The organism is Methylobacterium sp. PvP105 (assembly GCF_017876975.1).
Taxonomy (GTDB): Bacteria; Pseudomonadota; Alphaproteobacteria; order Rhizobiales; family Beijerinckiaceae; genus Methylobacterium; species Methylobacterium radiotolerans.
In genome coordinates this window covers 4872501-4927170 of sequence record NZ_JAGIPA010000001.1, presented here as the reverse complement: position 1 = coordinate 4927170, position 54670 = coordinate 4872501, and the positions used below count along the sequence as shown (strand labels likewise).

General features: G+C 71.9%; 56 protein-coding genes and 1 pseudogene (1 of these 57 running past the window's edge). 29 read left to right on the top strand and 28 right to left on the bottom strand.

What is annotated here, in order from left to right:
* The 7 genes from J3A75_RS24115 to J3A75_RS24085 form a co-directional block, all read left to right on the top strand.
* Window positions 1–250, top strand: partial view of a putative DNA modification/repair radical SAM protein gene (locus J3A75_RS24115; RefSeq protein WP_012320478.1) — the end only. It extends 962 nt beyond the left edge of the window; the window shows 250 of its 1212 coding nt (coding positions 963–1212); its start codon lies off the left edge, out of view; the stop codon is at window positions 248–250.
* The gene (locus J3A75_RS24110; RefSeq protein ID WP_199825801.1) at window positions 250–1731 is read left to right on the top strand and encodes a UdgX family uracil-DNA binding protein; all 1482 of its coding nucleotides are present in this window, start codon (window positions 250–252) and stop codon (window positions 1729–1731) included. The genes J3A75_RS24115 and J3A75_RS24110 overlap by 1 nt, the downstream gene beginning before the upstream one ends.
* A gap of 60 nt (window positions 1732–1791) precedes the next feature.
* Window positions 1792–2088, top strand: coding sequence for a nucleotidyltransferase family protein (locus J3A75_RS24105; protein ID WP_012320476.1), 297 nt, complete (start codon window positions 1792–1794; stop codon window positions 2086–2088).
* Entirely contained in the window at window positions 2069–2428 is a 360-nt protein-coding gene (locus tag J3A75_RS24100) for a DUF86 domain-containing protein (protein WP_024829257.1), read from the top strand. The genes J3A75_RS24105 and J3A75_RS24100 overlap by 20 nt, the downstream gene beginning before the upstream one ends.
* A gap of 22 nt (window positions 2429–2450) precedes the next feature.
* Window positions 2451–5621, top strand: coding sequence for a DNA polymerase I (polA, locus tag J3A75_RS24095; protein WP_070999964.1), 3171 nt, complete (start codon window positions 2451–2453; stop codon window positions 5619–5621).
* 132 nt (window positions 5622–5753) lie between these two features.
* Entirely contained in the window at window positions 5754–7841 is a 2088-nt protein-coding gene (locus J3A75_RS24090; RefSeq protein WP_029360496.1) for a hybrid sensor histidine kinase/response regulator, read from the top strand.
* Between the two features lie 55 nt (window positions 7842–7896).
* Window positions 7897–8868, top strand: coding sequence for an NADPH:quinone oxidoreductase family protein (locus J3A75_RS24085; protein WP_029360495.1), 972 nt, complete (start codon window positions 7897–7899; stop codon window positions 8866–8868).
* A gap of 66 nt (window positions 8869–8934) precedes the next feature.
* On the opposite strand, the gene J3A75_RS24080 is transcribed toward J3A75_RS24085, so the two are convergent.
* Window positions 8935–9135 carry a hypothetical protein gene (locus tag J3A75_RS24080; RefSeq protein WP_209650969.1) on the bottom strand — a complete coding sequence of 67 codons (201 nt, stop codon included), beginning with the start codon at window positions 9133–9135 and terminating at the stop codon, window positions 8935–8937.
* Here J3A75_RS24080 and J3A75_RS24075 point away from each other — a divergent pair.
* Window positions 9053–10735 (top strand): methyl-accepting chemotaxis protein, encoded by a 1683-nt coding sequence (locus J3A75_RS24075; protein ID WP_024829261.1) that lies wholly within the window; start codon window positions 9053–9055, stop codon window positions 10733–10735. The two genes, J3A75_RS24080 and J3A75_RS24075, sit on opposite strands and share 83 nt — an antisense overlap.
* Window positions 10736–10791: 56 nt before the next feature.
* Here J3A75_RS24075 and J3A75_RS24070 read toward each other — a convergent pair whose 3' ends face one another.
* From J3A75_RS24070 to J3A75_RS24040, 7 genes are all read right to left on the bottom strand, one after another.
* A complete protein-coding gene (locus J3A75_RS24070) occupies window positions 10792–11805 on the bottom strand; it encodes an adenosine kinase (RefSeq protein WP_012320470.1) in 1014 nt (337 codons plus the stop codon).
* Between the two features lie 52 nt (window positions 11806–11857).
* A complete protein-coding gene (locus tag J3A75_RS24065) occupies window positions 11858–12409 on the bottom strand; it encodes a Uma2 family endonuclease (RefSeq protein WP_245295811.1) in 552 nt (183 codons plus the stop codon).
* A gap of 76 nt (window positions 12410–12485) precedes the next feature.
* Window positions 12486–13895: an MFS transporter gene (locus J3A75_RS24060; protein ID WP_209650790.1), complete on the bottom strand. Its 1410-nt coding sequence runs from the start codon at window positions 13893–13895 to the stop codon at window positions 12486–12488.
* A gap of 99 nt (window positions 13896–13994) precedes the next feature.
* Window positions 13995–14924: a glutaminase gene (locus J3A75_RS24055; protein WP_012320467.1), complete on the bottom strand. Its 930-nt coding sequence runs from the start codon at window positions 14922–14924 to the stop codon at window positions 13995–13997.
* 301 nt (window positions 14925–15225) lie between these two features.
* Window positions 15226–16995, bottom strand: a complete 1770-nt coding sequence (locus J3A75_RS24050; RefSeq protein WP_012320466.1) for an ABC transporter ATP-binding protein — start codon at window positions 16993–16995, stop codon at window positions 15226–15228.
* Between the two features lie 204 nt (window positions 16996–17199).
* A complete protein-coding gene (locus tag J3A75_RS24045; protein WP_024829265.1) occupies window positions 17200–18576 on the bottom strand; it encodes an MFS transporter in 1377 nt (458 codons plus the stop codon).
* A complete protein-coding gene (locus J3A75_RS24040) occupies window positions 18573–19355 on the bottom strand; it encodes a PRC-barrel domain-containing protein (protein ID WP_209650951.1) in 783 nt (260 codons plus the stop codon). The genes J3A75_RS24045 and J3A75_RS24040 overlap by 4 nt, the downstream gene beginning before the upstream one ends.
* Window positions 19356–19696: 341 nt before the next feature.
* Here J3A75_RS24040 and J3A75_RS24035 point away from each other — a divergent pair, with 341 nt between their 5' ends.
* A complete protein-coding gene (locus J3A75_RS24035; protein ID WP_012320463.1) occupies window positions 19697–20104 on the top strand; it encodes a hypothetical protein in 408 nt (135 codons plus the stop codon).
* A gap of 112 nt (window positions 20105–20216) precedes the next feature.
* Here J3A75_RS24035 and J3A75_RS24030 read toward each other — a convergent pair.
* The 3 genes and pseudogenes from J3A75_RS24030 to J3A75_RS37085 all read right to left on the bottom strand — a co-directional run.
* A pseudogene (locus tag J3A75_RS24030) lies at window positions 20217–20576 on the bottom strand (PRC-barrel domain-containing protein); the annotation flags it as partial.
* 117 nt (window positions 20577–20693) lie between these two features.
* The gene (locus J3A75_RS24025) at window positions 20694–21179 is read right to left on the bottom strand and encodes a DUF2721 domain-containing protein (RefSeq protein ID WP_012320461.1); all 486 of its coding nucleotides are present in this window, start codon (window positions 21177–21179) and stop codon (window positions 20694–20696) included.
* 49 nt (window positions 21180–21228) lie between these two features.
* Window positions 21229–21351, bottom strand: coding sequence for a hypothetical protein (locus J3A75_RS37085; RefSeq protein ID WP_266284939.1), 123 nt, complete (start codon window positions 21349–21351; stop codon window positions 21229–21231).
* A gap of 243 nt (window positions 21352–21594) precedes the next feature.
* Between J3A75_RS37085 and J3A75_RS24020 the strand changes: the two genes are divergently transcribed.
* On the top strand, window positions 21595–21954 hold the full coding sequence (locus tag J3A75_RS24020; protein ID WP_012320460.1) for an SWIB/MDM2 domain-containing protein: 360 nt from the start codon (window positions 21595–21597) through the stop codon (window positions 21952–21954).
* A 329-nt stretch (window positions 21955–22283) separates the two neighbouring features.
* On the opposite strand, the gene J3A75_RS24015 is transcribed toward J3A75_RS24020, so the two are convergent.
* The 5 genes from J3A75_RS24015 to J3A75_RS23995 all read right to left on the bottom strand — a co-directional run bounded on the left by J3A75_RS24015 (window position 22284) and on the right by J3A75_RS23995 (window position 28128).
* Window positions 22284–23081, bottom strand: coding sequence for an SDR family NAD(P)-dependent oxidoreductase (locus tag J3A75_RS24015; RefSeq protein WP_012320459.1), 798 nt, complete (start codon window positions 23079–23081; stop codon window positions 22284–22286).
* Between the two features lie 68 nt (window positions 23082–23149).
* Window positions 23150–24577 carry an MFS transporter gene (locus J3A75_RS24010; protein WP_083374383.1) on the bottom strand — a complete coding sequence of 476 codons (1428 nt, stop codon included), beginning with the start codon at window positions 24575–24577 and terminating at the stop codon, window positions 23150–23152.
* A gap of 272 nt (window positions 24578–24849) precedes the next feature.
* Window positions 24850–26196: a hybrid sensor histidine kinase/response regulator gene (locus J3A75_RS24005; protein ID WP_012320457.1), complete on the bottom strand. Its 1347-nt coding sequence runs from the start codon at window positions 26194–26196 to the stop codon at window positions 24850–24852.
* A complete protein-coding gene (locus J3A75_RS24000; RefSeq protein WP_245295810.1) occupies window positions 26193–27395 on the bottom strand; it encodes an FIST signal transduction protein in 1203 nt (400 codons plus the stop codon). The genes J3A75_RS24005 and J3A75_RS24000 overlap by 4 nt, the downstream gene beginning before the upstream one ends.
* 163 nt (window positions 27396–27558) lie before the next feature.
* Window positions 27559–28128 (bottom strand): c-type cytochrome, methanol metabolism-related, encoded by a 570-nt coding sequence (locus J3A75_RS23995; RefSeq protein ID WP_012320455.1) that lies wholly within the window; start codon window positions 28126–28128, stop codon window positions 27559–27561.
* A 271-nt stretch (window positions 28129–28399) separates the two neighbouring features.
* On the opposite strand from J3A75_RS23995, the gene J3A75_RS23990 reads away from it, so the two are divergent.
* Window positions 28400–29062: a transglutaminase-like cysteine peptidase gene (locus J3A75_RS23990; protein WP_046154955.1), complete on the top strand. Its 663-nt coding sequence runs from the start codon at window positions 28400–28402 to the stop codon at window positions 29060–29062.
* 103 nt (window positions 29063–29165) lie between these two features.
* Window positions 29166–29492, top strand: a complete 327-nt coding sequence (locus J3A75_RS23985; RefSeq protein WP_209650789.1) for a hypothetical protein — start codon at window positions 29166–29168, stop codon at window positions 29490–29492.
* Between the two features lie 96 nt (window positions 29493–29588).
* On the opposite strand, the gene J3A75_RS23980 is transcribed toward J3A75_RS23985, so the two are convergent.
* From J3A75_RS23980 to J3A75_RS23965, 4 genes are read right to left on the bottom strand one after another with little or no spacing between them, the layout of a single operon-like run.
* Window positions 29589–30071 carry a low molecular weight phosphatase family protein gene (locus J3A75_RS23980; RefSeq protein WP_024829273.1) on the bottom strand — a complete coding sequence of 161 codons (483 nt, stop codon included), beginning with the start codon at window positions 30069–30071 and terminating at the stop codon, window positions 29589–29591.
* A 22-nt stretch (window positions 30072–30093) separates the two neighbouring features.
* Window positions 30094–30576 carry a UPF0262 family protein gene (locus J3A75_RS23975; protein WP_012320451.1) on the bottom strand — a complete coding sequence of 161 codons (483 nt, stop codon included), beginning with the start codon at window positions 30574–30576 and terminating at the stop codon, window positions 30094–30096.
* A gap of 10 nt (window positions 30577–30586) precedes the next feature.
* Window positions 30587–31882 carry a histidinol dehydrogenase gene (hisD, locus tag J3A75_RS23970; RefSeq protein ID WP_053622261.1) on the bottom strand — a complete coding sequence of 432 codons (1296 nt, stop codon included), beginning with the start codon at window positions 31880–31882 and terminating at the stop codon, window positions 30587–30589.
* Between the two features lie 21 nt (window positions 31883–31903).
* Window positions 31904–32350, bottom strand: a complete 447-nt coding sequence (locus J3A75_RS23965; protein ID WP_024829275.1) for a DUF2948 family protein — start codon at window positions 32348–32350, stop codon at window positions 31904–31906.
* Between the two features lie 188 nt (window positions 32351–32538).
* On the opposite strand from J3A75_RS23965, the gene J3A75_RS23960 reads away from it, so the two are divergent.
* On the top strand, window positions 32539–32937 hold the full coding sequence (locus J3A75_RS23960; protein WP_053622262.1) for a hypothetical protein: 399 nt from the start codon (window positions 32539–32541) through the stop codon (window positions 32935–32937).
* Between the two features lie 310 nt (window positions 32938–33247).
* Here the strand turns inward: J3A75_RS23960 and murA are convergent, their stop codons facing one another.
* Window positions 33248–34537, bottom strand: a complete 1290-nt coding sequence (gene murA, locus J3A75_RS23955; RefSeq protein WP_012320447.1) for a UDP-N-acetylglucosamine 1-carboxyvinyltransferase — start codon at window positions 34535–34537, stop codon at window positions 33248–33250.
* 86 nt (window positions 34538–34623) lie between these two features.
* Window positions 34624–34803, bottom strand: a complete 180-nt coding sequence (locus J3A75_RS37285; protein WP_312892799.1) for a hypothetical protein — start codon at window positions 34801–34803, stop codon at window positions 34624–34626.
* 347 nt (window positions 34804–35150) lie between these two features.
* Between J3A75_RS37285 and hemA the strand changes: the two genes are divergently transcribed.
* The 8 genes from hemA to J3A75_RS23915 all read left to right on the top strand — a co-directional run bounded on the left by hemA (window position 35151) and on the right by J3A75_RS23915 (window position 42004).
* Window positions 35151–36419 (top strand): 5-aminolevulinate synthase, encoded by a 1269-nt coding sequence (gene hemA / locus J3A75_RS23950; RefSeq protein WP_041372710.1) that lies wholly within the window; start codon window positions 35151–35153, stop codon window positions 36417–36419.
* Between the two features lie 279 nt (window positions 36420–36698).
* Window positions 36699–37496, top strand: coding sequence for an inositol monophosphatase family protein (locus J3A75_RS23945; RefSeq protein ID WP_024829277.1), 798 nt, complete (start codon window positions 36699–36701; stop codon window positions 37494–37496).
* A gap of 70 nt (window positions 37497–37566) precedes the next feature.
* The gene (locus J3A75_RS23940; protein WP_012320444.1) at window positions 37567–38112 is read left to right on the top strand and encodes an adenine phosphoribosyltransferase; all 546 of its coding nucleotides are present in this window, start codon (window positions 37567–37569) and stop codon (window positions 38110–38112) included.
* Between the two features lie 168 nt (window positions 38113–38280).
* Window positions 38281–38415, top strand: a complete 135-nt coding sequence (rpmH, locus tag J3A75_RS23935) for a 50S ribosomal protein L34 (protein WP_007558110.1) — start codon at window positions 38281–38283, stop codon at window positions 38413–38415.
* Between the two features lie 78 nt (window positions 38416–38493).
* Window positions 38494–39114 carry a ribonuclease P protein component gene (gene rnpA, locus J3A75_RS23930; protein WP_070999961.1) on the top strand — a complete coding sequence of 207 codons (621 nt, stop codon included), beginning with the start codon at window positions 38494–38496 and terminating at the stop codon, window positions 39112–39114.
* On the top strand, window positions 39104–40957 hold the full coding sequence (gene yidC, locus J3A75_RS23925; RefSeq protein ID WP_012320442.1) for a membrane protein insertase YidC: 1854 nt from the start codon (window positions 39104–39106) through the stop codon (window positions 40955–40957). Before rnpA ends, yidC begins: the two co-directional genes overlap by 11 nt.
* 13 nt (window positions 40958–40970) lie before the next feature.
* Window positions 40971–41624: a ribosome biogenesis GTP-binding protein YihA/YsxC gene (yihA, locus tag J3A75_RS23920; RefSeq protein ID WP_012320441.1), complete on the top strand. Its 654-nt coding sequence runs from the start codon at window positions 40971–40973 to the stop codon at window positions 41622–41624.
* Window positions 41621–42004, top strand: a complete 384-nt coding sequence (locus J3A75_RS23915) for a DUF423 domain-containing protein (protein WP_070999960.1) — start codon at window positions 41621–41623, stop codon at window positions 42002–42004. The genes yihA and J3A75_RS23915 overlap by 4 nt, the downstream gene beginning before the upstream one ends.
* Window positions 42005–42070: 66 nt before the next feature.
* On the opposite strand, the gene J3A75_RS23910 is transcribed toward J3A75_RS23915, so the two are convergent.
* Both J3A75_RS23910 and J3A75_RS23905 read right to left on the bottom strand, forming a co-directional pair.
* On the bottom strand, window positions 42071–42745 hold the full coding sequence (locus J3A75_RS23910) for a metallophosphoesterase family protein (RefSeq protein ID WP_029360663.1): 675 nt from the start codon (window positions 42743–42745) through the stop codon (window positions 42071–42073).
* A gap of 54 nt (window positions 42746–42799) precedes the next feature.
* On the bottom strand, window positions 42800–43963 hold the full coding sequence (locus J3A75_RS23905; RefSeq protein WP_059409599.1) for a mandelate racemase/muconate lactonizing enzyme family protein: 1164 nt from the start codon (window positions 43961–43963) through the stop codon (window positions 42800–42802).
* A gap of 118 nt (window positions 43964–44081) precedes the next feature.
* On the opposite strand from J3A75_RS23905, the gene J3A75_RS23900 reads away from it, so the two are divergent.
* Entirely contained in the window at window positions 44082–44996 is a 915-nt protein-coding gene (locus J3A75_RS23900; protein WP_209650788.1) for a LysR family transcriptional regulator, read from the top strand.
* On the opposite strand, the gene J3A75_RS23895 is transcribed toward J3A75_RS23900, so the two are convergent.
* Together J3A75_RS23895 and J3A75_RS23890 are read right to left on the bottom strand one after the other, a co-directional pair.
* Entirely contained in the window at window positions 44972–45619 is a 648-nt protein-coding gene (locus tag J3A75_RS23895) for an RraA family protein (RefSeq protein ID WP_012320436.1), read from the bottom strand. The genes J3A75_RS23900 and J3A75_RS23895 overlap by 25 nt on opposite strands.
* 114 nt (window positions 45620–45733) lie before the next feature.
* On the bottom strand, window positions 45734–46225 hold the full coding sequence (locus tag J3A75_RS23890) for a pilus assembly protein N-terminal domain-containing protein (protein ID WP_209650787.1): 492 nt from the start codon (window positions 46223–46225) through the stop codon (window positions 45734–45736).
* Between the two features lie 298 nt (window positions 46226–46523).
* Between J3A75_RS23890 and J3A75_RS23885 the strand changes: the two genes are divergently transcribed.
* From J3A75_RS23885 to J3A75_RS23875, 3 genes are all read left to right on the top strand, one after another.
* Complete coding sequence (locus tag J3A75_RS23885; protein WP_012320434.1) at window positions 46524–46688, top strand: Flp family type IVb pilin; 165 nt, start codon at window positions 46524–46526, stop codon at window positions 46686–46688.
* 207 nt (window positions 46689–46895) lie between these two features.
* Window positions 46896–47447, top strand: coding sequence for a prepilin peptidase (locus J3A75_RS23880; RefSeq protein ID WP_043074175.1), 552 nt, complete (start codon window positions 46896–46898; stop codon window positions 47445–47447).
* 66 nt (window positions 47448–47513) lie between these two features.
* Window positions 47514–48248, top strand: coding sequence for a M48 family metallopeptidase (locus J3A75_RS23875; protein WP_012320432.1), 735 nt, complete (start codon window positions 47514–47516; stop codon window positions 48246–48248).
* Window positions 48249–48270: 22 nt separating this feature from the next.
* Here J3A75_RS23875 and J3A75_RS23870 read toward each other — a convergent pair whose 3' ends face one another.
* On the bottom strand, window positions 48271–48645 hold the full coding sequence (locus tag J3A75_RS23870) for a hypothetical protein (protein ID WP_012320431.1): 375 nt from the start codon (window positions 48643–48645) through the stop codon (window positions 48271–48273).
* 186 nt (window positions 48646–48831) lie between these two features.
* On the opposite strand from J3A75_RS23870, the gene J3A75_RS23865 reads away from it, so the two are divergent.
* The 4 genes from J3A75_RS23865 (at window position 48832) to J3A75_RS23850 (ending at window position 53714) form a co-directional block, all read left to right on the top strand.
* On the top strand, window positions 48832–49365 hold the full coding sequence (locus J3A75_RS23865; RefSeq protein ID WP_012320430.1) for an invasion associated locus B family protein: 534 nt from the start codon (window positions 48832–48834) through the stop codon (window positions 49363–49365).
* A 23-nt stretch (window positions 49366–49388) separates the two neighbouring features.
* Complete coding sequence (locus J3A75_RS23860; protein ID WP_012320429.1) at window positions 49389–50063, top strand: hypothetical protein; 675 nt, start codon at window positions 49389–49391, stop codon at window positions 50061–50063.
* 127 nt (window positions 50064–50190) lie between these two features.
* Window positions 50191–52098: a glycosyltransferase family 2 protein gene (locus J3A75_RS23855; RefSeq protein ID WP_199825800.1), complete on the top strand. Its 1908-nt coding sequence runs from the start codon at window positions 50191–50193 to the stop codon at window positions 52096–52098.
* Window positions 52095–53714, top strand: a complete 1620-nt coding sequence (locus tag J3A75_RS23850; RefSeq protein WP_070999957.1) for a glycosyltransferase — start codon at window positions 52095–52097, stop codon at window positions 53712–53714. The genes J3A75_RS23855 and J3A75_RS23850 overlap by 4 nt, the downstream gene beginning before the upstream one ends.
* 6 nt (window positions 53715–53720) lie before the next feature.
* Here the strand turns inward: J3A75_RS23850 and purC are convergent, their stop codons facing one another.
* Window positions 53721–54515: a phosphoribosylaminoimidazolesuccinocarboxamide synthase gene (gene purC / locus J3A75_RS23845; protein ID WP_010684691.1), complete on the bottom strand. Its 795-nt coding sequence runs from the start codon at window positions 54513–54515 to the stop codon at window positions 53721–53723.
* Between the last annotated feature and the right edge of the window lie 155 nt (window positions 54516–54670).

Below are 54670 nucleotides of genomic sequence, written 5' to 3'. Positions count from 1 at the left end.
GGACGTGAACCGCGCCGACCGGGAATGGCTGCTGCGGGTGCCGGGGCTCGGGGCGCGGGCGGTCGACAAGATCATCCGGGCGCGCCGCCACGCGACCTTGCGCCTCGACGACGTCGCCCGGCTGACCTCCGGATTGAAGCGGGCGCGGCCGTTCCTCGTGGCCGCCGATCATCGCCCCGTCGCGCTCACGGACCGGCTCGACCTCCGGGCGCGGCTGGTCGAGCCCGCGGCGCAGCTGAGCCTGTTCTGATGGGGGCGGGGCACGCGCCGCGTCCCTCGCCCCGCGGTGACGGGGCGGATCCACGGTCGCCGCGCGCCGTCACGCTGCGCCCCGGCGCCGATCTCGACGGTTTCCGCAAGGCCGTCCGGAGCCTCGTCGCGCAGGGCGTCGCGCCCGGAGCCGTGACGTGGTCGGTGACGGACTCGCCCGGCCTGTTCAGCGGCGACGGGGAGCCGGCCGCCGGAGCGCCGCTCGTCCTGCCGAAGGCCGTCGCCAGCCTGATCCCGCAGGTGATCCCTCACCGCGATCCGGAGCGCTACGGCCTGCTCTACGCGCTGGTCTGGCGGGTCTGCCGCGGCGAGCGGCACCTGATGGAGGTCGGCAGCGACCCGCTGGTCCACCGTCTGCACCGGATGGCGAAGGCGATCGGGCGCGACCTCCACAAGATGCACGCCTTCCTGCGCTTCCGCCGGGCGGAGGGACCGGACGGCGAACGCTACGTCGCGTGGTTCGAGCCGGACCACCACATCCTCGAGGCGGCGGCGCCGTTCTTCGTGAATCGCTTCCGCGGGATGCGCTGGTCGATCCTGACCCCCGACGGATCCGCCCACTGGGACACCGAGACCCTGACCTTCGGGCCGGCCGGGGACCGCGCGCAGCTCCCCGAGGGCGACGGCTTCGAGGCGGGTTGGCAGACCTACTACGAGAGCACGTTCAACCCGGCCCGCACCAACCTGAAGGCCATGCGGGCGGAGATGCCCAAGAAGTACTGGCACAACATGCCCGAGACGGCCGCGATCCCCGCCCTGGTCCGGGCGGCGGCCGGGCGCACCGTAGCCATGATCGAGAGGGAGCCGACCTTGCCCACACGCCGCGAACCCGCCCGGGCCGTCGCCGCCATGGCCGACCAGGATCCGAAGACCCTGGAGGAGCTGAACGCGATCATCCGCCGGACCGAGCCGCTGGTCCCCGGCGCCACCCAGGCCGTGCTCGGCGAGGGCCCGGTCGGCGCAACGGTGGCCTTCGTGGGCGAGCAGCCCGGCGACCAGGAGGACCGGCAGGGCCGCCCCTTCGTCGGGCCCGCCGGCCAGCTGCTCTCCCGCGCCATGGCCGAGGCCGGGATCGACCGGGGCGCGAGCTACCTGACGAACGCGGTCAAGCACTTCAAGTTCGAGGAGCGCGGCAAGCGCCGCATCCACCAGAAGCCGACCGCCGGCGAGGTCAGCCACTATCGGTGGTGGCTCGACCGGGAACTCGAATTCGTCGGCCCGAAGCTCGTGGTGGCGCTCGGCGCGACCGCCGTCCTGGCGCTGACCGGCAAGGCGATCCCGATCACGCGGGCGCGCGGCCCGTTCCGCTTCGACCGGCACGACAACCGCTTCCAGGGCTTCATCACGGTCCACCCCTCCTACCTGCTCCGGCTGCCGGACGAGGCGAAGGCGGAGGCCTACGCGGCCTTCGTGGACGACCTGCGCCGGGTGGAGGCGCTCGGGCGCGAGCTCGCGGCCTGATCCACCGCTGCCGCGGTTCTGCTATGCTGGCGGCCGCCGATTCCCTCCGGTCCCGCCGCCATGGACAAGCTCGCCGCCCTCGACATCCTGCGCGCCAACGAGGCGGAACTGCGCCGCCGCGGCGTGCTGCACGCGGCCTTGTTCGGTTCGGTTGCCCGGGGGGAGGCGCGGGCCGACAGCGATCTCGACGTGATGATCGAGATCGATGTGTCGGTCGTGGGCGGTCTCTTCGGCTATGTCGGTCTGTGCCACTTCATCGATGATCTCTTTCCGATCCGGGTCGACGTCGCGGATCGGGCGGCCCTGAAGGATCGGGTTCGCACGCACGCGGAGCGCGATGCCGTTTCCGCCTTCTGAACGCGAGCGGGCCGCCTGCGCCGACATGATCGCCAACGCGGAGCGCGTCGCGCGCTTCGTGGCGGGATTCACGCTCGAGACGTTCGAGGCAGACGAGCGCACCCACTTCGCGGTCGTGCGCTGCCTGGAGATCATCTCGGAGGCGAGCCGCCGATTGAGCGCCGAGACGAGAGCCCGATATCCCGACGTGCCGTGGCGTCAGATCGCGGATGCGGGGAACGTCTATCGCCACAGCTATCATCGGGTGACGCTGGACATCGTCTGGCTCACCGTCCACCACGAGTTGCCCGTTCTCGTCGCGGCCTGCCGCGCCGAGCTGGACCGCGCGCCCGACTCCTGATCGCCCCGAGCCGCCTGAGCCCATGACCGACTCGAAGCCCGACGCGAAGCCCGACTCGAGCCCCGAGACCAAGCCCGTCGGACCCGGCGATCAGGTGATCCTGGTCGACGGCTCGTCCTTCATCTTCCGGGCCTATTTCCAGTCGATCAACCAGGACCAGAAGTACAACTCGCGCCCCTCCGACGGGCTGCCCACCGGCGCCGTGCGGCTGTTCTGCACCAAGATCGCGCAGTTCCTGCAGGACGGGGCCGCCGGCACGATGCCGACCCATCTCGGCATCGTCTTCGACAAGTCCGAGGGCTCGTTCCGCAAGGAGATGTTCCCCGACTACAAGGGCCACCGCCCGGACGCGCCCGACGATCTGAAGCGGCAGATGCCGCTGATGCGCGACGCGGTGCGCGCCTTCGGCCTGCACGCCGTGGAGCTGGAGCGCTACGAGGCCGACGACCTCATCGCCACCTACACCCGCCAGGCCGAGGCGCGGGGCGCGGGCGTCATCATCGTCTCGTCCGACAAGGACCTGATGCAGCTCGTCGGGCCGCAGGTCCGGTTCTACGACTTCGAGTCGGGCGCCAAGGGCAAGCCCGGCTACCGGCCCGAGCGCAACCTCGACGTCGAGGCGATCGTCGCCAAGTGGGAGGGCCTGCAGCCGAACCAGATCGGCGACGCGCTGGCGCTCATCGGCGACACCTCCGACAACGTGCCGGGCGTGCCCGGCATCGGCCTGAAGACGGCCGCGGCGCTGATCAAGGAGTTCGGCAGCCTGGAGGCCCTGCTGGAGCGGGCGGGCGAGATCAAGCAGCCCAAGCGGCGGGAGACGCTGCTCGCCAACGTCGATCAGGCCAAGCTGTCGCGCAGGCTCGTGGCGCTGATGGAGGACGTGCCCGTCCCGGTGCCGCTGGACGATCTCGGCGTGCCCCAGCCCAATCCCGAGAAGCTGGTCGGCTTCCTCAAGGCGATGGAGTTCAACACGCTGACGCGCCGCATCGCCCAGATGCTGCACGTCGACCCCGAGGCGGTGAAGCCCGACCCGCGGCTCCTGCCGGGCGCCCGGCCGCACGGCTACGGCAACGCGGCCGGCGGCAGCGACGCGGTGCCGTTCTTCGGCGATTCCGTGCCGCCGGATCCCGAGACCGCGGCGGCGGGGGCCGAGCGGCCGCCGGGCGCCGCCCCGCCGGAAGGCGGCGAGATCGATCCCTTCGCCGATCTCGACCTGCCGGACGCCCCCGCCAAGCCCCGGGCGCCCGTCGAGGCGACCCCCGGCAACGTGGTGGCGGCCCGGGCCGCGGAATCCGTGGCGCCGTTCGACACCGCCGCCTACGAGACGGTCTCATCGCTGGAGCAGCTCGACGCCTGGATCGCCGAGGCCGAGGAGGCCGGCGTGATCGCGGTCGACACCGAGACCGACTCGCTCGATGCCCACAGGGCCGGCCTCGTCGGCGTCTCGCTGGCGGTCGCCACCGGCCGGGCCTGCTACATCCCGCTCGCCCACGTCCAGGCCGCCAAGGTGCAGGCGGACGCCACCGACCTGTTCGGCGAGGGCGCCGCGCCGTCCGACGTGGTTGAGCCGGTGCCGGGCCAGATCCCCCTGAAGGAGGCCGTCGCCCGGCTGAAGCCGCTCCTCGAGAACCCGGGGGTCCTGAAGGTCGGCCAGAACCTCAAGTACGACTGGGTGGTGCTCGCCCGCTACGGCATCGAGGTCGCGCCGTTCGACGACACGATGCTGATCTCGTACGTGCTCGACGCCGGCAAGGGCGGGCACGGCATGGACGAGCTGGCCCGCCGGCATCTCGGCCACCAGCCGATCACCTTCTCGGACGTGGCCGGCACCGGCCGCAACAAGGTGACCTTCGACCGGGTCGCGATCGACAAGGCCACGGCCTACGCGGCCGAGGACGCCGACGTCACCCTGCGCCTGTGGCGGATGATGAAGCCGCGCCTCGTGGCCGAGCACCGGGTCGCCGTCTACGAGACCCTGGAGCGGCCCCTGCTGCCGGTGATCGCCCGGATGGAGCAGCGCGGCATCCGCGTCGACCGGGAGATGCTGAGCCGCCTGTCCGGGGATTTCTCGCAGATCCTCGTCCGCCTGGAGGAGGAGATCCAGGAGGATGCCGGGGAGAAATTCTCGGTCGGCTCGCCGAAGCAGATCGGCGACATCCTGTTCGGGAAGATGGGTCTGCCGGGGGCCAAGAAGACGCCGTCGGGCCAGTGGGCCACGCCCGCGACCCTGCTGGAGGAGCTGGCCCAGGCCGGGCATCCCCTACCCAAAAAAATACTGGAGTGGCGGCAGCTGTCGAAGCTGAAATCCACCTACACGGACGCGCTCCAGGCCCACGCCGACCGCGAGACGGCGCGGGTCCACACCTCGTTCTCGCTGGCGGCCACCACCACGGGGCGGCTGTCCTCCTCCGAGCCGAACCTGCAGAACATCCCGATCCGCACCGAGGAGGGGCGGCGCATCCGCCGCGCCTTCGTGGCGGCGCCCGGCAACCGGCTGATCTCGGCCGACTACTCGCAGATCGAGCTGCGGCTGCTCGCCCACATGGCCGACATCCCGGAACTCCGGAAGGCGTTCGAGGACGGGATCGACATCCACGCGGCGACCGCCTCGGCGATGTTCGGCGTGCCGCTCAAGGAGATGACCCCCGACCTGCGGCGCCGGGCGAAGACCATCAACTTCGGCATCATCTACGGCATCTCGGCCTTCGGCCTCGCCGACCGGCTCGGCATCGGCCGCGAGGAGGCCTCGGCGTTCATCAAGCAGTATTTCGAGCAGTTCCCGGGCATCCGGGACTACATCGAGACCACCAAGAAGGGCTGCCGCGACAAGGGCTACGTCACCACCCTGTTCGGCCGGGTGTGCCACTACCCGCAGATCCGCTCCAACAACCCCTCCGAGCGGGCCAGCGTCGAGCGGCAGGCGATCAACGCGCCGATCCAGGGCTCGGCCGCCGACATCATCCGCCGGGCCATGACGCGGATGGAGGCGGCGCTCGCCGCCAAGAAGCTGAACGCCCGCATGCTGCTGCAGGTGCACGACGAGCTGGTCTTCGAGGTCGCCGAGGACGAGGTGGAGCGGACGATCCCGATCATCCGCGGCGTCATGGAAGAGGCGCCGGCGCCGGCCCTGACGCTGAAGGTGCCGCTCGTGGTCGAGGCCAACGCGGCGGGCAACTGGCAGGAGGCGCATTGACGGGTCGGGTCGGATCGAGGCCGAGCCGGTGGCGCTCTGAACCGACGTCGCTGAACCGCGACCGGGCATCCTGGACAGGCCGCCGAAGACCGTCATACGCCGTACGCCCATGACCTGCACCGTTCAGAGCCCGTGACCGACTCCCTCGCCTTCCTCTCCGGCGGCGGCGAGGCCGCGCGGATGATCCGCGCGCGCGACTGGTCGGGTCATCCCCTGGGGCTTCCGGAGACGTGGCCGGCGGAGTTCCGCGCGGCCCTGTCGCTCGTCCTCAACTCCCCGGAATCGATGATCCTGGCCTGGGGGCCCGACCTCCACTTCTTCTTCAACGACACCTACTTCCCGCTCCTCGGCCCGCGGTTGCCCTGGGCGATGGGCGAGCGGTTCGACGTGGTCTGGGCGGATGCCTGGGATCAGGCCAGGCCGATCATCGACGCCGCGATGGCGGGCCGTCCGGAGCGCTTCGTCGACCTGCCGTGGCAGCTCGACACCGATCGGGGCGCCCGCGAGACGTGGTGGACCTTCTCGTACTCGCGGGTTCTCGATGCCGACGGCCGGGTCACCGGCCTGTTCATCCTCACCAACGAGACCACCGGCCGGGTCCGGGCGGACGCCGCCCTCAAGGAGAGCCAGGGGCGGCTCGAGGCGGCGCTGGCGGAGCTGCGCGATCTGAACGCCACCTTGGCGCAGCAGGTCGAGGAGCGCACGGCCGACCGCAACGCCCTGTGGACGCTCTCGTCCGACATGATGCTGCGCTGCCTGTTCGACGGGACGATCACCGCGGTGAACCCGGCCTGGACCGAGGTGCTGGGCTGGCGCCCGGACGAGCTGGTCGGAACGAAGCTCATCGCCCTCGTCCATCCGGACGATCTCGACCGCACCGTCGCGGGCGCGGGCCAGCTCTCCGCGGGGTCGAGCCTCGCGCGCTTCGACAACCGCTACCGCCACCGGGACGGCGGCTATCGCTGGATCAGCTGGGCGGCCCGGCCGGGGGAGGGGATCATCAACGCCGTCGGCCGCGATTTCACCGCGGAGCGCGAGCGCGCCGACGCCCTGGCCGCGGCCGAGGAGGCCCTGCGGCAGTCGCAGAAGATGGAGGCCGTCGGCCAGCTGACCGGCGGCATCGCCCACGACTTCAACAACCTGCTCGCCGGCATCTCCGGCTCGCTGGAGCTGATCCAGACCCGCCTCGGCCAGGGCCGCGTCATGGATGTGGACCGCTACATCAACGCGGCGCAGGGGGCCTCGAAGCGGGCCGCGGCGCTGACCCACCGGCTCCTCGCCTTCTCGCGGCGCCAGACCCTCGACCCGAAGCCCACCGACGTGAACCGGCTGGTGGCCGGCATGGAGGAGCTGATCCGGCGCACCGTGGGCCCCGCCGTAATGGTCGAGGTCGTGGCGCCGCCCGGCCTCTGGCCGGCCCTGGTCGACCCGCCGCAGCTCGAGAACGCGCTCCTCAACCTGTGCATCAACGCCCGGGACGCGATGCCCGAGGGGGGGCGCATCACGATCGAGACCGCCAATGCCTGGCTCGACGAGCGCGCCGCCCGGCGCCACGACATGCCGCCCGGCCAGTACCTCTCCCTCTGCGTCACCGACACCGGCATCGGCATGTCGCCCGAGATCGTCGGCAAGGTGTTCGAGCCGTTCTTCACCACGAAGCCCCTGGGGCAGGGCACCGGCCTCGGCCTGTCGATGATCTACGGCTTCGCGCAGCAATCGGGCGGCCAGGTGCGGATCCACTCCGAGGTCGGCAAGGGCACCACGGTCTGCCTGTACCTGCCCCGCCATCGCGGCGCGGTCGCCGAGGAGGACGCGCACGCCGCCGTCGGCGCGCCGCCGCGGGCCGCGCCGGGCGAGACCGTGCTGGTGGTCGACGACGAGCCGACCGTCCGCATGCTGGTCACCGAGGTGCTGGAGGATCTCGGCTACACGGCAATCGAGGCCGCCGACAGCGCGGCCGGCCTCAAGGTGCTGCAATCCGACGTGCGCATCGACCTGCTGGTGTCCGATGTCGGACTGCCGGGCGGCATGAACGGGCGCCAGATGGCCGAGGCCGGCCGGGTCACGCGCCCGGGCCTCAAGGTCCTGTTCGTCACCGGCTACGCCGAGAGCGCGGTCTTCGGCAACGGGCCGCTCGATGCCGGGATGCAGGTCATCACCAAGCCGTTCGTGGTGGAGGTGCTGGGCGCCCGCATCCGCGAGATGATCGGAACGGCTTGACCGCGCGGCCGGTTCGGGCCTGATCGGCCGGGAATTGCCGGGGAGGAGAGACGCCATGCGGGCGCTGCTGTGCACGAGGCTCGACGGGCCGGAGCATCTGGAGATCGTCGAGCGCCCCGACCCGGTGCCGGGTCCCGGGCAGGCGCTGGTGCGGATGCGGCTCGCGGCGCTGAACTTCTTCGACACGCTGATCACCGCCGGGCGCTACCAGGTGAAGCCGGCCCTGCCGTTCTCGCCGGGCGGCGAGGGGGTCGGCGTGGTCGAGGCGCTGGGTGAGGGGGCCTCGGGCGTGTCCGTGGGCGACCGGGTGATCGTCCATGCCGGGCACGGCTGCTGCGCGGAGCTGATCGCCCTCGACGCCGCCCGGCTCACCCCGGTGCCGGACGCCGTGCCGGACGCGCAGGCGGCCGGGCTCACCATCACCTACGGCACCTCGCTCCACGCCCTGGCGAACCGCGCCCGCCTGCAGCCCGGCGAGTGGCTGGCGGTCCTCGGCGCGTCCGGGGGCGTCGGCCTCGCCGCCGTCGAGCTCGGCCGGCTGATGGGCGCCCGGGTGATCGCCTGCGCCTCCTCGGAGGAGAAGCTCGCGGTCGCCCGCGCCCACGGCGCCGAGGCGGGCGTGGTCTACGACCCCGCGACGCTCAAGGACGAGCTGCGCCGGATCTCGGGCGGCGGGATCGACGTGGTCTACGACGCGGTCGGCGACGCCTACGCGGAGCCGGCCCTGCGGGCGCTCGGCTGGCGCGGACGCTTCCTCGTGATCGGCTTCGCCGCCGGCGCCATCCCGCGGCTGCCGCTGAACCTGATGCTCCTCAAGGAACTCGACGTGCAGGGCGTCCACTGGGGCGCCTTCCTGGATCGCGAGCCCGAGGCCCACCGGGCCGATCAGCGCCGCCTCCTCGGCTGGGTCGCCGAGGGCGAGCTCACCGCGCAGGTCCACGGCGTCTACCCGCTGGCGGAGTACCCGGAGGCCTTCGGCCTCCTGACCCGCCGGGCGGCCGTGGGCAAGGTTCTCCTGCGGCCCTGATCGGGCCGCGGCCGCCCTCGACCGGGTCGGCCCTCGACCCGCCGCACGGCCTCGGCGGGCGGCGAGTCATGCGTTCCGCGCTGATCTGCGGCGCGGGCCGTCTCCGAAGTAGAGGTTGCGGAAAAATCTGTCCTTCATCTTCATGGGTCCCGATGAGACGACGTCGTCCTCCGCGGTGCCCGAGATGAACTTGCGCAGAAGTGTCGTATCGAAGCTGATGCTGCCCTCGTTGATCGGCTTTTTGCTGTTCATCGCGAGCTCGACCATTGGCCTGATGCAGATACAGGCCATCAACGCCGCCGCCGTGGAGACCCGCGACGTCTGGGTGCGCAAGGACAACGATCTCCACACGATTCGATTCCTGATGCTGCGGTACCACACGACGACGATCCGCAAGGTGGTCGCCACCGACGACGGTGAGAACCGGGACCTCGATGCCGAGTTCGTCGAGATGGATCGGACCATCCCCGAGGCCTTCCGGAGCTATCGCGCGCGCGCGACGACGCCCCGGGAGCGCGCGCTCTGGGACGCGTTCGAGGGGCGGTGGAAGGTCTATCGCGTTGCCCAGGAGGCGATCCTCGCGCCACTCAGGCGCGGCGACCGGAACGCGGCCCGCGACGCCATCGCGCCGGCCCGCCCGCCGCTGGTGGCCGCCTTCGACGCCCTGGCGGATCTGGCCCAGGTCGCTGCGGAGGGCACGAACGTCTCGGTCCGGCGCTCCGAGGACGCGTTCCGGACGGCGTGGTCCGTCACCATCGCGCTCTCGGTGATCGGAGCGGCGATGACCGGCGCGGCGGTCTGGTGGGTCTGGCACCGGGTCGCCCGCCCGATCCGGTCGCTGGCCGAGATCATGGGCCGGCTCGCGGCCGACGACCTCGACGTGGCCGTCAACGGTTCCGAGCGAGGGGACGAGATCGGCGTCATGGCGGCGTCCGTCCGGGTCTTCAAGGACGGCCTGATCCGCGCGCGGGCCCTCGAGCACGAAGCCGCGCAGGCCCGCGCCGCGGCCGAGGCGCGGCGGCGGAGCGGCGTGCAGGAGATCGCCGACGCCTTCGAGGGCACGGTCGGCGGCATCATCGGCACGGTCTCGGCCGCCGTCGCCGCGCTGCAGGACACGGCCTCGGCCATGAGCGAGGCGGCCGGCGACACCGCCGATCGCTCCGGCCGGGTGGCGAGCGCGGCCGAACTCGCGGCCAGCACCGTCAACGTCGCGGCGGCGGCGGCGGAGGAACTCGGCGCCTCCGTCCAGGAGATCAGCCGCCAGGTCGCGGGTTCGACGGCGCTGACGCAGTCGGCGGTCGCGGACGCGGCGGCGACCGCGCACTTGGTTCAGGATCTGAACGGGGCGGCGGTCCAGATCGGCCACGTCGTGGGCCTGATCTCGAGCATCGCCGAGCAGACGAACCTCCTGGCGCTGAACGCCACGATCGAGGCGGCGCGGGCGGGCGACGCCGGCCGCGGCTTCGCCGTCGTGGCCGCGGAGGTGAAGGACCTGGCCGGCCAGACCGCGCGGGCGACCGACGAGATCGGCGCCCACGTCGCCCGGATCCAGGCCTCCACCGGCGACGCCGTCTCGGCGATCGGGCGCATCGGCGGCCGGGTCCAGGAACTCAGCGCGGTGGCGACGCGGATCGCCAGCGCCGTGGAGCAGCAGGGCGCGGCGACGCAGGAGATCGTCCGCAACGTCTCCCAGGCCGCCCAGGGGGCGGCCGACGTCACCGGCACCATCGCGGGCGTCGCCGACGCGGCCAAGGGGACCGGCGCGGCGGCCGACCAGGTTCTCACGGCAGCCTCGGAGCTGTCGCTCCGGTCCGGGCATCTCAGGGACGAGGTGACGCGCTTCCTCGCGACCGTCCGCGCGGCCTGAGCGCGCGGGATCGGCGCGGACGCGGACCTCTCCGGCCGCGCGCCCGGCGCGCCGGCTCAGAGGAGCCCGCGCGCCTTGGCCAGGCCGATCAGGTCCGCCTGCGGGCGGGCGCCGATGTGCTGGATGACCTCGGCGGCCGCGAGCGTGCCCAGGCGGGCGCTGGCGACGTTGTCCAGCCCGCGGGCGTGGCCGGCCAGGAAGCCGGCGGCGAACAGGTCGCCCGCGCCGGTCGTGTCGACCACCGTCTGGACCGGGCTCGCCTCGACGGCCCGGACCTCGCCACCCTGCACCACCAGGGCGCCGTCGGCCGAGCGCGTGACCAGGCCGAGCAGGTGGCGGCCGCGGGCGTTGCGCTCGTCGCGCAGGGCCGCGACGGCGGCCTCGGGATCCTCGGTCTCGTAGAGGCTCTGCAGCTCGGCCATGTTGGCGAACAGGATGTCGATGCTGCCGTCCCGCACGAGGCCGAGGAACTCGTCGCGGTAGCGGCCCACGCAGAACGCGTCCGAGAGGGTCAGCGCGACGGCGTTGCCCGCCTGATGGGCGAGCTGCGCGGCCTTGCGGAACGCGTCCTTGGCGGCCGGCGGATCCCAGAGATAGCCCTCGAGATAGACGACGCGGGCCGAGCTCACGAGCGTCTTGTCGACATCGTCGGGCGACAGGCCCTGGCAGGCGCCGAGATAGGTGCTCATCGTGCGCTCGCCGTCCGGCGTCACGAGCACGAAGCACCGGGCGGTGGCCGGACCCTCGGCGGCGGCCGGGACGGTGAAGTCGACGCCGGTCGCCTTGAGGTCGTGGCTGAACAGGCCGCCGAGCTCGTCGTTCCGGACCTTGCCGACGAAGCCGGTCCTGGCCCCGAGGAGCGCCGCGCCGACCGCGGTGTTGGCGCCCGAGCCGCCCGACACGATCGTCGCCGGTCCCATCGCCTGGAACAGCGCCTCGGCCCGCGGCTCGTCGATGAGCTGCATCGCGCCCTTGGTGACGCCCTGCGCCGCCAGGAAGGCGTCGTCCGTGCGGGCGATCACGTCGACGATCGCGTTGCCGAGCACGAGGAGATCGAGGGGTGCAGTCATCCGGGCGTCCTGATTCGCGTTCGCGCCGCTGTGGCATCCGCCTCGGATCGGATCAAGCGCCGTCGTCGGCGGGCGCGAGGTCGGCGAACAGCTCGGGCACGGGCAGGCGCAGGCCGGGCGGCGTCAGGTCCAGCGTCTCCCGGGTCGCGATGCGGGTCTCGATCAGGCCGCCCTGCGCGCGGCGGTGATGGATGACGTGGCGCTTCACCGGATCCACGATCAGATAGTGGATGACGCTCTCCAGACCGAAGTAGCGGGTCAGTTTCAGGCCCGAGTCCACCGCGCGTGCGCCCGGCGACTGAGCCTCGACGACGATGACGGGATCGGTGATCTCGGTCGCATCGGGGTCAGCGCGCATCCCGCAGTAAACGAGGGCGTCGGGCTCGAAGACCGTATCCCGACCGACGCGAACGCTGATGCCATCCGGCAGCGCGTAGCAGGCGCTCCCCGCCTGCTTCAGTGCCGACCGGAGCGCCAGATAGGTGGCCGCCTTGACCTCGGCATGCCGAACGCGCTCCGGCGACATCGCGAACACCTCGCCGTCGACCAGCTCGAAGCGTCCCGGCTGCCCCTCGGCCCAGGCGAGAAACTCGTCGACCGTCATCCGGGATCTCGGCTGAGCGACCATGCCCGAGGCCAGCACGGATTCGGCCTGCCGGGAGCCGTGCTCCTCACGCGCCTCACCCCGCGATCTTCTCCAGCGCGACGTCCCGCGTCCGGGGACCCAGCAGCCCGACGAGCAGGCCCGCGGCCAGCATCGCCGCCGAGATGAACAGGAACACGCCCGGCGTCCCGGCCTCCCGCAGCACGAACGCGATGACGAAGCCGGTGAAGATCGCCGAGAAGCGGCTCCAGGAATAGACGAAGCCGACCGCCCGGGCGCGGATGCCCGTGGGTAACAGCTCGGCCTGATAGGCGTGGAAGCTGTACGACATCACGTTCGAGGCCAGCGTCAGGCCGATGCCGAGCGCCACGATGACGGCGACGTCCCGCGTCTGCGCGAAGGCCAGGCCGCAGGCGATGTAGAGGAGGGCGGCGGCCACGATGACGTGCTTGCGCTCGAACCGGTCGGCGATGGCGAGGCCGATCAGGGGCCCGACCGGGGCGGCGAGCGCGATCAGGGCCGTGTAGGCGAGGCTCGACGTCACCGTGATGCCCTGGGCCACCAGGAGGGTCGGCACCCAGTTGGCGAAGCCGTAGAAGCCCACCGTCTGGAAGACGTTGAACCCCGCCATCATCAGGGCCCGGCGCCGGTAGGGCTGGACCCAGAGATCGCGGAACGCGCCGCGCGGCTGCACCGGCTCCGGCGCGGCCGGTGCGGGAAGCGGGCCGCCGGTCTCGGCCGCGATCCGCGCCTCCAGCTGCCGCAGGACCGCCTCGGCCTCCGCCAGACGGCCGTGCTCGACGAGCCAGCGCGGGCTCTCCGGCAGGCCCGCCCGCATCCACCAGACCACGATCGCCGCCGAGGCGCCGATCAGCACGACCCAGCGCCACCCGTCGATGCCGAGGGGCGCCGCCGGGATCAGCAGGTAGGACAGGAACGCCACGACCGGCACGGCGGTGAAGCCGATGCCCTGGCACAGGGCGAAGGCCCGGCCGCGGATCGCCTTCGGCACCAGCTCGGAGAGGTAGCTGCCGATCGTCACCATCTCCAGGCCGAGGCCGATCCCGGCGATCAGGCGCCAGAGATTGAGGCCGAAGGCGTCGCTCTGGCAGGCCATCACCACGTTGGCGGCGGTGTAGGACAAGAGCGACCACGTGAAGATCGCCCGCCGGCCGAACCGGTCGGCGAGCCAGCCGCAGGCGAGGGTGCCGATGAACAGGCCGGTGAACAGGGCGGCGACGAAGCTCGCGACGCCGCTGGCACCGAACAGGCCCGGGGTCGTCGGCGTCAGGATCCCGGCCTTGACGAGGCCCGGCGCGACGTAGCCGGTGAAGAGCAGGTCGTAGAGCTCGAAGAAGAAGCCGAGCCCGAGCAGCACCACGAGGCGCCAGACCGTCGGCGTCGCCGGAAGCCGGTCGAGACGGGCCAGGATGGCGCCGGGATCGAGACCTTCATCGGCAGCCCGGACCGCCGTACGCGTCGCCATGCCGATAAACCTCGTCTCGGCGCCGCGGCGCCCCGCCGGCGCAGTGCCGCGGAAGCGCGCGCCGCGCAAGGGGGCGCGACGCCGGCCGGGAGGGGACCCTCACGCGCCGAAGACGGACCAGCCCATGCGCTGCGTGAGCCGCTCCAGGGCGATGCGGCCGAGGTGGGAATTGCCCGCCGCGTCGAGGCCGGGCGACCAGACGGCGATGGACGCCTTGCCGGGCGCGATCGCCAGGATGCTGCCGCCGACCCCGCTCTTGCCCGGCAGGCCCACGCGGTAGGCGAACTCGCCCGACCCGTCGTAGTGGCCGCAGGTCAGCATGATCGCGTTGATGCGGCGCGCGCGCTCCGCCGAGACCACCGAGTGGCCGGTCGACGGGTTGACGCCGTTATGCGCCAGGAACCGGCCGGCCCGCGCGAGCTGGCGGCAGTTCATCGCGATGGCGCAGTGATGGAAGTAGACGCCGAGCGTGTAGTCGACCGGATTGTCGATGACCCCGAACGACTTCATGTAGTTGGCGAGCGCGGTGTTGCGGAAGCCCGTGCGCTTCTCCGAGGCCGCCACCGTCTCGTCGATGATGATGCCGGAATCCTGGGCCAGGAACTGCATGAAGCGCAGGATCTCGCCCAGCGCCTCGCGGGGCTCGTGACCCGAGAGGATCACGTCGGTGACCGCGATCGCGCCCGCGTTGATGAACGGGTTGCGCGGCACGCCGCGCTCCCGCTCCAGCTGGACGATGGAATTGAACGGGTTGCCCGAGGGCTCGCGGCCGACGCGCTTCCAGAGCCGGTCGCCGACCATGCCGAGGGCGAGGGTGAGCGTGAACACCTTCGACACGCTCTGGATCGAGAACGGCGTCTCGCTGTCGCCGCCGGTGAAGACCTGTCCCTCGGCGTCGATCACCGCCATGCCGAACTGGTCGGGATCGACCCGGGCGAGCTCGGGGATGTAGTCCGCGACCGCGCCCCGGTCGGAGCGCTGGGCCATCTCCTCGGAGATCTCCCGGATGACGTGGGCAAGGTCGGGCACGGTCGGGCTCGGGCGTCGCGTTGCGTCGGAACCGGGCCGGTTCGCGACGTCTCAGGCGATGCAAGGTCCGGTCCGGCCCGGCGGTGATCTAGCAGCGCCGGACCGGCCTGGGAACCGGAGCGGCCGCGCTCACGCGACGATCAGCCGGCGGGCGTCGGCCGCCGGGCGGTCACCCGATCCGCACCGTCATCGCGCGCGCGGCGACCCGGAGCGGCGCGACCTCGGCCAGCGCGGCGCGACCGGATTGCTTCGCGGCGCCCGCAGAGGCGGCAGCGGTGCGGCCGCTCGACGAAGAGGATTCTCACGCGGCGGCGAGCGCCATCGCCATGGATTCCTTCTTCATCAGCTCCCGGAAGAAGCCGTCGAGATGGGTCAGCTTGTCGGGCGAGCCGTCCTGCGCGATGCGGCCGCCGTCGAGGACGACGATCCGGTCGAAATCCTGCAGCGTCGAGAGACGGTGCGCGATGGCGATGACGGTCCGGCCCTTCATCAGGTTGGCGAGGGCGTGACGGATCGCCTGCTCGGATTCCGCGTCCAGCGCCGAGGTCGCCTCGTCCAGCAGCAGGATCGGCGAGTTCTTCAGGATCGCCCGGGCGATGGCGATGCGCTGGCGCTGGCCGCCCGAGAGCTTCACGCCGCGGTCGCCCACGATCGTGTCGAAGCCCTCCGGCAGGGCCTTGATGAAGTCGGTGCAGTGCGCGGCCTCGGCCGCCTGCCACACCTCCTCGTCGGTGGCGTCGGGCCGGCCGTAGCGGATGTTCTCGCGCAAGGAGCGGTGGAACATCGAGACGTCCTGCGGGACCACCGTGATCGCCTCGCGCAGGGATTCCTGGGTGACGCGCTCGATGTTCTGGCCGTTGATGCGGATCGCGCCGCTCTGCACGTCGTAGAACCGCTGGATCAGCGAGAACAGGGTCGACTTGCCGCCGCCGGACCGGCCCACGAGGCCGACGCGCTGGCCGGGCTCGATGACGAGGTCGAAATCCGTGAAGACCGGGCGTCCGTCCGGATAGTTGAACGCGACGTGCTCGAACTCGATCTTGGCGCCCTGGCCGGTCAGCGGCTGCGCCTCCGGATGGTCCACGAGGTCGTGGGGCTGGAGCAGGGTGTGCAGCGCCTCGGAGAGGCGGGCGGTGTGCTGGGTCGCGTCGACCAGCGCCACCGCGAGGTCGCGGGTGGCGGCGAGGATGCGGATGCCGAGCGTGCAGACCAGGACCACCTGACCGTTCGTCGCCTGGCCGGCCTCCCACATCTGGATCGCCCAGTAGAGCAGGCCGAACACGGCGAGCACGGTGAGCACCGCGTGCACGATGCGCAGCTTCTCGAGATAGAGCAGGGACGAGCGGCGGGCCCGCATCTCGGTGGCGATGGTGCCCTCGAAGCGCTGGCCCTCGCGCTTGAAGGCCGAGAAGGCGCGCACGAGCGACATGTTGCCGACGAGGTCGACCATCTCGCCGTCGACGGAGGCCGCCTTGGCGGCGAAGTCGTGGTGCAGCGGCTTGCCGGCCGAGGCCATCTTGAACATCAGCACGACGACGGCGGCGAACACGCCCGCCAGGATGCCCGCCATGGTGAGGTTCACGGTGGCGATGTAGGCGATCGACCCGAAGGCCGCGACCGTCGGCGGCATCACGTTGAACACGAACATGTTCTCGACCGTGAAGATCGCGTTCGAGGTCGCCGTGATGCGCGACGCCAGGGTGCCCGGCTGCCGGTCGGAGAAGAAGGTCGGCGAATGGCCGGTCAGGTGCCGGAACAGGTCGCGCCGGATGTCGCCCGTGATGCCCACGAAGGTGAAGGCGCCGGTCAGCGCGGCCACGCGCCAGAGCATGTTGTCGGCGGCGATGAAGGCGATCAGGACCGCGAGGGCGCTCCAGACCACGGTGTTGCCCGGGCCGGGCCCCTTCGTCAGCGCGTCGACCACGCCCTTGAGCGCGTAGTCGGTGGAGACCGAGAAGCCGACGGCGCCGAGCACCGAGATCAGGATGACCAGGTGCGGCAGCCAGCGGCGCCGGAGATACCGCCCGACGAAGGCGAAGGGCCTGTCGGCGTATCGGTGCAGCTCTTCCATCGCGGTGACCATTCCGTATTCGCGCGGCTTTGGCTTACGGGCTGAGGCGGAGTGCAGCGCGGGCGCAGTCTGACCCGCAGCGGCAACGCGAGAGCGTTGCCATATGTTTCACCGGCCCGCACCTTCGTTGCGCTTTTATCCGCAGAACCTGAACGCCGCTTGAGCGGCGTGGAAACACCCAAGCGAATCCGATGCCGCCGCTGGTCAGGCCGCCCGCTCCGACTGGCGCGTCTCCGGCATGATCAGCGCCACCAGCATGAAGGCCGCGAAGCCGACGACCGCGAGCCCCAGGAAGGCGCTGTGGCTGCCGAGATGGTCGGCCATGATGCCGGCGAGCGAGGTCGAGAGGGCCGCGCCGATGCCCATGGCGGTGCCGACCGCGCCGAGGGCGAGGTTGAAGCGGCCGGTGCCGCGGGTGAGGTCCGACACGATCAGCGGCACCATCACGCCCAGCACCGAGGCCGAGATCCCGTCGAGGACCTGGATGGCGACGAGGCCGTAGGGGTTGGTGGTGTAGGCGAGGAGCAGGCCGCGGACCGGCAGGGCGCCGAAGCCGAACAGCAGGACCGGGTAGCGGCCGAAGCGCTCGGCGGCCCGGCCGACCGCCGGGGCGCTGACCGCGAGGACGGCCTGCGGGACCATGATGCAGGCGGCGACCAGCGCGGTGGCGGTCTCGCTCGCCCGCAGGGTCAGGACGCTGCCCACCAGCGGCAGCATCGCCGCGTTGGCGAGGAAGAACAGCACCATGCAGGCCGCGAAGCACAGGAGGCCGCGGTTGGTCAGCAGGGCGCGGATGCCGTCCTGGCCGGAGGCCGGCGCCGCGGAGGCCGGCGCCGCCTGGGCCGCGGCCGGCTCCTTGAACACGCTGGCATCGATGTCCTGGGCGCGGATGCGCGCCAGCGCGATCACCGTCGGGATGCCGAGGGCGGCGGTCAGGTAGAAGACGGCGCCGTTCGACAGGTAGTAGCCGATGGCGCCCATGCCGGCCGCGCCGAGGGCGTTGCCGAGGGCGGCGAAGCTCGCGTTCCGGCCGAGGCGCTCGCCGGCCCGGGCGCGCCCGACCAGGCCGATGCTGATCGCCGCGATGGCCGGCGTCAGCACGCAGCTCGCGGCCGAGTGGAGCGCCATCGCCAGGAGCACGACCAGGAAGCTCGGCCAGACCGCGAGCGCGAACGCGCTGCCCGCGATGCCGATGACCGCCACGGCGGCGGCGAAGCGCTTCGAGCGCACGACGTCGACGAAGGCGCCTCCCGGGACCTGGCCGAGGAGCGCCACGAGGCTCCCCACCGTGAGGGCGAAGCCGATGTCGGACTGCGTCCACTTGGCCTGGGAGAAGTAGACCGCCAGGAACGGGCCGAACCCGGTCTGCAGGTTGGCCACGAAGAACGCGAAGGCGTCGAGGCCGTAGCGGCTCGCCGACGAGATCGCGCGTCCGCCGTGGGCCGCCGAGGCTGCCGGCGAGCGCGCGGCCTCGGCCGCCTGATCCTTCAGGCGGGCCGGACGGGAGCGGATGTCCTGCCGGGGCACGTCGCGCTCGCGGGCGGCGGCGGCGGTTCTGACCTTCAACCGGGCCACCGTCACTTATCCGGTGCTTTCTCCGGGGGCAGGGCGGGTGCGGGCGCGGCCGGGGCAGAGGCCGGCGGGGTCGCGGCGGGCGGCGCCGTGCCCCCGGAGGCGGCGTTGCCCGGGACGGTCGATGCCGGGGCCGGCGCGGCCGGGGCCGGCTGCGGCGGCGTCGCCGAGCCGGACGCGGGCGCTGCCGCCTGCTCGCCCTCCGGCGCGGGCGCGGCCGGGCTGGCGGGACCCAGGACCACGATCGGCTCGCCGGCCTTGTATTCCGGTGAGACGCGGACCTGGTTGCGGGTCAGCGCGACTGACAGCTTGCGCTCCTTCCCGCCGTCCGGCGTGAAGCGCAGGGCGCGCCAGTCCACGGCGATCTTGCGGGTTCCGACACCGAGGAAGCCGCCGAAATCGATGATGGCGGCGCGGGGGTGGCCCTCCTTGTCGATGATGATGTCGATGACGCGCCCCAGCTCGTCGCCGCCGGCGCTGCGCACGCTGCGGCCGAGCAGGCTCTCGTAATCCTGGGTGTCGAGGACGGTGGCCGGCGTTCCCTGCTGCTGTGCCTGCGCCGCGGCGGGCGGCGCGCCCGCGGCAGCCGGCGGGCTGGCGGGCGGGGAGGCCGGCGTCGCCGCGGGCGGAGGCGGAGGCGTCGGCGCCGGTGGCTGGGCCGGAGGAGCAGATTGCGGCGCGGCCGGAATCTGCGGCGCGGCCTGACCGGCAGGACCCTCGCTGCCGCCCGGCTGGGCCTGCGCCGCGGTCCCCGACGCCCAGAGGGCGAGCGTCACGGCCGCGATCATCCGGTTGGTTCTGAACACGCTTCGTCCTCTGAGGAAAGGCCGGGCTGCACCGGCGCGCCGGCGCGTCCACGACCGCATTCGGCCGGTCCCGGGTCCGCCGCCGGCAGGACCCCGCCTGCGGATGGCGTCGTGCCGCAGGACCTGGGCGAAGTTATGGACCGCGGCGGCCCGACAGCAAGGCTCGAGCCGCGCCTGTCGGCCGAGCGGCCGAGGGTGTCCGGCGATCATCCCCCGGCGTCCCATGGCGCTGTCTGGTTTTCGCCGCATCCCCAGCGTAGACAACCGCGCATAAACCCATGCGAGCCGCGGATGACACCGCGGCCACTGTCGAGGACCAAACGATGTCGACCCTCACCACGTCGCGATGCGCGGCAGCGCGCGGCCTCGCGCTCGGCGCCGCTCTGGCCGGTCTCGTGGCCGGCTGTCAGGCGCTCGGCGGAGGCGGCGGCGTGATGCCGGCGACGGAGGTCGGGCTGCCGCCGTCGCTGCGCGGGTCTCTGCCGAACCGCGAGCCGCACAACGCCGCGGTCGACGCTGACGGTCAGCCGCTCCAGACGGCGCCGACGAAGCAACTCGCGATCCCGAAGAACGCCGGCGGCGCCACGCGGACGGCCGACAGCGGCGAGCGTCGGATCCGGCGCGAGGATCTCGACGGCGGCAACGCGGCCGTCGGCGGCAGCGGCGGGAGCGGCTCGATGGGCCCGATGCTGTCGCCCGGCGGCAGCGTCGGTCTCGGCGGGAAGTTCTGAGCCGATCCGTCCGAGCGCCCGCACCGGTCCGCAACGCCGGCACCCGCGCGCCGTGACCGGAGGCGGTGCGGGCGCGTGAGCCCGGTCGACGAGCTCGGCCGAGTTCGGCCTAGCCGACCGCCTGGCTCGGCGCCTCCGCGAGCACGCCGGGCTCGATGTCGACCACGTAGCCGCCGAGTTCCGTGCTGTAGCTGAGGCTCTTCCACGGCAGCGGATGGTGGGTCTCGCCGAGCCCGAGGAAGCCCCCGAAGGCCAGAACCGCGTAGGCGACCTGTCCGGAGACCTTGTCCACCATGAAATTGTGGATCGCGCCGAGGTGGCGGCCGCTGCGGTCGTAGACGGCCGTGCCCTCGACCATGTTGGACGCGATCAGCCGCGGCGTCTCGTCGATCGCCATGCCCTCGCCGGTGGGGTCGAGTTCCAGCGTGCCGGGCTCTCTCAAGGTGCGCTCGTTGGGCAGGTCCGTCGGCATGGTCTCTCCCGGTTCGCGCGCGGGGCAAGGCCCGCGTGGCGGCCCCTCGGCTCACTAAGCGCGCGGGTCGGGACGGGTTCCGCCGGCCGGCCGGGCGTTCGGGCCCGCACCGTGCGCTCAGCGGTCGGGCGGCATGCCGGCGCTCGCCCGCCGCTGGTTGATCCGGTCGCGGACCGATCGGTTCGCCAGCAGCATCTCGAACCCGAAGGCCACGAGGGCGCACAGCGTGCACAGGATCGCCGCACCGAACAGGCCGAACAGCAGGGTCGCGACCGTGCTGTCGCGCAGCGCTCCCACGAACAGGGTCAGCACCGAGCCGCAGGTCGCCACGCCGCCGAGCGCGGCCAGGAACACCGCGGCGTCCAGGGCCAGGGAGCGCCGGTGAAGGCGGTCCAGGCGCTGCCCGAGGCGGACGCGCTCGGCATCGCCGGCCCCCGCCAGCAATCCGGAGACGTGGTCGGCCTGGTCCGCCACGCGCGCGAGCCGGGCGCCGAAGACGTTGAGGAGCGTCGCGATGCCGGACAGGAGGAAGACGGGGCTGAGCGCAACCTGGACGACGTGCGCGGTGCTCTCCAGGCTGGCGAGGGTGATCGGGTCGGTCATGCGGTCGGGCTGATGCACCCGACGGACCGGCGCGGCAATCCCGGCGCGCTCAGATCAGTCCGCGGACCGGTGCGACGCCGGAGGCCGTCGTCTCCGCGCGGATCACCAGGCCGAGACCCGTGACCAGTCCGGTGGCGAGCAGAAGCGCGAGCGTGAGGGCCGGGGCGAACATGCCTGTACTTCGCGCGCAGGATTGTTAAGAGCAGGTTTCGCACCCGGCATCTGGCCGAATAATCTTCACGACGGCATCGATCGGGCGATCCCACGGGGGATTCCCGTGCGTGCCTTGTGGATGAGCGTGCTTCAAAGGCAATTTCCCCTTGGAACGGCGGCGGCACCGCTTAGTTGCTGCTATGCTGGCTCGGCCGTGGGGCGATCATGCCCCGGCCTGCGGCCCGAGAACCGGAGGAAGTTTATGGCCACAAAGACCGAGAAGGCTGCGCCGAAGGCGGCCAAGACCACCAAGACTGCGGAGAAGGCCGCCCCGGCGAAGGCTGCGAAGCCGGCTGCCGCCAAGTCGGCCGGCACAAAGCCCAACGCTCTGCAGCAGCCGCTGAAGCCGTCGGCCGAGCTCGGCGCCATCGTCGGCACCAGCCCGCTGCCCCGCGGCGAGGTGGTCAGCAAGGTTTGGGATTACATCAAGAAGAACAACCTTCAGAACCCGCAGAACAAGCGCGAGATCGTCGCCGACGACAAGCTCAAGAAGGTCTTCGGCAAGGACAAGTGCTCCATGTTCGAGATGAACAAGCACCTCGCCGCCCACCTGAAGGCCTGATCACGACCTAGAGCCCAGTCCGGCGTCTCGTCCGGGCCGACGGCTCTAGGCGCCTCCGTGACGCGCCAGTCGGGCCGGAAGACCGGCCGAAATGGTGCGGCGCGCCGCGGGCGAGAGCCCGGTATCCGGAGCCATCGGCCGTTCCGGAGGTCTCGGGCCATCCGCTGAGCCGGACGCGTCCCACGGGTCTGGATCCGGGGCTTCCCTGCGCGCTCCCGCCGAGGCAAAGCCGTCCCGCGCCCGCAGGGTCGCGGACAGGGCCGGTCGTCCGGCGACCGGCCGGGCGCGTCCGCGCCGAGCCTGCTCCCGATGTCAGGTGCTGCCCGATCCTAGGCGAGGCCCTGCAGGACACCGCCATCGACCCGCAGAGCCGCGCCGGTGGTGGCGCTCGCGGCCGGGCTGCAGAGGTAGGCAACGAGGTTCGCCACCTCCTCCACCCGCGCGAGGCGCTGGATCAGCGAGGAGGGCCGGTGCTCCGCCACGAACTTGCGGCCCATGGCTTCGAGGTCGGCATCGGCCGCGCCGCCGGCCATCTGCTTCATGAACTCGGCGACACCTTCCGACAGGGTCGGGCCGGGCAGGACGCTGTTGACCGTCACGCCGCTCCCGGCCACCGTCTGGGCGAGCCCGCGGGAGATCGCGAGCTGCGCGGTCTTGGTCATCCCGTAATGGACCATCTCGGTCGGCGTGTTGATGCCGGACTCGCTGGAGATGAAGATCACCCGGCCCCAGCCCCGCTCCGCCATGCCGGGCGTGTAGGCCCGGGACAGGCGCACGCCGCTCATCACGTTGACGTCGAAGAAGCGCTGCCAGTCGGCATCCGGGATCTCGAAGAACGGTTTCGGCTCGAAGATCCCGGTGTTGTTGACCAGGATGTCCACGGCCGGCAGCGCCTGGACGAGCGCGGACACGCCGTCCGCGGTCGCGACATCACCCGGCGCCGCGAAGGCCCGGCCGGCCCTGGCCTCGCCCCGCAGCTTCGCCAGCGCTGCCTCGACGCGCTCGGGCGTGCGGCCGTTGATGCCGACCTCGGCGCCGAGATCGCAGAGTTCCTTGGCGATGGCGTAGCCGATACCGCCGGTCGAGCCGGTGACCAGGGCCTTCCGGCCGGTGAGATCGAGATCCATGGGACGCTCCAGCACGTGACTCGTTCCGTCAACGCGGTCCGGTGCCCGCGGTGGCATACGGGACCGGTCTAGCCGCTCCGACTCCGCCGCAGGACGCTGGCGCAGCCGCCAATCACCGAGAGCGCCACCGCGCAGGACAGCGAGATGGTCACGGCCCGCTCGGCCCCGAGCCCGTGGGTCAGGCCGAAGATCACCGCCACCAGGGCCGCGCCGAGCGACTGCCCGGTGAGCCGCGCCGTCGACTGCATCCCGCTCGCCCCGCCGGCCCGCTCGCGCGGTGCCGAGGTGACGATGACCTTGTTGTTGGGCGACTGGAACAGGCCGAAGCCGAGGCCGCACAGGGTCAGCCGCCAGACGATGTCGAGGATGGCGGGCGCCGCGGGCAGGAGGGTCACGCTGACGAGCCCGGCGGCCATCATGGCCAGTCCGATGCCGCCGAGGATGCCGGGCGGGTAGCGGTCCGCGAGGCGGCCGGAGATCGGCGCCATCGCGGCGACCGCGATCGGCCAGGGGGTGAGCAGGAAGCCCGTCTGGGTGCTGGAGAGGTGCAGCACGTCCTGGAAGTAGAAGGGCAGCGCCACGTAGGAGACCATCTGGGCGCAGAACGAGGCGACCGACGTCGCCATCGACAGGGCGAAGGCGGGGATCCGCAGCAGGTCGACCGGCAGGAGCGGTGCGGGCAGCCGGATCTGACGCCGGACGAACACCGCGCCGACCACCAGGGCGGCCGCGAGTTCGACGATGGCGACGCCCCGGGCTTCCGGATCGCCGAGGCCGTCGATCCCGATGATCAGCAGGCCGAAGGTCAGGGCGTTGAGCACCGCGCTCACGAGATCGAACGGCCGGCCGCTCGCCGGTGTGACCGGCAGGGTCCGGGACGCCACCGTCAGGGCCAGGAGGCCCACGGGGATGTTCACGAGGAACAGCCAGGGCCAGGTCGCCACCGACAGGATCGCCGCGGCCACGGTCGGGCCGGCGGCCGAGGCGACCGCCACCACGAGCGCGACGTTGGCGACCCCCTGGCCGATCATCCGGTGCGGGTAGATGAAGCGCACGAAGCCGATGTTGACGCTCATGATCGCCGCGCCCCCGAGACCCTGGACGATGCGGGCCGCGATCAGGAGCGACAGGTTCGGCGCGACCGCGCAGGCGAGGGAGGCGGCGACGAACACCGCGAGCCCCGGCAGGTAGACCTTCCGGAAGCCGAAGATGTCGCCGAGGGCCGCGAAGGGCAGGAGGCTCGCCGTGACGGCGACCTGATAGGCGTTGACCACGAAGATCGCGTCGGCCGGCCTGACCGAGAGGTCCTTCGCCATGACGGGCAGCGCCACGTTGACGATGGCTCCGTCGAGGACCGCCATGGTCATGGCAAGCCCGATCGCCGCCATGGCGAGGACGCGCTCGCGGGGCGGCAGGCCGTCCTGGACGGGCGCCTGCGGGGGCGGCTGGGGGCTGCCCGGCGCGCCGCCTGTCGGACCGTGCGGGACCTGCGCCATGGGTGCGCGCTCCTGCGGCGTCCCGGCGGGTCCGTGACGTCGATGGCTGGGAAATCCGGACGCGGGACGCGAGGCGGATGCTGCTCCCTGTCGCGCAGGCGGTCGGTCCCGTCGAGGGGCGCCGTGTGTCCTATGTCACGGCGCGGGCGGGTCCGTTCGCGCCGGATCGGCCCGCCGTCGGCAGCACGCCGCGCGGCCCGGGCGCTCGATCGGTTCGGGAGCGCGCGGCGCGCGCCGGGCGCGACCCGGAGCGTCGCGGGTCCCGACCGGGATCAAGCCAGCATGTATGTCAGCAGGGAGCGGAGCTGGGCCGGCTTGATCGGCTTGTGCACGAGTTCCGCTCCGGCGGCTGTGACGCGATCCTCGACCGCGCTGGAATGGTCGGCGGTGGTGACGATGACCGGGAGCGGCTCGGCCCGCAGCGCGCGGAGATAGGCGGCCACGTCGAGGCCGCAGGCGCCCTCGTCGAGATGATAGTCGAGCACCAGGATGTCCGGCGCCCCGGCGCCCGCCTCGACGGAGGCCTTCACCCCCGCGAGGTCGCGGAAGGTCGAGACCCGGGCATCCCAGTTCTGGAGGAGGCGCGCGAGGGCGTCGGCCGTCGAGGCGTCGTTCTCCACGACGAGGACGTGCGCTCCCGAGAGCCGGGTCGCCACCGGGGCGGGCGGCGCGGCCGCGGCCGGGACCGCGCTCAGGGGCAGCGTCAGCGCGACCCGGGTGCCGTGGCCGACCCGGGAGCGCAGCCGCAGGGGATGGTCGAGGGCCAGGGCCATGCGGCGGACGATCGACAGGCCGAGGCCGAGGCCCGGCTCCTCGCCGCTGCCGGTCCGGTCGCCGCCCCGGAAGAACTCGTCGAAGACGAGGTCGCATTCCTCGGCGGCGATGCCGCAGCCCGTGTCGGTCACTTCGATCCGGACAGCGCCGGACCGGCGCCGGGCCGCCAGGACGATCCCGCCGGTGCGGGTGTACCGGACGGCGTTGGAGACGAGGTTCTGGAGGATCCGCTGCAGGAGCACCACGTCGCTGGTGACGGTGACCTCCGGACAGTGCACCGACAGGCGCAGACCCTTGCGCTGCGCGAAGGGTTTGAAGCTCTCCGCGAGCTCCGCCAGCAGGTCGGGCAGGAAGACGGGCTGGACCTGCGGTCGAACGACCCCGGCATCGAGTTTCGAGATGTCGAGCAGCGTCTTGATCAGGTCCTCGATGGTCTGCAGGCCCCGCTCCACCTGTCCGGCGATGGCGCGCGCTTCCGGCGGGACCTCGAGGTCGGCGAGCGCCGAGATCGACAGGCGGGCGGCATTGACCGGCTGCAGCAGGTCGTGGCTCGCCGCCGCCAGGAACCGCGTCTTCGAGCGGTTGGCGGTCTCGGCCTCCTCCTTGGCCGCGGCCAGCGCCTCGTTGGAGCGCTCCAGCCGGTGCATGAGCCCGGTCAGCTCCTCGGTGCGGGTGCGGACCCGGCCCTCGAGCATGATCGCCGTCTGGAACAGCGAGTAGGCGCTGCCCCGCTGATCCATGGAGCGCTCGACATGGGACATCAGCGCGGCGTTGATGCGCTCGAGCTTCTCGATCCGCCGGTGCAGGGACGCGTCGGTCTCGAGGCCGTTCGGGTGCAGGGTCACGACGCGACCGGGGCGGCGGCCGCGGCCGGCGCGCCCGCGGCGAGGGTCTTGCCGATGGCGATGCCCGTGAAGGTCTGGTTCAGGTGCATCGCCCGGTACTGCTCGCCGAAGGTCTCGAAGCCGACGACGTTGTAGCGGCGGTAGAGGTCGGCGATCCCGTGGCGCACCTGCCGGCTCTCGGCGTCGAGGCGGCGGAGCACGCACTCGAAGCCGATGATCAGGTCGACGCCGCCGAGCACGGCGTCGAGGCGGGCCAGCTCCGCCCGGGTCGAGGCGACGATGTCGCGCGGCTCGGCGAGGGTCAGCACCACGCCCTCGTCCACCGCGCAGAAGAAGCTGAGCGAGCCGTCCTCGTTCATCCGCCGGATCGAGCGGCAGAAATACTCGCCGCCGACCTTCACGGCGAGCGGGTAGGCGGCGAAGCTCATCGGCGACAGGCCCTCGGGGTCGAGGCCGATCGCCATCGCGTATTCCCGGGCCGCCGGCTCCGCGTTGAGCTCGTGCACGGTGCGGCGCTCGCCGTCCGAGGCGGTGACCACGAACTTGGTCCGCGTCGGCTCGAAGTTGTCGCTCTTGAAGATCTCCACCGAGAAGTCGGTCTCGACGAGCACCAGGACCGCCGCCTTGCGGTGGATCTTCCCGCCGTGCAGCATGACGGCGTCGCGGAAGCGCAGGTCGTCGCCGGCCGAGCCGCCGACGATCGGGATGCCGTCGAGTGCCCAGGCGATCGCCGAGACCACCGTCTCCTCGGCATTGGCGAGCCCGTCGATCAGCGACAGGGCGAAGCGGTGGCCCGTGCCGGCCGCGTCGACATCGCGGCACCGGTCCAGCGGGTCGAGGGTCCGGCGCAGCGCCCGGACCGCCGAGGCGGTCCGCTCCACGTCGAGGTGGTCGATGGCGTCGAGGACGGTCGAGACGATCCGGAAACGCTCGGCCGGGAACGCGATGACGACGAGCCCGCGGTCGAGGCCGCCGGCCGGGGCGATGCCGCCCGACATCGAGCAGCCGGCCACCGGCACGCCGGGGAACCGGGCCTCCAGCGCGCGGGCCAGGATCTCGGCGTCGTAATCGGCGGAGAAGAACGCGACGACCTGCGACAGGGCGGTGTCACCGACCGCGAGCGCGACCTCCGCGGCCGCGTCGGCGGCCGCGGCCGCGTCCGTCCAGGCCGTCCAGATGCCGCACAGATGGCGGCGCACTCCCGATCCTTGAGCCACGTTCCACCCCCTGCGACCCCCTCGGCAGGCTTGGTGCCCGCTCTTCAGCGTCTTGCGCGGAGTATGTCGTGCGCAACCGAGCGGTGCAACGGGGCGTGTTGCCCCCGGTCCGGTTCACAGGCGAGGCCGGACCGGGGAGTGGCGCTCACTTCATGCAGGCATCCTCGGCCTTCTCGAAGGCCGCGGGCTTGGCCTCGTGGTCCGCCGGCCGGCCGCGGCCGATCGCGCCGTCCGAGCGGGCGCGGAGATAGGTGTATATGTCGGGCAGGTAGCACATGACGTTCTTGTTCTCGCCGAAGGCCGGCATGACCAGCTCCTGCGAGGCGTTCACATCCCGCTTGCCGCCCACGACGATGCCGGCGAAGTGCGCGTAGTCCATGCCCTTGAGAGCGTCGACCAGGGACGGCGCGTAGGTCGAGCCCATCCCGTCTGGCCCGTGGCAGGCCAGGCAGTTCGCGCTGTACCGCACGTAGCCGGACATGGTGTACCAGTCGACCTTCTTGCCGCCCTCCGTGATGTGGTACGTCGGGTCGCCGTTCTTGTCGGTGTACTGGCCGTCCTGGACTTTCGCCGGCTGCGTCGGCCCCTCGCTCTTCAGGTCGGCCGCGGGCGGAGCGGCCGTCGGAGCCGCGGCGGACGCCGGCAGCATCCCCAGGGTCCCTGCTGCGAGCCCGGCCAGGACCAGGCTGGCGAGTCTGTCTGCAACGCTCCGCATCCGTCTTCCTCCTGCCGCCCACAGGCGTGTTCTCGGTGGCGCGGCGCCGGGATAACGGCGGATCTCGGTCGAGAACACCTTGTCACACCTTCACGTTTTCGCGCTTGGCCGGTGAGCGCCGCGATGAGTGGACGAGGGGGCGCTTATCCGCGTTGCGCACAGCATTAACCTTTTGTTAATCGGCGGATTGCCGCCGGCCCGCCGGCGTGAGAGCTTTCGTTAACGAGAGCTTAACGGTTGGGTCCCGGCGATGCGGTTCGCGGTTTCCATGATGCAGGGACTGGTCAAGGGACCCGCCTCGCGTCGGCTCTCCCGGAGCCGCTGGGCGGGCCTCGCTGCCCTCGCCGCCATCGGCGTCGCGGGTCTCGCCGCCCCGGCTCAGGCGCAGACGCTGGCGAGCCTGCCGACCGAGGCCGGTGCCCGGGTGCAGGGCGACGCCAAGCCGATCGCGGCCTGGGTGACGTTCTGCCAGACCTACGCGGCGGAGTGCGCGCTGGACCGGGGCGAGCCGGCCCGGATCAGCCTGACGCCCGCCACCTGGGCGACGATCGTGTCGGTGAACCGGCGGGTCAACAAGGCGGTCGAGCCGATGACCGACCAGGACCACCTGCACGTGGCCGACCGCTGGGACCTGGCCGAGGACGGCATCGGCGACTGCGAGGACTTCCAGCTGCTCAAGCGCCACATGCTGGCCGAGGCCGGGCTGCCGCGCCGCGCGATGCGCATGACCGTGGTGATCGACGAGAAGGGCGAGGGCCACGCCGTGCTGACACTCATCACCGACCGGGGCGACCTCGTCCTCGACAACAAGACCAACGCCATCCTGCCCTGGCACAAGACCGGCTACGTCTTCATCAAGCGCGAGAGCCAGGACGCCGTCGCCTGGGTCTCCCTCGGCGGCGTCACCTCCCCGGTCACCACCGCCAACCGGTGAGCAAGGCACGCGGCCGGCGGTGGAACCCAGGCCGCCGGCGCCGCGCCTTAACGGATTGCTAACCGTGCGGCGCCACTCTGTCGGGTGACGGAGTGCCTGAACGATGCCGCGAGCCCGCGACGTGACGCCGGTCCCGCTTCTCGCGGCCGTCCTCGTCGCCGCCGCCTGCGGCACCGCGCGGGCCGCGAGCGAGACCGAACTCCGCCACGCCGCGTGGCGCGACTGCGTCAGCCGCAACTTTCACATCCAGGCCGCGCTGACCGACCGGGATCTCGCCGCCGACGCCGCCTTCCGGGCCTGCCGGACCGCCGAGGACGCCTATCTCGCGACCCTCGCAGCCTCGCCGCTCCTCGACGGCGACGACGTCGTCCGCGCCCGGCCGCTCCTCGCCGGCCGGATCCGGGCTTGGCTGGTGGGCGATCGCGGCTGAACCCAGCGGCCCCCCGGGCCGCGCGACGTTCCGGGTCGCGGCAGCAACGATCCGCCGCACGGCACTGGCAGGGTGCCGGGGCGAGAGGCCGCCCGCCTAGGCTTTGAGCCGGGCCTTGATCCGCCGGGTCAGGCCGTCGCGGACGTCGCGGTAGGCGTCGAGGCGCTGCTCGCGGGACGCGTCCTGCACCAGGGTCGGGTCGGGGGTCGGCCAGTACTCGACATCGGCCGCGAGCGTGTGGGTCAGGTCCAGGGCCCGGTGATGCGCCTCCGGCGCGAGGGTGATGATCAGGTCGAAGTTCAGACCCTCCCAGTCCTCGAGTTCCTCCACGGTGCGCGGCCGGTGCCGGCTCGCGTCGATCCCGACCTCGTCGAGCGCCGCGATCATGAACGGGTCGGTGGGCTCGCCGGATCGTACCCCGGCCGACTGCACGTAGGTGGACTTGCCGAAATAAGCGCGCGCGATCGCCTCCGCCGCCACGGAGCGCACGGCGTTGTAGTTGCACATGAACAGGACGGACTGCACCCGCCGCTTCTTCGGGGAAGCGTCGGGAGGAGGCTCGGGAGCGGGCTCAGCCATCGCCGGTCGGCGCGGAGGGCGCCTAGCCCTTCCAGTGCAGCGCGAAGATCAGGGTGAACAGGCGGCGCGCCGTGTCGTGGTCGAGGTCCACCTTCCCCTCAAGCCGCTGCTTGAGCGTCTCGGACGCCTCGTTGTGCAGTCCGCGCCGACCCATGTCGATCGCCTCGATCTGCGACGGCGAGGCGGTGCGGATCGCGTTGTAGTAGCTCTCGCAGATCATCTCGTAGTCGCGGATCACCCGCCGGAACGGCGTCAGCGACAGGAGGTGCGTCATCACCGGCTCACCGTCCACCGTGGCGATGGCGAAGGACAGCTTGTTCTCGACGAGGCCGAGCGTCAGCGCGTAGGGCCCCTCCCGACCGGGGATCGTGAAGGAATTGTCCTCCAGGATGTCGAACAGCGCGATCGCCCGCTCGTGCTCCTGATCCGGATTGCCGCGGGCGATGGACGCCTCGTCCAGGCTCACCTTCGCGAGGCGGTTCGGCCCGCGCTGCTTCTCCGCCATCCCCAAAACCTCACAGGTTCAACCGGATCGCGACGGAGCGGGCATGCCCCTCCAGGCCCTCGGACCGGCCGAGGTTTATCGCCGCCGGGCCGAGCGCCCGCAAGCTCTCCGGCGTGCAGGCGAGGATCGTCGTCCGCTTCATGAAGTCGAGCACGCCCAGCCCGGACGAGAACCGGGCCGAGCGGGCCGTCGGCAGGACGTGGTTGGGGCCGCCGACATAGTCGCCGATCGCCTCCGGCGTGTGCGAGCCGAGGAAGATCGCGCCGGCATTGCGGACCTTGGCGGCGAGCGCCTCCGCGTCCTGCGTCTCGATCTCCAGGTGCTCGGGTGCGAGGCGGTCCACCAGCGGCACGGCCTCGTCGAAGGTGCGGACCCGGATGATCGCGCCGTAATCGCGCCAGCTCGCCCGGGCGATCTCCTGGCGGGGCAGGGTGGTCAGCGCGCGCTCGACCGCCTCCTCGACGGCCCCGGCGAGTTCGGCGCTGTCGGTGATCAGGATCGCCTGGGCGGCCACGTCGTGCTCGGCCTGGGCCAGCAGGTCGGCGGCGATCCAGTCGGGGTTGGCGTGGCCGTCCGCCAGGATCAGCACCTCGGAGGGGCCGGCGATCATGTCGATCCCGACCTGGCCGAAGACCCGGCGCTTGGCCGCCGCCACCCAGGCATTGCCCGGTCCGACGACCTTGGCCACGGGGGCGATGGTGGCGGTCCCGTAGGCGAGGGCCGCGACCGCCTGGGCACCGCCCACCCGGTAGACCTCGTGGACGCCGGCGAGCTGCGCGGCGGCCAGGACCAGCGGGTTCATCTGGCCGTCCGGTGTGGGCACCACCATGACGAGCCGCGGCACGCCCGCGACGCGGGCCGGCAGCGCGTTCATCAGCACCGAGGAGGGATAGCTCGCGGTGCCGCCCGGTACGTAGAGGCCGACCGATTCCAGCGCGGTCCAGCGCCATCCGGCCGTGACGCCGAGGGCGTCCGTGGCCCGGTGATCTTCGGGCCGCTGGGCCCGGTGGAAGCTCTCGATCCGCTCGGCGGCGAGGCGCAGCGCCTCCAGGGAATCCGGCGGGCAGGCCGCGACGGCCGCGGCCATCTCCGCGTCCGTGACCCGCAGCTGCGCCGCCGAGAAATCGGCGCCGAGCCGGTCGAAGCGCCGGGTGAAATCGACCAGCGCGTCGTCGCCCCGGGTGACGACGTCGGCGATGATGCCGCGCACGGCCTCGTCCACGTCCTCGGCGATCTCGCGCTTCACCGTCAGGAGGTGCGCGAAGGCGGCGGCAAAATTCGGATCGCTGCTGTCGAGCCGGACCATCGGGAAGCCTTCTGTCTCGCGTCAGGCCGCCGGGCCGGCGGCCGTATCGGTGTCGATGTCGTGTCCGGGACGGGTGGCCGATTCCCAGACCGGGCCGAGATCCTTCATCCGGACCTCGATGCACTCGACCTCCAGCCGCAGGGCCGCGCCGCCGGAGAAGACGAGGTCGATATGCCCGGAAGGCGCGTCCGTCGGCTCGAAGGTGAGGGCGAGCAGGCTCATGGGCGTGGCGTCGTCCGGCTTCAGGCCGCGACTCTTCACGCCCAGCACGCGCTCGACATGCAGGCCGGCGAGGCGGCGGCGCGGCGGGACGTTCGGCGTCCAGTCGAAGCGGCGCACGGCCATGAGGAAGCGCTGCTCGCCCGCGAGGTAGGTCAGGTCCTGCGGCCGCAGGATCGCGTCCTGCAGATGGGCCGAGATCACGGTCAGGTCCTCGGTGTCGAGGGCGGCGAGCCTGAGCAGCTCCATGCAGATGGTCCTCGGGGGATACGGGGCGCGGATCGGGCGGCGCGGGCCGGTCCGCGGCACGGCGTAGGTAGCGGCGCGGCCCCGATCGGGCAACGGCTGGTCTGGGGATCGCGATCCCGGTCGAGCACAGGCTCGGCCCAGCGTCGCCGTTTAGACGCGCTGGCGGACGAGCCGAGGCAGGGTCTCATATGGCCGCACTCACCGAGCGCGCGGTTCTGGCGGTGCTGACCATCGGGCTGCAGGCGGTCGGATCCGCCTCCGCGCAGGTCGGCCCGGACGCGCGGCCCTACATCTACGGCCGCCCGGCGCCGGATCGGGATGTCTACGCACCGCCACCGCCCGGCGGGCGCCCGCCGCCTCCGCCGGCGGATGACGGGTATGGCTGGCGTCCACCCCCGCCGCCGCCACTCGACGATGCGTATGACAGGCGCGGCCCGCGCTGGCGCGGCGATTTCGGGCGCCGGTGGGACGACAGCGTCTGCGTGACGGCCCGCGGCACCTGCACGGTGCGCCCGGCCCCTCCCGATGCGCCCTGCGGCTGCGATATTCCCGGCTTCGGCTACAAGCGCGGGCAGATCGAGGATTGAGCCCGACGGCCGTCGGACGCGATCGACGGCGATGGGCGGCCACGGCCGCGTTCGGACGCCGCGCGCGGCGGGACCGCGGCAGCCCCGCGCCGCATTGCCGGGGCGGGTAGGAGCGGCGGTACGCCCTTCGCGGCGCGGGCGACCGCGCCGAGCAGGTCGTGGTCCATGCCCGGGCTTCGTGGGCGGTCGCCGGCGCTCACGAAGGCCGCGCAGCCCCGGTCGGTGCGCCGCCGGGGCTCCGTGCTGAGCCGGACTTGCGGCCGCCGCAGGCGCCGCGCAGCCCCGGCCGGTGCGGACCGAGCGCTGCCGTTCAGGCCCGGACGCGCTCGATCTGCGCGCCGCAGCGGCCGAGTTTGGCCTCCAGCGCCTCGAAGCCGCGGTCGAGATGGTAGACCCGGTTGATCTGGGTCTCGCCCTCGGCGGCGAGGCCCGCGATGACCAGGGAGACCGAGGCGCGCAGATCGGTCGCCATCACGGGGGCGCCCTTCAGCCGGTCCACGCCCTCGACGATGGCGAGATCGCCCTCGAGGCGGATCTTCGCGCCGAGGCGGGCCAGCTCCTGCACGTGCATGAACCGGTTCTCGAAGATGGTCTCGCGGATGTGCGACTGGCCCTTGGCCAGCGTCATCAGCGCCATGAACTGCGCCTGGAGATCCGTGGGGAAGCCCGGGAACGGGTCGGTGGTGATGTCCACCGCCGCGATGCCGCCGCCGTTGCGGCGCACGCGGATCCCGCCCTCGACCTGGGTGATCTCCGCGCCCGTGGTCGACAAGACGTCGAGGGCCGAGTGCAGCAGGTCGGCCCGCGTATCCTTGAGCACGACGTCGCCGCCGGCCATCGCCACTGCCATCGCGTAGGTGCCGGTCTCGATCCGGTCGGGCAGGACCTCGTGGCGGGCGCCGTTCAGGCGGGCCACGCCCTCGATCTCGATGCGCGGCGTGCCGGCGCCGCGGATCTTGGCGCCCATCTTGTTCAGGCACTCCGCGAGGTCGACCACCTCCGGCTCGCGGGCGGCGTTCTCGAGCACCGTGGTCCCGTAGGCGAGGGCGGCGGCCATCAGCGCCACGTGGGTGCCGCCCACCGTCACCTTGGGGAAGGCGATCTCGGCGCCGCGCAGCCCGTTCTTGGTCCTGGCGACGACGTAGCCGGCGTCGATCTCGATCTCGGCCCCGAGCCGCTCCAGCGCCATGATCAGCAGGTCCACCGGGCGGGTGCCGATGGCGCAGCCGCCCGGCAGCGACACCTTGGCCTCGCCGAACCGGGCGAGCAGCGGCGCGACCACCCAGAAGCTCGCCCGCATGGTCGAGACCAGCTCGTAGGGTGCCGTGGTGTCGATGACGTTCGAGGCGGTGAGCCGGATCGTCTGGCCCGTCTCGGTGGTCTGACCGGGGCGCTTGCCCACGACCATGTGGTCCACGCCGTGATTGCCGAGGATCCGCGTCAGCGCGGCGATGTCGGCGAGCCGCGGCACGTTGATCAGCTCCAGCGTCTCGCCGGTCAGCAGGCTCGCGATCATCAGCGGCAGCGCCGCGTTCTTGGCCCCCGAGATCGGGATCACGCCGTTGAGCGGCGCGCCGCCGGTGATGTGGATGCGGTCCATCGTGTGTCCTCGGGCGGCGCATCCGCGAGGACGCGCGGCCGACCGTGCTGATCGCGGGCGCGGCAGCGCCCAGGCTTGGCCGTGCCCTATAGACCGGATTTGTCGGAATCAGGACCGCTTCCGTCGGATTCGCGCGTGCAGGACTGATCCGCGCCCGGTGACGGTCCCGCCTCGGCCCGTCCGCGGTCCTGCGCCTTGCGGCGGCGCAGGTTCTGGCGCAGCGCGGCCTTGAGGCGCTCCGCGCGCTCGTCCTTGGAGCCCGTCACGGCGCGACCCTTGGTCGCCGCAAGGTCGGGGCGGAGCGACCCCCGCCGGATGAGCCATCTGCGGATGGTGACATGAGCTGTTGCAGGGGGCAGGAGCCAAATTCGGATCGGAAGATCCTGCCGGACGCTAGCGGGTTCACGCGGGCCTCTCAACGGATGCAACGCTGCGATGTCGGAACCTTACCTTGAACCAGTTCCAGATCCGCGCGTATCTTGCGGCCCTCACGCGAAGGACTGGACCGAGGCCGGACCTCGATCGCGGGCCTGAGATGCCGCCTCGGCGGTGTCGCCCGCGCGGCCGAATACGCGAAGGACGCTCGATGACCGTCACCCGGATGCCCAGCACGATGCTCGCCCAAGCGGGATCGACGCGCGCCGGATCCGGCTACGAGCGCTACTTCCGCGGGGCCCTGGATCAGCTGCACGGCGAGCGGCGCTACCGGGTCTTCGCCGACATCGAGCGGATTTCGGGCCGTTTCCCGACGGCCAAGTGGCGCCAGCCCGAGGGCAAGACCACCGAGATCACGGTGTGGTGCTCCAACGACTACCTCGGCATGGGCCAGCACAAGGAGGTCGTGGCGGCCATGACCGAGACCGCCGCCCGCTGCGGCGTCGGCGCCGGCGGCACCCGCAACATCGCCGGCAACACCTCGCCGCTGGTCGATCTGGAGCGCGAGCTCGCCGACCTGCACGGCAAGGAGGCCGGCCTCGTCTTCACCTCCGGCTACGTCTCGAACCAGGCCGGCATCTCGACCATCGCCAAGCTGATCCCCGACTGCCTGATCCTGTCGGACGCCTTCAACCACAACTCGATGATCGAGGGCGTGCGCCATTCCGGCTGCGCGAAGAAGATCTTCCGCCACAACGATCTCCAGCACCTGGAGGAGCTGCTCCGGGAGGCCGGCGACCGGCCCAAGCTGATCGTGTTCGAGTCGGTCTACTCGATGGACGGCGACGTGGCGCCGATCGGCGAGATCTGCGACCTCGCCGACCGCTACGGGGCGATGACCTACCTCGACGAGGTCCACGCCGTCGGCCTCTACGGCCCGCGCGGCGGCGGCATCGCCGAGCGCGACGGCGTCATGCACCGGGTCGACGTGATCGAGGGGACGCTGGCCAAGGGCTTCGGCTGCGTGGGCGGCTACATCACGGCTTCGGCGGCGATCTGCGACGCGGTGCGCAGCTTCGCGCCGGGCTTCATCTTCACGACGGCGCTGCCGCCTGCCGTGGCGGCGGCGGCGCGGGCGTCGGTGCGGTATCTCAAGCGCTCGGGCGCGGAGCGGGAGGCGCACCAGCGCCAGGCGGCGGCCACCAAGGCGGCGCTGCGCGCGGCGGGCCTGCCGGTCCTGGAGACGGAGACGCACATCGTGCCGGTGATGGTGGGCGATGCCGAGCTGTGCAAGGCGGCGGCCGACCATCTTCTGGAGCACCACGCGATCTACATCCAGCCGATCAACTACCCGACGGTGCCGCGCGGGACCGAGCGCCTGCGGATCACGCCGTCGCCCTTCCACGACGCGGCGCATATCGAGCGCCTGGCTGCGGCGCTGACGGAGACCTGGGAGGCGCTGGACCTGCCCCGCGCCGGCACGGTGTTCGTCGAGGCGGCGGAGTAGGATCCGCGCCGCCTCTCCCCGAGAGGCGGTGCTGCGGGCGCCCGCTTCCGCGAAGGGGGCGAAGCAACCCGGGGGGCCCGTTCACCGACGGCCTGCTGCCCTGGATTGCGTCGCTCCGCCCGCGGAGACGGGCGCGACGGCGTTCTGACACCGGCCTCGACCCCGCGGCTCGGCGCTGAGGCGGCCGCCCGCACCGCTCCCATGTCCCGACCCCATCTCGTCTTTTCCGGCGCCGACCTGTAACGACGGCCCCGATCCTCACCCGCGAAAAGTCCGCCCATGATCTCCTCCCCGCTCATGACCGTGATGGTCGATGCCGTGCGCAAGGCCGCGCGCGGCCTGCGCCGCGACTTCGGCGAGGTCGAGAACCTGCAGGTCTCGCGCAAAGGTCCGGGCGACTTCGTCTCCGCGGCCGACCGCAAGGCCGAGGAGGTGCTGCGCGACGCCCTCATGAAGGCGCGTCCGGGCTACGGCCTCGTGCTGGAGGAGAACGGGATCATCGAGGGGACCGACAAGAGCCACACGTGGCACATCGACCCTCTCGACGGCACGTCGAACTTCCTGCACGGCGTGCCGCATTTCGCGGTCTCGGTCGGTCTCGAGCGCGAGGGCCAGATCGTGGCCGGCGCGATCTTCGACCCGATCAAGGACGAGCTGTTCGTCGCCGAGCGCGGCAAGGGCGCCTATCTCAACAACCGGCGCCTGCGCGTCTCCGGCCGCCAGGACATGGCGGACGCGCTGGTGGGCTACGGCACGCCCTATCTCGGTCGCGGCAGCCATCCGCGCCTCCTGCGCGAGCTCGGCGCCGTGATGGCGGTGGCCGGCGGCACCCGCCGGATGGGCTCGGCGGCCCTCGACATGGCCTACGTCGCCTGCGGCCGCCTCGACGCCTACTGGGAGCGCGATCTCCAGACCTACGACTTCGCCGCCGGCGTGATCCTGGTGCGCGAGGCGGGCGGCTTCGTGACCTCGGCGGACGGCGCGGCCGAACCCCTGGCCCCGCGCTCGGTGGCCTGCGGCAACGAGGGGCTGCACCGGGACCTCGTCGCCATCCTCAAGAAGGTCCAGGCGGCCTGAGCCGCCGTGAACTGGTCAGGGCGCCGAGCTTCTGCTTTAAGCCCGCGGTTCTCCACGGAAGGCCGAACGCATGGAAGCCCGCCGCCACGTCGCGCTGAAGGAATCGGTCCGCTCGATTCCCGATTACCCGAAGCCGGGGATCATCTTCCGCGACATCACCACGCTGCTGAGCGACCCGCGCGCCTTCCGGCGGGCGGTCGACGCCCTGGTGCACCCCTACGCCGGCGGACAGATCCACCAAGTGGCCGGCATCGAGGCGCGGGGCTTCATCCTGGGCGGGGCCATCGCCCACCAGCTCTCCTGCGGCTTCGTGCCGATCCGCAAGAAGGGCAAGCTGCCCCACAAGACCGTGTCGATGGCCTACGCCCTCGAGTACGGGACCGACGAGATCGAGATCCACGTCGACGCCGTCCGGCCGGGCGACAAGGTGCTGCTGGTCGACGACCTGATCGCCACCGGCGGCACGGCGATCGCGGCCGTGAACCTGCTCCAGAAGATCGGCGCCGAGATCGTGGCCGCCTGCTTCGTCATCGACCTGCCCGAGATCGGCGGCGCGCAGCGCCTGCGCGACCTGGGCGTCGAGGTGCGCACCCTCATGCAGTTCGAGGGTCATTAGGGCCCGCGAAACGTTGACTTCGCGGGGCCCATCCGCCATAAGCCCGCCACTCGCGACGTGGCGCCCCGCATGGGCGCCCTTCGTGTTTGCAGACAACCAGGACGCGTGGAGGTCGGGTGCAGCATCAGCTGCCCGCGAGCGCGCCTCGACCTTTGAAGGCTCTGAGCCATGAAGAGAACCTACCAGCCGAGCAAGCTCGTCCGTAAGCGCCGTCACGGGTTCCGTGCGCGCATGGCCACCGCCGGCGGCCGCAAGGTCATCGCGCGCCGTCGCGCCCATGGCCGCAAGCGCCTGTCGGCCTGAGGCCTGATCCTCGCCGGCGCGGACGCCCCGGGCATCCGCGCCACGAGGCAAGTGGTATCGGCCGGGATCGAACCATCGATGGCGACGATCGAGCGGCTCAAGAAACGACCCGACTTCCTGGCGGCGGCCGAGGGACGTCGCTTCCACACCGAGCGGATGACCGCGCAGGGGCGTCTTCGGAACCCGGACGCTTGTCCCGGCCTCCGTCTCGGGTTCACCATCACCAAGCGTGTCGGTCACGCGACGGAGCGCAACCGCATCCGGCGCCGCCTCCGCGCGGCCCTGAGCGTGGTCGCGTCCGACCTGCCGGGCGAGCTCGCGGGCCTTCCGGCCGACATCGTGCTGATCGCCCGCCGTCCCGCCCTGGAAGCCGCCTTCGAGACCCTCACCGAGGATCTGCGTCGCGCGATTCCCGCGGTGACCCGCCCGGCGGCGGCCCGCGGGGACAGGCCCTCCGGCCGGTCCGGTGGCCGGCGCTCCGGGCCGACCCCCGACAAGACCCTATCTCAGACGTCCTCTTTCCCGCACGAAGCCGGCCGCGCCTCCGCGCAGGCGGCCCCGACCGGCGGAGCCGACATCGGCCCGTCGCAGGGGTGCGACAGAGATCCCCGAATCACAGGCGCGCGCAGGTCCTCCAGGGCCGGCGACGCTCCTGTTGCCACTCCGAACGCGTGCGGCGGTGTCCCTGATGGGCAATGACAAGACGAACATGTTCGTGGCCATCGGCCTGTCGCTGCTGGTGCTGCTCGGGTGGCAGTACTTCGTGGCCGGCCCGCGCATGGAGCAGCAGCGCCAGATCGAGGCGCAGAACAAGGCCGCGCAGCAGCAGCCCCCGGGCGTGACCCCGGACGGCGTGCCCTCGCCGTCCCCGAAGGAGGGCGGCCCGGCCGCGCCCGCGCCCGGCACGCTGCCGACCGCCCAGGGCGGCCCGGTCTCCCGCGAGGCGGCGCTGGCCCGCTCGCCGCGCGTGCGGATCGAGACCCCGGCGCTCTCGGGCTCGATCGCCCTGAAGGGCGGCCGCGTCGACGACGTCTCGCTCAAGAACTACCACGAGACCATCGACCCCAAGAGCCCCGAGATCGTGCTGTTCTCGCCGGCCGGGACCGAGACGCCCTACTACGCCGAGTTCGGCTGGGTCGGCGCCAATGCCGGTCCGCTGCCGACCAACGACACCCTGTGGACCAGCGACGGCAAGACGCTCTCGCCCGGCATGCCCGTGACCCTGACCTGGGACAACGGCGCCGGCCTCGTCTTCAAGCGGATCATCGCGGTCGACGACAAGTACATGTTCACGATCCGCGACGAGGTCGAGAACAAGGGCTCGGGCGCGATCACGCTGTACCCGTACAGCCTCGTCTCCCGCTGGGGTAAGCCGCACACCCAGGGCTACTACGTCCTGCACGAGGGCATGATCGGCTATCTGGGCAACGACGGCCTGCAGGAATTCACCTACGACAAGCTCGCCAAGGAGGGCGCCTACGGCGGTGCCAACACCAAGGGCAAGGCCTGGACCGGCGTGACCGGCGGCTTCGTCGGCATCACCGACAAGTACTGGGCGGCGGCCGCGATCCCCGATCAGGACACGCCCTACACCGGCGCCTTCACCGACCGGACCGACGGTGCCACCAACGTCTACCAGGCGAGCGTGCGCGGCGACGCCGTGAACCTCGCGGCGGGTGCCTCGGCCACTGCGACGCAGCGGCTGTTCGCGGGCGCCAAGGAAGTCAACGTCATCAACAACTACGAGAAGGATCTCGGCATCAAGCACTTCGATCTGATGATCGACTGGGGCTGGTTCTTCTTCATCACCAAGCCGATGTTCCGGGCGCTGGACTTCTTCTACCACCTATTCGGCAACTTCGGCGTCTCGATCCTGGTGGTGACCTTCTGCCTGAAGCTGCTGTTCCTGCCGATCGCGAACCGGTCCTACGTCTCCATGGCCAAGATGAAGGCCGTGCAGCCGGAGATGGCCGCCATCCGCGAGCGGTACAAGGACGACCGCATGAAGCAGCAGCAGGCCACGATGGAGCTGTACAAGAAGGAGAAGATCAACCCGGTCGCCGGCTGCTGGCCGGTGCTGATCCAGATCCCGGTCTTCTTCGCGCTCTACAAGGTCCTGTTCATCACCATCGAGATGCGCCACGCGCCGTTCTTCGGCTGGATCCGCGACCTCGCGGCGCCGGATCCGACGAGCATCGTGAACCTGTTCGGCCTGCTGCCGTTCCCGGCGCCCGATTTCGTGCACCTGGGCGTCTGGCCGATCATCATGGGCATCACGATGTTCGTGCAGATGAAGATGAATCCCGCGCCGCCGGACCCGGTCCAGGCGCAGATCTTCACCTTCATGCCGATCGTGTTCACCTTCATGCTGGGCTCGTTCCCCGCTGGCCTCGTGATCTACTGGGCCTGGAACAACACCCTGTCGGTGATCCAGCAGTACGTCATCATGCGCCGCAACGGCGTGAAGGTGGAGTTGTGGGACAACCTGCGATCGACGTTCCGCCGCGGCAACGGCACCAAGGCGGCCGCCACCAAGAGCTGACAGGCGACACGCCGTGACCGACACCAACGACGACGCGGCCGACCTCGCCGAGGCCGGCCGCCTTCTCTTCGCCGGCGCCGCCGACTTCTACGCGGCCGCCCAGACCCTCGACCGTCTGCCCCCGATGGAGGGCGTCGAGATCGCCTTCGCGGGCCGCTCGAACGTCGGCAAGTCGAGCCTGATCAACGCGCTGACCGGGCGGAACACCCTGGCGCGGACCTCGCACACGCCGGGGCGGACGCAGCAGCTCAACTTCTTCCGGATCGGCGAGCGCCTGTCGCTGGTCGACATGCCCGGCTACGGCTACGCCGCCGTCGAGAAGGCCAAGGTCGAGGCGTGGACCCGTCTGATCCATTCCTACCTCAAGGGCCGCACCAACCTCGCCCGGGTGTTCATGCTCATCGACGCCCGGCACGGCTTCAAGTCGATCGACACCGACGTGCTCGACGGCCTCGACAAGGCCGCGGTGAGCTACCAGGTCGTTCTGACCAAGGGCGATTCCCTCAAGAAGGGCGAGGTCGCCAGCCGCATCGCCGGGATCGAGGCGGGTCTCGCCAAGCGTCCGGCCGCCTACCCGCAGGTGATCCTCACCTCGAGCCGGGACGATTCCGGCGTGCCGGATCTGCGCGCGGCCATCGCCAAGCTCCTGGTGGAGCGCGGCGCGTGAGACTCGCGGGGATCGACCGCGCGCTCGCGGCGCTCGCCGGCCTCGCCGGGCTGCTCGGCGTCGCGCTGAGCGCCGCCGCGGCGCACATCCCCGGGGCGGATTCGCAGAAGACGGCGGCGCAGTTCCTGCTGTTCCACGCCCCCGCGATCCTGGCGCTCGTCGGCTTCGGGGCCTCGGGCCTCGCCCGGGCCGGTCTCGCGCGCGTCGCGGCCGGACTCCTGATCGCCGGCCTGATCCTGTTCTGCGGCGACCTCTCGGTGCGCGCTTGGCTCCAGCACGCGCTCTTCCCGATGGCTGCGCCGACGGGCGGCTTCGCCCTGATGGCCGGGTGGCTCGTGGGGATCCTCTGCGCTCTGGTGCCTGCGCGACGCGCGGCCTGAGATCAGTCCCGAGCCTCGACGAAGCCGGAGGCGTCGCGCCGGCCGCCGCGGCGGTGCGTCCGAGCCTCAGCCCGCCCGCACCTGCAGGAAGTCCAGGGCCGGTCCCTGCGCGTCCGAGAAGATCCCGGCGGTGAGCGCGCCGCCGTAGACGGCCGCGGTGTCGAGGTTGGTGCGGAACCGGCGCACCTCCGGGCGCCCGCTCCGTTGCGGCGTGTGGCCGTGGACCACGTGCCGTCCGAAATCGTGGTCGCCCTCGAGAAACGGCTCGCGGATCCACAGGCGATCGTGCGCGTCCGAATCGCGGGCGTCCGCGCCGGGCCGCAGGCCGGCATGCACGTACCAGTGGGCGCCGTCACCGTGCAGCGTCGGGAGCGCCTCGATCCAGTCGAGGGTGTCCCGGGGAAGGCCGGCGGGGTCCCGCGCGCCGAACGCGTCGAGCGTCGCCTCGCCGCCGTTGTACATCCAGTGCGCGGCCGCGCTTCCCGTCTGGAGCGCGTCGAGCAGCATCCGCTCGTGATTGCCCATCAGACAGACGACGCGCTCGGGCTCGGCCCAGTTCAGGCGGCTCACGGTGCGGAGCACCGCGGCGCTGTCCGGACCGCGGTCGATGTAGTCCCCGAGGAAGACCAGCCGGTGGGGACGGTCGCCGGCATGGCCGGCGATCCGCTCCAGCAGCGCGTCGAGCAGGGCGGCGCAGCCGTGGACGTCGCCGATCGCGTAGGTGAGGGGGCCCGAATCCATCGCGCCATCGTCCACCGCGGCGTCGCGCTCCGCAAGGCCACCCGGGTGGGCGCGCTACGCCGCGAGGGCGCGCATCTCCGCGATCAGGTCCGACTTGCCCTCGAAGCCGATGCCCGGCAGGTCCGGCATGGTGATGTGGCCGTCCTCGACCCGCACCCCGTCGGGAAAGCCGCCGTAGGGCTGGAAGAGATCCGGGTAGCTCTCGTTGCCGCCGAGGCCGAGGCCGGCCGCGATGTTGAGCGACATCTGGTGCCCGCCATGCGGGATGCAGCGGGAGGCCGACCAGCCGAACTCGGCCAGCACGTCGAGGGTGCGCAGGTACTCCACCAGCCCGTACGACAGGGCGCAGTCGAACTGCAGCCAGTCGCGGTCGGGCCGCATGTTGCCGTAGCGCAGGAGATTGCGCGCATCCTGGTGCGAGAACAGGTTCTCGCCGGTGGCTATCGGCCCGGGATAGTAGGGCGCGAGCGCCGCCTGGAGCGCGTAGTCGAGCGGGTCGCCCGCCTCCTCGTACCAGAACAGCGGGTACTGCCGCAGCATCCGTGCGTACGCGATGGCGGTCTCGAGATCGAAGCGGCCGTTGGCGTCGACCGCGAGACGTCCCCGTCCGCCGATCTCGGCGAGCACGGCCTCGATCCGGCGCCGATCCGCGTCGATCGGCGCGCCACCGATCTTCATCTTCACGACCGTGTAGCCGCGGTCGAGATAGCCGCGCATCTCGGCGCGGAGGGCGGAATCGTCCTTTCCGGGATAGTAGTAGCCGCCCGCCGCGTAGACGAAGACCCGCGGGTCGGCGGCGACGCCCTTCCGCTCGGCGAGCATCCGGAACAGCGGCTTCCCGGCGATCTTCGCCGTCGCATCCCAGATCGCCATGTCGAGGGTGCCCACCGCCACCGAGCGCTCGCCGTGGCCGCCCGGCTTCTCGTTGCGCATCATCGCGGCCCAGACCCGGTGCGGATCGAGGTTGTCGCCCGCCTCCGTCAGGAGGCTCGCCGGATCGGCCTCCAGGATCCGGTCGCGGAAGCGCTCGCGGATCAGGCCGCCCTGGCCGTAGCGGCCGTTCGAGTTGAAGCCGTAGCCGACGACCCGCCGGCCGTCGCGCACCGCGTCGGTGACCACAGCGACGAGGCTCGTGGTCATCTTCGAGAAGTCGATGTAGGCGTTGCGGATCGGCGAGGCGATCGGCTTGGTGACCTCGCGGACGTCGACGATGCGCATGGCTGTCCTCCCGGTGTGTCCCGGTGCCGTAGCGCCGCTCGCACCCGGGCAGCCAATGCCGTTTCCGGCGCGCGCGATGCGCGAACGGCATCGGCCCGTCCTGTCGGAGAGGCGCGCCATGGATCTGGACTGGGTGAGGGATTTCCTCGCGCTCGCCGAGCACCGGACCTTCTCGCGGGCCGCCGAGGCCCGGAACGTGACGCAGCCGGCCTTCAGCCGACGGATCCGCGCGCTGGAGGAGTGGGTTGGGACGCCGCTGTTCCTGCGGAGCGCGCGAGGGGCAGGCCTGACCGCCGCGGGAGCGCGCTTCCGGCCGGGCGCCGAGGAGCTGCTGCGGGGCCTGGATCGGGCGCGCGGCGAGGCCCGGGCCGCCGGTGCGCGCGCGGACGCGAGCCTCGCGATCGCGGCGACGCACGCGCTGTCGTTCACGTTCTTCCCAAGCTGGATCCGGCAGCACGCGCCCTTCGAGATGCTCGGCGCCCTCAACCTGATCTCGGACAGCATGGCGGCCTGCGAGGCCATCCTGCTGGCCGGCGAGGTGCAGCTGCTCCTGTGCCACCATCGCGCGGACCTGCCCACGCGCCTGGACGATGGCCGCTGCGAGTCCGTCCGCGTCGGCGCGGACAGCCTGGTGCCGCTCTGCGCTCCGATATCCGGCGGGGCGCCGCTCTGGCCGCTAAGCAGGCCGGTCCGCTACCTCGCCTACGGCGAGGCCTCCGGGCTCGGGCGGATCCTCGCGGCGAGCGGGGTGGCGGCCGGCCACGAGCCGGCCTTCACGTCGTACCTGGCGGCGACGCTGATGACCATGGCGCAGGGAGGCGACGGTGTCGCGTGGCTCCCGGCGACGCTCGCGGAGGCGGCGATCGCGCGCGGCCTGCTCGTTCGGGCAGGTTCCCAGGAGCTGGACGTTCCGGTGGAGATCCGGCTGTTCCGGGCGCGGGGGAGCCGCGGCGGCGCGGCCGAGGCCCTGTGGCAGCGCCTGCACGCGCCCGGACCTGACCGGCCCGATCAGCCCGTCGCCACCCGGGCGTAGCGGCCGTCGTAGCGGCCGGCCCGGATCTGCTCCAGAACCTCCGCCTCGCGGGCCGCCTGCGCCCGCACGGCGTCGAGCAGGGCCGCCGCGTCGCCGGGCGGGAAGGAGACGACGCCGTCGGCGTCGCCGACCACCACGTCCCCGGGATTCACCGTCCAGCCGCCGACGCAGACCGGCCCGTTGATCGCGCCGGGGCCGGTCTTGAACGGGCCCCGCGGCGTCGCGTCACGGGCGTAGCAGGGAAAGTCCGAGCCCGCGAAGGCCGCCGTGTCGCGCACGGCGCCGTCGATCACGAAACCGGCCACGCCCCGGCTCTCGGCGATCGCCTTCATGATGTCGCCCACCAGCGCGCGGCTCGTGTCGCCGCCGCCGTCGACCACGATCACGTCGCCGGGACGGACCTCTTCCAGAGCCTGATGGATGGCGAGGTTGTCGCCGCTCCGGACGCGAACCGTGAAGGCCGTGCCGACGAGTGGTCCGCCGCGGTGGAACGGGCGCAGGCCGGCCAGGACCGGCATCCGCGCCAGGCAGTCGCTGATCGTGGCCGTCGAGACGTCTCGGAAAGCCGCCAGCACAGCCGGGTCGACGGCGGGCGGCGGCGGATGGCGGGTGATGGCGGACATCGGCCTCTGCGTCTCCCTGGCGTCATCGCTCCCGCGGCATCGCGGCGTATCGGCGGGGGCCTGGGGGATCCTGCCCCAGGCCGCGGCCGGTGTCGCGGCGGAACCCCGCCGCGATCAGTGATCGGCCGCCGGAACCGCGCCGCCGCCGCCGGTCGCGAGCTTGCGACGGGCGTCGGCCTGACCGCTCGTCGCACCGAAATAGCTGGCCGAGTCGCCGAGCTGCACCGACGGCTGGCAGCCCGGCGTGCACGACAGGGATTCCCGATCGAGGCCGCGCTGCACCGTGATGGTCGAGTCCCGCGACGCCTCGACCCGGATGGTCGTCTCGGCGATCATGGCGCCGCCGTTGTCGAGGGCGATCAGGTTGGTGGAGCCGAAGCTCTTGCCGGTGAGCACGAGCACGCCGTTCTTCTGCGGCGTCACCTCGGCGATGATCGGGTTCCCGACGATGACGGTCGACGTCTTCTCCGGCAGGCGGAGCACCTTGGCGTTGTCCACGAGAACGGTCACGACGGGCAGGAGATCGGGCTGCCCGGCCGCGGCCGCGGCGCCCGTCAGCAGGACGACGAGGCCGGCTCGGCCCGCGATCGACAGGGTGCGACGCATCGGGGTTCCTCAAGACGGCGGGCGGTCCACGCGATCCGGCCCGATGCCTCAGGCTAGCGCGGAACCCGTGAAGGAAGCGCTAAGCAAGACCAAGTCGCGGCACTGTGCCGTATCGGGGAAACCCAACCTTCACCAAACTCGCAGCGAGACGGCGTTTTACGTCGGTGCGGGATCGATTTAACCGATTTTCAAGGCGTAATCGGCAGTCTGTGCAGGCCGCCGATCGAGACCTGAAAATTCTTCATCGGGCATCGCGCAAGTTTTATCTCGCTCTGTGTTGGTCGAAGGATCACCCTCTATGAAGACCCTGTTCACGCGTTTCGCTTCGGACGAGTCCGGCGCCACCGCGATCGAGTACGGCATGATCGCGGCCCTCATCGCCGTGGCCATCATCACCGCGCTGAAGACCGTCGGCACCAGCCTGACCAGCAAGTTCAGCCAGATCTCCGGCAACCTGAACTGATCGAGACCCGTCCGATCTGCGGCAGGTTCGAGACAGCCCGCCTCTCCCCGAGACCCGGAGAGAGGCGGGGGATCCCGGCCTGCCGGGATCGTCGTTCTTCGCGGCGGCGGTGGCCGCCCGGCACATCCGAGATCCGGACCGGCAGCGAGACCGCTGGGTCGGGTCGAATCCCGTGACGCGACAGGCTTCGACGAGATGGGCGCCGAGATGGTCGGTTCAGCGACGGCAAGCCTGGGACTGACCGGTCTGGGCCCGGCCGGTTTCGGCCTCCTGATCCTGTTCCCCTTCCTGATGGCCTACGCGGCCGCCAGCGACCTGCTCACCATGCTGATCCCGAACCGGATCTCCCTGGCCCTCCTGGCGGGGTTCGCGTTGCTGGCCCTGACGAGCGCGATGAGCTGGACCGAGATCGGCTTCCACTGCGCGGCCGGAGCGGTCGTCCTCCTCGTCACGTTCACGCTGTTCGCCTTCGGCATCATCGGAGGCGGCGACGCGAAGCTCGCGGCCGCCACGGCCCTGTGGCTCGGCTTCGACGGCCTCGGCGACTACCTGCTGGTGGCCTCGGTGTTCGGCGGCGCCCTGACGCTGGCGATCCTGTTGGCGCGGACGCACCCATTGCCCGTCCGGATCGCGCGCATGCCGTTCGCCCTGCACCTGCACGACGCCAAGACCGGGATCCCGTACGGGATCGCCCTGGCCGCGGCGGCGCTCCTCGTCCTCCCCGAGACCGAGGTCTGGACCCGGGCCCTCGCCGGCTGAGTCCGCCGCGGGGATTCAGACGCGCAGGATCTGGAGCCCCGAGCTCGGCTTAGCTAAAAGTCGCGCATGCCCCTCGCGCTGCTGCGTCGCCCCGATCCCGATCATCTTGAGGTCCAGCACGAGGGCGCCAGCCTTCGCATCGCCCTCCGTCGGCGACCGACCGCGCGCCGCATCACGCTCCGCGTCTCGGCCGCCACCGGCGAGGCGGTGATCACCCTGCCGAGCCGGACCGCCATCAACACGGCGCAGCGCTTCGCGGCGAGCCACGCGGGCTGGATCGCGGCGCGTCTCGCCCGCGTGCCGGTCCGCGTGCTGTTCGAGGTCGGCGCCAGCCTGCCGGTCCGCGGTGAGCTTCACCGGATCAGCCAGCGCGGCACCCGGAGCGGCCCCGTTCGCATCGAGTGCGTGGAGGGAGAGCGCGTGCTCTCGGTCTCGTGCGACGCCGCCCACGTGGCGCGCCGGGTCCGAGATTTCCTGGCCCGCGAGGCCAAGCGCGACCTGACCGAAGCGATCGAGCGCTACGCGGCGCAGCTCGGGCAGCGGCCGGTGCGCGTCACGCTGCGCGACACCCGCAGCCGCTGGGGTTCCTGCACGGCCCGCGGCGAGCTCAACTTCTCATGGCGCCTGATCCTCGCGCCGCCGACGGTGCTCGACTATCTGGTCGCCCACGAGATGGCGCATCTGCGCGAGATGAACCACTCGCCGCGCTTCTGGGCCCTGGTGCACGCGCTCTGCCCGCACACCGATGCCGCCGAGGCGTGGCTCAAGCGCCACGGCACCGGCCTGCATCGCTACGGCTGAGCCGTCGTCGTTAGGCCCTGCATCAGCCCTTGGCGCGAAGGACCCGCTGGCGCGCCACCGCATCCGCCGGCCAGCTCGGGCGGGGGTCGACCTGGCCCGGGCTGAGGGTGCGTGGGGCGACGCTGTCGCAGATCTCCCGCTGGCGGATGATCACCGGGTTGCCGAACTCGTCCCGGCGCCGGATCAGGCCGCCGTCGCGGCAGTAGCCGGCGATCGCCGCCTGCCCGTTGCGGCGGCCGTACGGGTTCGCCGCCACGGGCGGATGCTCGATCACCAGCGTGTCGGAGTGGTTCAGCGAGCGTTCGATGTAGGTGGTCTCTCCGACCGGCAGGGACTGGGCTCCCGCCTGCGCGAGGGTGGCCACCAGGCAGGCGGCCGAGAGAGTGAGCGGGCGCATCACGGCGTCAAGATCCGGCGCTGGAGGAGTGTTCGAACACAATCTAGGCCGCTGAAACCGTCACGGGTAGCGCCGACGCGCAACACCGCGCCCGCATCGCTTGACAGCGCGGGGCGGACCATGGTCGGAACACGCCCGATTGTACGGCTCCCGCCGGTCCTCGGCCGGAGCGTTCCGAAGGGATCGGTGGTGCCGCTTCACGCGAGGCTCGTTCGTTTCCGGCGCGCCGCGCTGCCGGTTCTCCTCGCCCTCGTCGCGGCGGCACTCGCGCCCGCCGGGCCGGCCGCGGCTCAGGGCATGGTGCGCAAGACCTTCGACGATTGGCAGCTGCGCTGCGAGACTCCGGCCGGCGCGAAGGCCGAGCAGTGCGCCCTCGTCCAGTATCTCGCCGCCGAGGATCGCCCGAACCTGACCCTCGTGGTGATCGTCCTCAAGACCGCCGACAATCGCGGTTACCTGCTGCGTGTGGTGGCGCCGCTGGGCGTTCTCCTGCCTTCCGGGCTCGGCCTGAAGATCGATCAGACGGATATCGGCCGCGCCGGCTTCGTCCGCTGCCTCACCACCGGCTGCGTGGCCGAGGTCGTCATGGATGACGGGCTGATCCGCCAGTTCAAGAACGGCACGCAGGCCACCTTCATCGTGTTCCAGACGCCCGAGGAGGGCGTCGGCATCCCGCTGTCGATGAAGGGCTTCGCGGCCGGGTTCGACAGCCTGAAATGACGGTGCCGTTCGGGAGCCGTGCGATGATCGGACATCGGAACAGGAGCGTCACGCGGTCCCCGGACATGGCCCGGCGCCGGACCGTCGCTCTCCGGCTCGGCGCCTCGGTGCTCGCCGCGTCGCTCGCCGCCACGGCCCCGGGCCGGGCCGAGGAGGGCAACATCTTCTCCAACCTGTTCAAGTACGGCGGCACGACGGTCCCGCCGTCGCAGCCCGAAGCCCTCGACCCGGCCTATTGCCCGACGGTCGAGGTCGCGGAAGGTGGGGCGGCCTCGCGCACGCTCGCGGGCGACGCGGTGCGCACCCAGTTCTCCCTCGGCCGCCTCGCCCGCGAATGCACGCGGCGTCAGGACGGCTCGATCACCGTCAAGGTGGGCGTCGAGATCAACGTCCTGCTCGGGCCGGCGGGCGCGCCGGGCCGGTTCGATGTGCCGGTCACGTTCCAGATCCGCCACGACGGCAAGACCGTCTCGAGCCGCACTGAGCGAGCCAGCGTCGTCGTCGGGGCCGGCGAGGCGCAGGGCTTCGCCACGATCGTCGCCGACGAACTGCAGGTTCCGGCCGCCATGACGGCCGATTACGACATCGCGGTGGGCGTCGGCACCGGCAAGGGGGCGGGCAAGCCCGCCGCGAAACCGCGCCGGCGCAAACCGGCTGTCGCCGCTGCGCCCGCCGGCGGAGGCGACGCTGCCCAGTGACGCCGCGGCGCGCCTCGGCGATCCGATCCCGCTGATCGCGAAGACCGGTCGCGACAGGATCTGGCTCGGCCGGCCTGTCCGGTTTTGGCTGGAGGCCACGGACGATCCCGCGTTCGATCGTCGCCTCGTGCTCCCGGATCATCCCGCCGGCTGGATCGTGCTGAGCTATGCCGGTGATCCGACGGCGGCGCCCCGGCGCCCGATCCTGCGCGTCCTGCGTGGGTCTGACGAGACCGTTCAGGACTTCGTCCTGCCGGGAGCCTCCCAGGGGCTCGCACACTGGCTCGGACTGATCCCCCCGGATGCGCGGGAGATCCGCCTCTCGGCCGGCGCCGATTTCGCCCTGGAGCGGGTCGGCGCCCGACGCGAGGTCGAGGTGCTCGCGCAGTGCCTCCTGCGCCGGCCCTGGCGCTGCGTCTCCGCCCTGTACGAGCGCGCCCGCGGGTCGGAGCGGCGCTACCGCGACATCCTGCGCGGCGCCTGCGCGGTGACGCCGATGGACCGGTTCCCGTCCTGGGCCGCCGCCCGGACCCGGCCCGCCCGCATCGCGCCCGCCGCCCTGCGGATCCGGTGCGTCCTGCTCGCGCAGCCCGGGGACGCGGCGGCGCTGTCGGCCACGCGGGACGCGCTGAACGCGCAGACGCACCGCCCCGAGTCGATCCGGGTCGCCTGGGCGGGGGCGCCGCCCGCAAAGGCCAGCGGGCCGATGTCGCACCAGGCCTGGGACGAGGCTGCCCGCTTCGACGAGCTTTCCGGCGAGGCGGACGCCCTGTGCCTGCTGCGCGCCGGCGACGTCCCGGAGCCGGAGGCCCTGGCGCTGCTCGCCCGCGCCCTGTCGGGCGCGGACATCGCCTACGGCGACGCGATCGATCCCGACGGCCGGCCGCGGCTGAAGCCGGACTGGAGCCCAGACCTCGCCCTGGCGACGGGGTATCCGGGGTTTCCCCTCCTGCTGTCGAGATCCTGGCTCGCCGCGGCCCTGGCGCGCCCCGCCGGCCGGATGGCCGAGATCGCGCCGGCCATCATGGCCGCCGCGATGACCAGCGCCGCGCGGGTGGCGCACGTCCCACGGATCCTCGCCCGCTCTGCCGGCGATGGCCTGAGCCCGTCCGCTCGGGCGGCGGCTTTCCACGCGCTCCGGGCCGGACGGCCTCAGGTCCGCGCCGGGATCCAAGACGGTGCCGTTCGCCTGGAATGGCCCCTGCCGGATCCGGTGCCGCTGGTCAGCATCGTGATCCCCTCGCGCGACCGCCTCGACCTGATCACCCGCGTCTGCCGCGGGGTGCTCGCCGAGACCGCCTACGCGCCGCTCGAGCTGATCATCGTCGACAACGGCTCGACCGATCCGGCGGTCCTCGACCATTACGCGACCCTGCGCGGCGATCCGCGCGTCCAGATCCTCATGGATCCGCAGCCCTTCAACTTCGCCGCGATGGTCAACGCCGGCGTCGCCGCGGCGTCGGGGACGATCGTCGTGCTGCTGAACAACGACGTCGCCGTGCTGGAGCCCGGCTGGCTCGAGGCCATGGTCCGGCAGGCCTGCCGGCCGGAGGTCGGCGCCGTCGGGGCGAAGCTGCTCTACGGGGACGGTACCCTGCAGCACGCCGGCGTCGTCGTCGGTCTCGGTGGCCGAGCCGGGCACATCCTGCGTCGCCGGCCCGGCGACACGCCGGGTCAGCTCGGCCAGCTGCGCGTCGCGCACGAGGTCTCGGCGGTGACCGCCGCCTGCCTCGCCGTCGCGCGGGAGAAGTATCTGGCGGTGGGCGGATTCGACGCCGAGGCCTTCCCGGTGGATTTCAACGACGTGGATTTCTGCCTGCGCCTCGGCGCCGCCGGCTGGAAGACGGTCTGGACGCCGGCCGCGACGCTGGCCCATCTCGAATCCGTCAGCCGCGGTCCGTCCGTCGGGGCCAAGCGCGCCCGCTTCGAGCAGGAGGCCGCCCGCTTCTCCGAGCGCTGGCGCGCCGTGATCCGGCACGATCCGTTCTACCACCCCGCCCTGTCGGTCACGACCTTCGGCGAGGATCTGGAATGACGCCGCCGGACGGCGCGTCGGGCCGCCGAGCGGCGCCGTATCTCGGAGCGTCGCGCCGCTCCTGGCGCGCGCTGGTGGGCGCGGCGCGCCACGCGCTCGCGCATCCGCGAACGGCGGCCGCGATCGTGGGCGCGCGCCTGACGGGGAAGCGGCTGCGCGCCCGGCAGGCGCTCGCGGCCCTGATCGGGATCGACCATCGGCTCACCCTGCCGCCGGGGATCCTCGACCGCTTCCCGCCGGCACCGGCCGGTCCGGGCGGCGCGATCCGCCTGATCGGCGACGGGGTCCTCGTCGCCGGTGCGCCCGGACGGATCGCGGCCCTGTTCGCGAGCGAGCCCGACCTTCAGGCCCTGTACGGCGACGCCTTGGTGCAGGAGCGACCCGGCGGCGCGGTGCTGCCGCTGCTGCCGCCGGTTTTCGACCCTGACCGGCTCGCGGCCTTCGATTATCTCGGGCCCGTCCTGGCCTGCCGATGCAGCGCCCTCGACCCCGGCGTCGATCCCGGGAGTCCCGCCGAGGCCGCCTTTCGGATCGCGGAGCGCTTCGGCCCCGGCGCGATCGGCCACCTGCCGGAGATCCTGTCCGTCCGGCGCGGCGAGGCGATCGCCGCGACGGATCGTGAAGCGCGACACGCGCCCCATCACGCCACCGTACGCGCCCACCTCGACCGGGCGGGCGGCGCCGGCCTGCGCGTGGCCGTGGGAACGGACGGCCTCGTCGCAGTCGAGCATCCCCTGCCCGAAACGCGGCCCCTGGCCAGCCTGATCGTTCCGACCCGCGACCGCCTGGATCTCCTGCGCCCCTGTCTCGAGAGCCTGCGCAGCTGCACGGACTGGCCGTCGACCGAGATCATCGTCTGCGACAACGACAGTCGCGAGCCCGAGACGCTCGCCTACCTGCGGGCCCTGGAGGGGGAGGGGAGGGGGCACGTCGTGCCCTGGCCCGGGCCGTTCAACTTCGCCGCCATGAACAACGCCGCCGCATCCTGCGCCCGCGGCAGGCTGCTGGTCTTCATCAACAACGACGTCGAGGCCTTCCGGCCCGACTGGCTCTCGCGCATGGCCCGGGAGGCCCTCCGCCCGGATGTGGGGGCCGTCGGTGCCAAGCTCCTCGACGGCGAGGGCCGGATCCAGCACGGCGGCATCGTGCTCGGAACCGGCGGCCTCGTCACTCACGGCCACCGGCACTTTCCGGGGGACGCCCCCGGCTATCTCGGCGCTCTGCGCGTCACGCAGACGGTCTCCGCGGTGACCGCCGCGTGCCTGGTCGTCGAGGCGGAGAAGTTCCGCGCGGTCGGCGGCTTCGACGAGGCGGTCTTCGCGGTCGACTTCAACGATGTCGATCTCTGCCTGCGCCTGAACGCGGCCGGCTACCGCACGCTCCTGGTCCCCGGGGCGGTCCTGCATCACCGCGAGGCCGCGAGCCGCCGCTGGACCCCCGAGGCCCGCGCCCGCCACGCGCGCGAGATCGCCGCGCTGAGAACGCGATGGGGGTCGCTGCTGGTGCAGGACCCCCATTACCATCCGGGTTTCGACCCGGCGCTCTCGACCCACGCGCGACTGCGCGCAGGTTTTCCCGAGGCCGGACCGGCGCCCCTGCGCCGGCCGACAGCCTGACCGGGCCTACTGCACGAGGCGCGGGCCGCCGCCCTGGACCTTCTCGTTCTCCGACATGATGCCGAGCCGCTTGGCGACCTCGGTATAGGCCTCGATCAGGCCGCCGAGATCCTTGCGGAACCGGTCCTTGTCGAGCTTGTCGGAGGACTTGATGTCCCAGAGCCGACAGGAATCCGGGGAGATCTCGTCCGCCACCACGATGCGCATCATGTCGCCTTCCCACAGGCGGCCGGTCTCCATCTTGAAATCGACGAGCCGGATGCCGACGCCGAGGAAGAGGCCGGACAGGAAGTCGTTGACGCGGATCGCCAGCGCCATGATGTCGTCGATCTCCTGGGGCGTCGCCCAGCCGAAAGCCGTGATGTGCTCCTCCGAGACCATCGGGTCGTTCAGCGCGTCGTTCTTGTAGTAGAACTCGATGATCGAGCGCGGCAGCTGGGTGCCTTCCTCAAGACCGAGCCGCGTCGCCAGCGAGCCGGCCGCGACGTTGCGCACAACGACCTCGAGGGGGATGATCTCGACCTCGCGGATCAGCTGCTCGCGCATGTTCAGCCGGCGGATGAAGTGCGTCGGCACGCCGATGTCGTTGAGGTGCTGGAAGACGAACTCCGAGATCCGGTTGTTCAGCACACCCTTGCCGTCGATGACCTCGTGCTTCTTCGCGTTGAAGGCCGTCGCGTCATCCTTGAAGTGCTGGATGAGCGTGCCGGGCTCCGGCCCCTCGTAGAGGACCTTCGCCTTGCCCTCGTAGATGCGACGGCGGCGATTCATAGGCGTGTACCGTGGTTTGAGGAAGTCCATGGGCCGAGGCTCCTGATGCGCGACGATTGGGAGGAATCCGCGGCGCGGCGACCGGACGCGAGGTCGGGCCGCCGGACGGCCTCTGCCCGAGGGCCCCGGCGACCGGCCGCCAAACTAGCGGATGCGGGCTTCCAGCACAACGCGTTAGCCCGCAG

What these genes read in the sequence shown, in the direction of transcription:
- J3A75_RS23860 (WP_012320429.1), top strand. Translation starts at nt 49,389, where the DNA reads ATGATCGGACATCGGAACAGGAGCGTCACGCGGTCCCCGGACATGGCC.
- J3A75_RS23940 (WP_012320444.1), top strand. Translation starts at nt 37,567, where the DNA reads ATGGAAGCCCGCCGCCACGTCGCGCTGAAGGAATCGGTCCGCTCGATT.
- J3A75_RS24035 (WP_012320463.1), top strand. Translation starts at nt 19,697, where the DNA reads ATGTCGACCCTCACCACGTCGCGATGCGCGGCAGCGCGCGGCCTCGCG.
- J3A75_RS23850 (WP_070999957.1), top strand. Translation starts at nt 52,095, where the DNA reads ATGACGCCGCCGGACGGCGCGTCGGGCCGCCGAGCGGCGCCGTATCTC.
- murA (WP_012320447.1), bottom strand. Translation starts at nt 34,537, where the DNA reads ATGGACCGCATCCACATCACCGGCGGCGCGCCGCTCAACGGCGTGATC.
- J3A75_RS23965 (WP_024829275.1), bottom strand. Translation starts at nt 32,350, where the DNA reads ATGGAGCTGCTCAGGCTCGCCGCCCTCGACACCGAGGACCTGACCGTG.
- J3A75_RS23875 (WP_012320432.1), top strand. Translation starts at nt 47,514, where the DNA reads ATGCCCCTCGCGCTGCTGCGTCGCCCCGATCCCGATCATCTTGAGGTC.
- J3A75_RS24040 (WP_209650951.1), bottom strand. Translation starts at nt 19,355, where the DNA reads ATGATCGCGGCCGTGACGCTCGCCCTCTGGGCGTCGGGGACCGCGGCG.
- J3A75_RS24080 (WP_209650969.1), bottom strand. Translation starts at nt 9,135, where the DNA reads ATGGTCGAGCTCGCGATGAACAGCAAAAAGCCGATCAACGAGGGCAGC.
- purC (WP_010684691.1), bottom strand. Translation starts at nt 54,515, where the DNA reads ATGGACTTCCTCAAACCACGGTACACGCCTATGAATCGCCGCCGTCGC.
- J3A75_RS23910 (WP_029360663.1), bottom strand. Translation starts at nt 42,745, where the DNA reads ATGGATTCGGGCCCCCTCACCTACGCGATCGGCGACGTCCACGGCTGC.
- J3A75_RS23990 (WP_046154955.1), top strand. Translation starts at nt 28,400, where the DNA reads ATGCAGGGACTGGTCAAGGGACCCGCCTCGCGTCGGCTCTCCCGGAGC.
- J3A75_RS24085 (WP_029360495.1), top strand. Translation starts at nt 7,897, where the DNA reads ATGCGGGCGCTGCTGTGCACGAGGCTCGACGGGCCGGAGCATCTGGAG.
- J3A75_RS23900 (WP_209650788.1), top strand. Translation starts at nt 44,082, where the DNA reads ATGGATCTGGACTGGGTGAGGGATTTCCTCGCGCTCGCCGAGCACCGG.
- J3A75_RS24075 (WP_024829261.1), top strand. Translation starts at nt 9,053, where the DNA reads ATGAACTTGCGCAGAAGTGTCGTATCGAAGCTGATGCTGCCCTCGTTG.
- J3A75_RS24110 (WP_199825801.1), top strand. Translation starts at nt 250, where the DNA reads ATGGGGGCGGGGCACGCGCCGCGTCCCTCGCCCCGCGGTGACGGGGCG.
- J3A75_RS24100 (WP_024829257.1), top strand. Translation starts at nt 2,069, where the DNA reads ATGCCGTTTCCGCCTTCTGAACGCGAGCGGGCCGCCTGCGCCGACATG.
- J3A75_RS24020 (WP_012320460.1), top strand. Translation starts at nt 21,595, where the DNA reads ATGGCCACAAAGACCGAGAAGGCTGCGCCGAAGGCGGCCAAGACCACC.
- J3A75_RS23980 (WP_024829273.1), bottom strand. Translation starts at nt 30,071, where the DNA reads ATGGCTGAGCCCGCTCCCGAGCCTCCTCCCGACGCTTCCCCGAAGAAG.
- J3A75_RS23905 (WP_059409599.1), bottom strand. Translation starts at nt 43,963, where the DNA reads ATGCGCATCGTCGACGTCCGCGAGGTCACCAAGCCGATCGCCTCGCCG.
- J3A75_RS23895 (WP_012320436.1), bottom strand. Translation starts at nt 45,619, where the DNA reads ATGTCCGCCATCACCCGCCATCCGCCGCCGCCCGCCGTCGACCCGGCT.
- J3A75_RS24025 (WP_012320461.1), bottom strand. Translation starts at nt 21,179, where the DNA reads ATGACCGACCCGATCACCCTCGCCAGCCTGGAGAGCACCGCGCACGTC.
- hemA (WP_041372710.1), top strand. Translation starts at nt 35,151, where the DNA reads ATGCTCGCCCAAGCGGGATCGACGCGCGCCGGATCCGGCTACGAGCGC.
- J3A75_RS24065 (WP_245295811.1), bottom strand. Translation starts at nt 12,409, where the DNA reads ATGACGGTCGACGAGTTTCTCGCCTGGGCCGAGGGGCAGCCGGGACGC.
- J3A75_RS24050 (WP_012320466.1), bottom strand. Translation starts at nt 16,995, where the DNA reads ATGGAAGAGCTGCACCGATACGCCGACAGGCCCTTCGCCTTCGTCGGG.
- J3A75_RS23960 (WP_053622262.1), top strand. Translation starts at nt 32,539, where the DNA reads ATGGCCGCACTCACCGAGCGCGCGGTTCTGGCGGTGCTGACCATCGGG.
- J3A75_RS24070 (WP_012320470.1), bottom strand. Translation starts at nt 11,805, where the DNA reads ATGACTGCACCCCTCGATCTCCTCGTGCTCGGCAACGCGATCGTCGAC.
- rnpA (WP_070999961.1), top strand. Translation starts at nt 38,494, where the DNA reads ATGGCGACGATCGAGCGGCTCAAGAAACGACCCGACTTCCTGGCGGCG.
- J3A75_RS24010 (WP_083374383.1), bottom strand. Translation starts at nt 24,577, where the DNA reads ATGGCGCAGGTCCCGCACGGTCCGACAGGCGGCGCGCCGGGCAGCCCC.
- J3A75_RS24015 (WP_012320459.1), bottom strand. Translation starts at nt 23,081, where the DNA reads ATGGATCTCGATCTCACCGGCCGGAAGGCCCTGGTCACCGGCTCGACC.
- rpmH (WP_007558110.1), top strand. Translation starts at nt 38,281, where the DNA reads ATGAAGAGAACCTACCAGCCGAGCAAGCTCGTCCGTAAGCGCCGTCAC.
- J3A75_RS23975 (WP_012320451.1), bottom strand. Translation starts at nt 30,576, where the DNA reads ATGGCGGAGAAGCAGCGCGGGCCGAACCGCCTCGCGAAGGTGAGCCTG.
- J3A75_RS37085 (WP_266284939.1), bottom strand. Translation starts at nt 21,351, where the DNA reads ATGTTCGCCCCGGCCCTCACGCTCGCGCTTCTGCTCGCCACCGGACTG.
- J3A75_RS23945 (WP_024829277.1), top strand. Translation starts at nt 36,699, where the DNA reads ATGATCTCCTCCCCGCTCATGACCGTGATGGTCGATGCCGTGCGCAAG.
- J3A75_RS24060 (WP_209650790.1), bottom strand. Translation starts at nt 13,895, where the DNA reads ATGGCGACGCGTACGGCGGTCCGGGCTGCCGATGAAGGTCTCGATCCC.
- yidC (WP_012320442.1), top strand. Translation starts at nt 39,104, where the DNA reads ATGGGCAATGACAAGACGAACATGTTCGTGGCCATCGGCCTGTCGCTG.
- J3A75_RS24105 (WP_012320476.1), top strand. Translation starts at nt 1,792, where the DNA reads ATGGACAAGCTCGCCGCCCTCGACATCCTGCGCGCCAACGAGGCGGAA.
- J3A75_RS23880 (WP_043074175.1), top strand. Translation starts at nt 46,896, where the DNA reads ATGGTCGGTTCAGCGACGGCAAGCCTGGGACTGACCGGTCTGGGCCCG.
- J3A75_RS23985 (WP_209650789.1), top strand. Translation starts at nt 29,166, where the DNA reads ATGCCGCGAGCCCGCGACGTGACGCCGGTCCCGCTTCTCGCGGCCGTC.
- J3A75_RS23995 (WP_012320455.1), bottom strand. Translation starts at nt 28,128, where the DNA reads ATGCGGAGCGTTGCAGACAGACTCGCCAGCCTGGTCCTGGCCGGGCTC.
- J3A75_RS23870 (WP_012320431.1), bottom strand. Translation starts at nt 48,645, where the DNA reads ATGCGCCCGCTCACTCTCTCGGCCGCCTGCCTGGTGGCCACCCTCGCG.
- J3A75_RS23885 (WP_012320434.1), top strand. Translation starts at nt 46,524, where the DNA reads ATGAAGACCCTGTTCACGCGTTTCGCTTCGGACGAGTCCGGCGCCACC.
- polA (WP_070999964.1), top strand. Translation starts at nt 2,451, where the DNA reads ATGACCGACTCGAAGCCCGACGCGAAGCCCGACTCGAGCCCCGAGACC.
- hisD (WP_053622261.1), bottom strand. Translation starts at nt 31,882, where the DNA reads ATGGTCCGGCTCGACAGCAGCGATCCGAATTTTGCCGCCGCCTTCGCG.
- J3A75_RS23890 (WP_209650787.1), bottom strand. Translation starts at nt 46,225, where the DNA reads ATGCGTCGCACCCTGTCGATCGCGGGCCGAGCCGGCCTCGTCGTCCTG.